The organism is Paenibacillus xylanivorans (genome assembly GCF_001280595.1).
GTDB classification, from domain to species: Bacteria; Bacillota; Bacilli; order Paenibacillales; family Paenibacillaceae; genus Paenibacillus; species Paenibacillus xylanivorans.
The window spans coordinates 57,672-99,876 of the sequence record NZ_LITU01000050.1 but is presented as its reverse complement, the minus strand read 5'-3'; the positions used below and the strand labels follow the sequence as shown (position 1 = coordinate 99,876).

The 42,205-nt window shown below is 42.8% G+C and carries 51 protein-coding genes; 10 read left to right on the top strand and 41 right to left on the bottom strand.

Going from position 1 to position 42,205, the window contains the following annotated elements:
- The 10 genes from AMS66_RS08110 to AMS66_RS08065 form a co-directional block, all read right to left on the bottom strand.
- Positions 1-372 (bottom strand): VOC family protein (locus tag AMS66_RS08110; protein WP_053780311.1); only part of this gene is annotated, 372 nt, incomplete at its 3' end.
- Between the two features lie 170 nt (positions 373-542).
- Positions 543-1,556 (bottom strand): bifunctional glycosyltransferase family 2/GtrA family protein, encoded by a 1,014-nt coding sequence (locus AMS66_RS08105; protein WP_053780310.1) that lies wholly within the window; start codon positions 1,554-1,556, stop codon positions 543-545.
- A 2-nt stretch (positions 1,557-1,558) separates the two neighbouring features.
- A complete protein-coding gene (locus tag AMS66_RS08100; protein WP_053780309.1) occupies positions 1,559-2,545 on the bottom strand; it encodes a phosphodiester glycosidase family protein in 987 nt (328 codons plus the stop codon).
- A 220-nt stretch (positions 2,546-2,765) separates the two neighbouring features.
- Entirely contained in the window at positions 2,766-3,722 is a 957-nt protein-coding gene (locus AMS66_RS08095) for a radical SAM protein (RefSeq protein WP_053780308.1), read from the bottom strand.
- A 105-nt stretch (positions 3,723-3,827) separates the two neighbouring features.
- Positions 3,828-4,397 (bottom strand): GNAT family N-acetyltransferase, encoded by a 570-nt coding sequence (locus AMS66_RS08090; protein WP_053780307.1) that lies wholly within the window; start codon positions 4,395-4,397, stop codon positions 3,828-3,830.
- Positions 4,398-4,466: 69 nt separating this feature from the next.
- Positions 4,467-4,775: a hypothetical protein gene (locus AMS66_RS08085; RefSeq protein ID WP_181014100.1), complete on the bottom strand. Its 309-nt coding sequence runs from the start codon at positions 4,773-4,775 to the stop codon at positions 4,467-4,469.
- Positions 4,776-4,796: 21 nt separating this feature from the next.
- Positions 4,797-5,453 (bottom strand): pyridoxine/pyridoxamine 5'-phosphate oxidase, encoded by a 657-nt coding sequence (locus tag AMS66_RS08080; protein ID WP_053780306.1) that lies wholly within the window; start codon positions 5,451-5,453, stop codon positions 4,797-4,799.
- A 51-nt stretch (positions 5,454-5,504) separates the two neighbouring features.
- Positions 5,505-5,831: a hypothetical protein gene (locus tag AMS66_RS08075; RefSeq protein WP_053780305.1), complete on the bottom strand. Its 327-nt coding sequence runs from the start codon at positions 5,829-5,831 to the stop codon at positions 5,505-5,507.
- A 17-nt stretch (positions 5,832-5,848) separates the two neighbouring features.
- Positions 5,849-6,463, bottom strand: coding sequence for a histidine phosphatase family protein (locus AMS66_RS08070; RefSeq protein ID WP_053780304.1), 615 nt, complete (start codon positions 6,461-6,463; stop codon positions 5,849-5,851).
- Between the two features lie 80 nt (positions 6,464-6,543).
- Positions 6,544-7,050: a DUF2569 domain-containing protein gene (locus AMS66_RS08065; protein ID WP_053780303.1), complete on the bottom strand. Its 507-nt coding sequence runs from the start codon at positions 7,048-7,050 to the stop codon at positions 6,544-6,546.
- Between the two features lie 353 nt (positions 7,051-7,403).
- Between AMS66_RS08065 and AMS66_RS08060 the strand changes: the two genes are divergently transcribed.
- Complete coding sequence (locus AMS66_RS08060) at positions 7,404-8,345, top strand: hypothetical protein (RefSeq protein ID WP_053780302.1); 942 nt, start codon at positions 7,404-7,406, stop codon at positions 8,343-8,345.
- A 23-nt stretch (positions 8,346-8,368) separates the two neighbouring features.
- On the opposite strand, the gene AMS66_RS08055 is transcribed toward AMS66_RS08060, so the two are convergent.
- The 11 genes from AMS66_RS08055 to AMS66_RS08005 all read right to left on the bottom strand — a co-directional run bounded on the left by AMS66_RS08055 (position 8,369) and on the right by AMS66_RS08005 (position 17,616).
- Positions 8,369-8,662: an RNA polymerase alpha subunit C-terminal domain-containing protein gene (locus tag AMS66_RS08055; protein ID WP_053780301.1), complete on the bottom strand. Its 294-nt coding sequence runs from the start codon at positions 8,660-8,662 to the stop codon at positions 8,369-8,371.
- A 44-nt stretch (positions 8,663-8,706) separates the two neighbouring features.
- Positions 8,707-9,714 carry an aminoglycoside phosphotransferase family protein gene (locus AMS66_RS08050; RefSeq protein WP_053780300.1) on the bottom strand — a complete coding sequence of 336 codons (1,008 nt, stop codon included), beginning with the start codon at positions 9,712-9,714 and terminating at the stop codon, positions 8,707-8,709.
- Between the two features lie 3 nt (positions 9,715-9,717).
- A complete protein-coding gene (locus tag AMS66_RS31670) occupies positions 9,718-10,695 on the bottom strand; it encodes a GNAT family N-acetyltransferase (protein ID WP_082350612.1) in 978 nt (325 codons plus the stop codon).
- Between the two features lie 54 nt (positions 10,696-10,749).
- Complete coding sequence (locus AMS66_RS08040; protein ID WP_236703274.1) at positions 10,750-11,193, bottom strand: GNAT family N-acetyltransferase; 444 nt, start codon at positions 11,191-11,193, stop codon at positions 10,750-10,752.
- A 112-nt stretch (positions 11,194-11,305) separates the two neighbouring features.
- Positions 11,306-12,346: an alpha/beta fold hydrolase gene (locus tag AMS66_RS08035; protein ID WP_053780298.1), complete on the bottom strand. Its 1,041-nt coding sequence runs from the start codon at positions 12,344-12,346 to the stop codon at positions 11,306-11,308.
- A gap of 81 nt (positions 12,347-12,427) precedes the next feature.
- Positions 12,428-12,934, bottom strand: coding sequence for a DUF4275 family protein (locus AMS66_RS08030; RefSeq protein ID WP_236703273.1), 507 nt, complete (start codon positions 12,932-12,934; stop codon positions 12,428-12,430).
- Between the two features lie 58 nt (positions 12,935-12,992).
- Positions 12,993-13,535 carry an NUDIX hydrolase gene (locus tag AMS66_RS08025; protein WP_053780296.1) on the bottom strand — a complete coding sequence of 181 codons (543 nt, stop codon included), beginning with the start codon at positions 13,533-13,535 and terminating at the stop codon, positions 12,993-12,995.
- A 165-nt stretch (positions 13,536-13,700) separates the two neighbouring features.
- Positions 13,701-14,378 (bottom strand): ABC transporter ATP-binding protein, encoded by a 678-nt coding sequence (locus AMS66_RS08020; protein WP_053780295.1) that lies wholly within the window; start codon positions 14,376-14,378, stop codon positions 13,701-13,703.
- Positions 14,375-15,499, bottom strand: coding sequence for an ABC transporter permease (locus AMS66_RS08015; RefSeq protein ID WP_053780294.1), 1,125 nt, complete (start codon positions 15,497-15,499; stop codon positions 14,375-14,377). Before AMS66_RS08015 ends, AMS66_RS08020 begins: the two co-directional genes overlap by 4 nt.
- A 66-nt stretch (positions 15,500-15,565) precedes the next feature.
- A complete protein-coding gene (locus tag AMS66_RS08010; RefSeq protein ID WP_053780293.1) occupies positions 15,566-16,942 on the bottom strand; it encodes a sensor histidine kinase in 1,377 nt (458 codons plus the stop codon).
- Positions 16,939-17,616, bottom strand: a complete 678-nt coding sequence (locus tag AMS66_RS08005) for a response regulator transcription factor (RefSeq protein WP_053780292.1) — start codon at positions 17,614-17,616, stop codon at positions 16,939-16,941. Before AMS66_RS08005 ends, AMS66_RS08010 begins: the two co-directional genes overlap by 4 nt.
- Positions 17,617-18,046: 430 nt before the next feature.
- On the opposite strand from AMS66_RS08005, the gene AMS66_RS08000 reads away from it, so the two are divergent.
- A complete protein-coding gene (locus AMS66_RS08000) occupies positions 18,047-19,018 on the top strand; it encodes a cation diffusion facilitator family transporter (RefSeq protein WP_053780291.1) in 972 nt (323 codons plus the stop codon).
- A gap of 106 nt (positions 19,019-19,124) precedes the next feature.
- Here AMS66_RS08000 and AMS66_RS07995 read toward each other — a convergent pair whose 3' ends face one another.
- Together AMS66_RS07995 and AMS66_RS07990 are read right to left on the bottom strand one after the other, a co-directional pair.
- Positions 19,125-19,541, bottom strand: a complete 417-nt coding sequence (locus AMS66_RS07995) for a hypothetical protein (protein ID WP_053780290.1) — start codon at positions 19,539-19,541, stop codon at positions 19,125-19,127.
- 62 nt (positions 19,542-19,603) lie between these two features.
- Entirely contained in the window at positions 19,604-19,816 is a 213-nt protein-coding gene (locus AMS66_RS07990) for a hypothetical protein (RefSeq protein ID WP_053780289.1), read from the bottom strand.
- Positions 19,817-19,868: 52 nt separating this feature from the next.
- On the opposite strand from AMS66_RS07990, the gene AMS66_RS07985 reads away from it, so the two are divergent.
- The gene (locus AMS66_RS07985; protein WP_053780288.1) at positions 19,869-20,162 is read left to right on the top strand and encodes a hypothetical protein; all 294 of its coding nucleotides are present in this window, start codon (positions 19,869-19,871) and stop codon (positions 20,160-20,162) included.
- 234 nt (positions 20,163-20,396) lie between these two features.
- On the opposite strand, the gene AMS66_RS07980 is transcribed toward AMS66_RS07985, so the two are convergent.
- The 6 genes from AMS66_RS07980 to AMS66_RS07955 form a co-directional block, all read right to left on the bottom strand.
- A complete protein-coding gene (locus AMS66_RS07980; protein WP_024628155.1) occupies positions 20,397-20,684 on the bottom strand; it encodes an SHOCT domain-containing protein in 288 nt (95 codons plus the stop codon).
- 12 nt (positions 20,685-20,696) lie between these two features.
- Positions 20,697-21,074, bottom strand: coding sequence for a hypothetical protein (locus tag AMS66_RS07975; RefSeq protein WP_053780287.1), 378 nt, complete (start codon positions 21,072-21,074; stop codon positions 20,697-20,699).
- A gap of 41 nt (positions 21,075-21,115) precedes the next feature.
- Positions 21,116-21,979: an imm11 family protein gene (locus tag AMS66_RS07970; protein ID WP_053780286.1), complete on the bottom strand. Its 864-nt coding sequence runs from the start codon at positions 21,977-21,979 to the stop codon at positions 21,116-21,118.
- Between the two features lie 35 nt (positions 21,980-22,014).
- Positions 22,015-22,326, bottom strand: a complete 312-nt coding sequence (locus AMS66_RS33150) for a hypothetical protein (RefSeq protein ID WP_053780285.1) — start codon at positions 22,324-22,326, stop codon at positions 22,015-22,017.
- Between the two features lie 3 nt (positions 22,327-22,329).
- Positions 22,330-22,797 (bottom strand): NUDIX domain-containing protein, encoded by a 468-nt coding sequence (locus AMS66_RS07960; protein ID WP_330219307.1) that lies wholly within the window; start codon positions 22,795-22,797, stop codon positions 22,330-22,332.
- A 106-nt stretch (positions 22,798-22,903) separates the two neighbouring features.
- The gene (locus AMS66_RS07955; RefSeq protein WP_053780283.1) at positions 22,904-23,443 is read right to left on the bottom strand and encodes an HAD-IIIA family hydrolase; all 540 of its coding nucleotides are present in this window, start codon (positions 23,441-23,443) and stop codon (positions 22,904-22,906) included.
- 467 nt (positions 23,444-23,910) lie between these two features.
- Between AMS66_RS07955 and AMS66_RS07950 the strand changes: the two genes are divergently transcribed.
- Both AMS66_RS07950 and AMS66_RS07945 read left to right on the top strand, forming a co-directional pair.
- Positions 23,911-24,420, top strand: a complete 510-nt coding sequence (locus tag AMS66_RS07950) for an RNA polymerase sigma factor (protein WP_053780282.1) — start codon at positions 23,911-23,913, stop codon at positions 24,418-24,420.
- Positions 24,420-25,475, top strand: coding sequence for an anti sigma factor C-terminal domain-containing protein (locus AMS66_RS07945; protein WP_053780281.1), 1,056 nt, complete (start codon positions 24,420-24,422; stop codon positions 25,473-25,475). Before AMS66_RS07950 ends, AMS66_RS07945 begins: the two co-directional genes overlap by 1 nt.
- A 127-nt stretch (positions 25,476-25,602) precedes the next feature.
- Here the strand turns inward: AMS66_RS07945 and AMS66_RS07940 are convergent, their stop codons facing one another.
- The 3 genes from AMS66_RS07940 to AMS66_RS07925 form a co-directional block, all read right to left on the bottom strand.
- Complete coding sequence (locus tag AMS66_RS07940) at positions 25,603-26,133, bottom strand: hypothetical protein (protein WP_053780280.1); 531 nt, start codon at positions 26,131-26,133, stop codon at positions 25,603-25,605.
- Between the two features lie 59 nt (positions 26,134-26,192).
- Positions 26,193-27,038 (bottom strand): DUF4085 family protein, encoded by an 846-nt coding sequence (locus AMS66_RS07935; protein WP_053780279.1) that lies wholly within the window; start codon positions 27,036-27,038, stop codon positions 26,193-26,195.
- Between the two features lie 796 nt (positions 27,039-27,834).
- On the bottom strand, positions 27,835-28,152 hold the full coding sequence (locus AMS66_RS07925; protein WP_144424453.1) for a winged helix-turn-helix transcriptional regulator: 318 nt from the start codon (positions 28,150-28,152) through the stop codon (positions 27,835-27,837).
- A 283-nt stretch (positions 28,153-28,435) separates the two neighbouring features.
- Here AMS66_RS07925 and AMS66_RS07920 point away from each other — a divergent pair, with 283 nt between their 5' ends.
- Together AMS66_RS07920 and AMS66_RS07915 are read left to right on the top strand one after the other, a co-directional pair.
- Positions 28,436-29,023: an NAD(P)H oxidoreductase gene (locus AMS66_RS07920; RefSeq protein WP_053780276.1), complete on the top strand. Its 588-nt coding sequence runs from the start codon at positions 28,436-28,438 to the stop codon at positions 29,021-29,023.
- Between the two features lie 522 nt (positions 29,024-29,545).
- The gene (locus AMS66_RS07915; protein WP_053780275.1) at positions 29,546-29,950 is read left to right on the top strand and encodes a VOC family protein; all 405 of its coding nucleotides are present in this window, start codon (positions 29,546-29,548) and stop codon (positions 29,948-29,950) included.
- A gap of 109 nt (positions 29,951-30,059) precedes the next feature.
- Here AMS66_RS07915 and AMS66_RS32275 read toward each other — a convergent pair whose 3' ends face one another.
- From AMS66_RS32275 to AMS66_RS07905, 3 genes are read right to left on the bottom strand one after another with little or no spacing between them, the layout of a single operon-like run.
- A complete protein-coding gene (locus tag AMS66_RS32275) occupies positions 30,060-30,254 on the bottom strand; it encodes a hypothetical protein (protein ID WP_144424444.1) in 195 nt (64 codons plus the stop codon).
- Between the two features lie 25 nt (positions 30,255-30,279).
- Complete coding sequence (locus AMS66_RS07910) at positions 30,280-31,152, bottom strand: carbohydrate ABC transporter permease (RefSeq protein WP_053780274.1); 873 nt, start codon at positions 31,150-31,152, stop codon at positions 30,280-30,282.
- Between the two features lie 16 nt (positions 31,153-31,168).
- Positions 31,169-32,026, bottom strand: a complete 858-nt coding sequence (locus tag AMS66_RS07905) for an ABC transporter permease (RefSeq protein WP_371129260.1) — start codon at positions 32,024-32,026, stop codon at positions 31,169-31,171.
- Between the two features lie 276 nt (positions 32,027-32,302).
- On the opposite strand from AMS66_RS07905, the gene AMS66_RS07900 reads away from it, so the two are divergent.
- From AMS66_RS07900 to AMS66_RS07890, 3 genes are all read left to right on the top strand, one after another.
- On the top strand, positions 32,303-34,108 hold the full coding sequence (locus tag AMS66_RS07900) for a sensor histidine kinase (RefSeq protein WP_053780272.1): 1,806 nt from the start codon (positions 32,303-32,305) through the stop codon (positions 34,106-34,108).
- 269 nt (positions 34,109-34,377) lie between these two features.
- A complete protein-coding gene (locus tag AMS66_RS07895; RefSeq protein ID WP_053780271.1) occupies positions 34,378-35,988 on the top strand; it encodes a response regulator transcription factor in 1,611 nt (536 codons plus the stop codon).
- 103 nt (positions 35,989-36,091) lie between these two features.
- Positions 36,092-37,774, top strand: coding sequence for a type 2 periplasmic-binding domain-containing protein (locus AMS66_RS07890; RefSeq protein WP_053780270.1), 1,683 nt, complete (start codon positions 36,092-36,094; stop codon positions 37,772-37,774).
- Between the two features lie 123 nt (positions 37,775-37,897).
- On the opposite strand, the gene AMS66_RS07885 is transcribed toward AMS66_RS07890, so the two are convergent.
- The 6 genes from AMS66_RS07885 to AMS66_RS07860 form a co-directional block, all read right to left on the bottom strand.
- Positions 37,898-38,200, bottom strand: coding sequence for a hypothetical protein (locus AMS66_RS07885; RefSeq protein ID WP_053780269.1), 303 nt, complete (start codon positions 38,198-38,200; stop codon positions 37,898-37,900).
- A 36-nt stretch (positions 38,201-38,236) separates the two neighbouring features.
- A complete protein-coding gene (locus AMS66_RS07880) occupies positions 38,237-38,422 on the bottom strand; it encodes a hypothetical protein (protein WP_053780268.1) in 186 nt (61 codons plus the stop codon).
- 475 nt (positions 38,423-38,897) lie between these two features.
- A complete protein-coding gene (locus AMS66_RS07875) occupies positions 38,898-39,407 on the bottom strand; it encodes a GIY-YIG nuclease family protein (protein WP_053780267.1) in 510 nt (169 codons plus the stop codon).
- Positions 39,408-39,571: 164 nt separating this feature from the next.
- Positions 39,572-39,928 (bottom strand): hypothetical protein, encoded by a 357-nt coding sequence (locus AMS66_RS07870; protein WP_053780266.1) that lies wholly within the window; start codon positions 39,926-39,928, stop codon positions 39,572-39,574.
- Positions 39,929-40,230: 302 nt separating this feature from the next.
- Entirely contained in the window at positions 40,231-41,445 is a 1,215-nt protein-coding gene (locus tag AMS66_RS07865; RefSeq protein WP_053780265.1) for a hypothetical protein, read from the bottom strand.
- A 162-nt stretch (positions 41,446-41,607) separates the two neighbouring features.
- Positions 41,608-42,111: a hypothetical protein gene (locus AMS66_RS07860; protein ID WP_053780264.1), complete on the bottom strand. Its 504-nt coding sequence runs from the start codon at positions 42,109-42,111 to the stop codon at positions 41,608-41,610.
- Between the last annotated feature and the right edge of the window lie 94 nt (positions 42,112-42,205).

The following is a 42,205-nucleotide window of genomic DNA, read 5'->3' as shown; positions in this document are numbered from 1 at the left end:
TTCCCAGCAGTTATTCTCCGGGTCCAGGAAATAGGCGATTCTTCCGCCCCAGGCAGCGTCATATGGTTCTCTGATTACATTCCCTCCGGCTGCACGAATTTCCCCAATGGTATCATCCACGTCTTCCGCTTTATCCACATTGATTGCGAGCAACGTTCCCTTCAACCCACCAGATGCACTGGATGTCATACCCGTATCTTTCTCAAGTTCCTGAATGGGATATAAAGATAACAGTACACCTGTCGTTTCAAAGACACTGTACTGATCTGAACTGATTGCTGTCTCACTCCAGCCAAGCTTCTGATAGAACAAACGCAGCTCAGGCAAATGTATTGCACCAATAGTAACCAGACTCACTCGCTGTGGAACCATACTTTATTCCTCCCATGTACTAATAATGGTATGAATTCATCCATATATGCTTCCAGTTAATTACACAAAATGGCTACCTCCATCGTACCCCATAACGCGGTAAACATGAAACGGTTTTGAATGAAAAAAAAGAGAGCAAGCGATATGCTTACTCTCTCTGTGTTTGAGTTTTAATACACAAATCTGCGCTGCGCCCAATAGCTGAATACAAAGATCGACACCTCGGTTAACAGCTTGGCTGCAATCAGCGGGATAATCAGTTTTTCATTGTAGAAGTACAACAATCCGTAATTTAATAGCAGCACTAGGATGACCAGCGAGAAGTATTTCGGTAAAGACTGGCGAACCCTTGACGTTTTCCCGGTTGAAAATACATACTTTCGATTGACCGTATAGTTGAAGATGGAGCTGCAAAGTCTCGCTGCAACCACCGATAGGAACAGATTATGCGTGAAGTACTGGATCACGAACAGTAAGCCAAAATCGATCAAGGCCGATAACACCGAAGACGTACTGAACATCAGAATCGGCATATAAATTCGGAATGAATCTACCAATGGGCGAAAATGAGAGGATTTGTTATGATCCAGATAGACCGTATCGATAAACTCCTCCGTGATCTTATATCCTTCTTTATGCGCTGTTAGCAGCATGTTCATTTCGTATTCAAACCGTTCCCCCGGTATCTGGCACAGCCAGTCCAACATCGAGTATGGAAAACCTCGCAGGCCTGTCTGCGTATCATAGACTTTCGTACCTGTCGTGAGAGAAAAGACACCTCGTGTGACCGTGTTGCCGAAACGGCTTCGCGCTGGAATGGTTCCACTAAAACGACGGCTTCCCAGAACCATGCCTGGGGTGGTCTGCTCCAATAGTACATCAAAGATGCGTTTGATATCATGCGGCAGATGCTGTCCGTCACTGTCCGCGCACACAATTCCGCCCTGTGGCCCATGTTTCTTGATATATTGAAATCCCGTCTTGAGCGCCCGTCCTTTTCCCAGATTAGCCGTATGTTTCAGGACCGTGCATCCATAGGCTTCAGCCGTCTCGAAAATCCCCCGGTAACCTGGGCCGCTGCCATCATCTACAATAACAATGGGTCCTAACTTAAACGTCTGCAACTGTAAAACGAGATTTAATAACCGCACATCCGGTTCGTATGATGGAATTAATATCGTCATGATCATTGTCCCTCCTTCAGATAAAGGATGTCACTTACGCCACGTTCCTGGTTTCTCCCCAGTGGATTATTGACAACCCGCCCCATGAAATACATTGTGGATGAACCGCCGCCGTCCAGATTATAGGCTTCTGTTGCTCCAAGACCTTTCATCACATCAGCAAGCTCTGCCAAAGTCATGCCACGGCTATCACCCTGCCGTCCGTCCACCACAACGAACACATAATGATTCGGGGCAATCATACCGATCGCGGTTCTGGGGTTCGCATCCTGGATCGATCGGTTACCGAAGTTACTATCAATTTTCACACTGCTGAAGTCACTTACAATCTCGCCGTCCTGAACCAGAATTGGTCCAAAAGATAACGTATTGGTCGCGCCTTCTGCCAGCAGTTCCGATGAGGAAACTTCTGTTTCGTTGTACGTCTTCATCGTACCGTCACTGAATAGCGCCATCGCATCACGTACCGGATCATCCCGGTATACTGTGCCATTACGGATAATCACGCCGTCATCACGGAAACCGTAGTAGTCACCGTTAATCGCAAAGATAGCATTGTTGGCCGAAGCAATCTCTGAAGTGTTTTCGGTAATATTCGTGCCAAAGCTGTTATCTGCCAGAGCCGAGCGCAGGCTGCTCGCATTCGTCAGCTGTACATCTGCGACGTAATACGTGATCTGATCTGAGCCAGAGCCCGTCTGTACCTTATCGATCTTAACCTTCATATCATCGCTGGAATAATTCCAGTCATCTGACGTCGCATTCAATTCAGTCGCCGTAGTCGAAGTTTCGCTGGAGTTACTGGTTGCTGATGTATTGTCATCTGCTACAACCACTTCCACATGTTGGATCAAATAACGGTCTGCCAGGCTGTATATCACGGCACCAAGGCCCAGAACAATAACAAGGGTGATCATCAGCCATTTGCGCCTTGGTTTTGCATTTTTATATGGGTCGTTCTCGTTGGTTTTTGGATAGATCTTCATCATGTGAAGTTCACCTCTTCATCTAAGTTCTTAAGGCTCATCATAGGCGGGCTAGCTTAAATGAATCTGAATGACTGGGAACGCAAAAAAAGAAGATTACCTTGTCTCTGTCGAGGAGATCAGGCAACCTTCTAATTGAATGATAAATGAAATAGATTTTATCCTAAATATGTATAAACCTAATAGCCACAGTTCAGAGTTGAATTGCCTTTTATAAACGTGACTATTCACCAGCAAAAAGAGCATCGTATGCAGGGCAGGGCTGCTTTTCCAGATAATCCGTTAACGCTTGCGGCTGTTTGGTATAGATATCCTTTAAGGACGTTCCCTGATAGATGTTCCCAACAACGACCGGAAGACATAACTCACAAATGAGAATATCCCCATTGCCGTGCAAATGAAGCTGTTTGGTCCCATCCACACAATTGGAGAAGTAGACACCAGGCTGTTCACGCAAACCCAGTTGTTCAGCAAAACGATCCATACAGGTAAAATATAACGTCGTATCTTCCTTCTTGTGCTTGATAAGCTCGTTTACGGAGTGGATGAGTGACTCCTTGGAGACGATCTTGCTCCAGTGACTGTGTGGCATCACGATACTATTCTGAATCTCATGGATGCGCACACCCAGTTCATATACTTTATCGCTAATAGCCTGCATGTTCGCTTGGGTGCCTTCAAATAGCAACGTCTCCAATACGGTCTCCAGCCCCGCCTCGGTACATAGACGAATGTTGTGTTCCAATCGCTCATACATGCGGGGATGTACACGATAATAGGCAGCATATGCATCCGGGTCCGTATAGTTGAACGAAATATGAATATTGGATAAGCCCGCATCACGCAAGGCATGAATTCGTTCTTCGGTCAGCAGGCTCGCATTGGTATTTAACTGCGTGTCGATGCCATGTAGCCCACAATACTTCACAATCTCCAGGCAATCCTGATATTTCAGAGTAACTTCTCCCCCGGACAAACGCACTCGCTTGAGCCGCGGAAGCTCACGAATAATTCGAATAACCTCTTGACCGCTTATGCACTGCCCATCGTCCCGATTGTAGGCACAGCAATAGTCGCATTTATAATTGCAATTGGAGGTCACGCCAACCTCCAGTCCTTCCAGTTCATATACGCCGGGTGTTTCAAGTTCCAGTGATTTATATCTGTTTTTTGCTGTCAATTCGATGTACCTCCCGATTCCTTATCCATGTGTTATTAACTTGGAGATTATAGCGGATCACGGTCGATGCACGATATGACATTATGTACGTTGGGAATCATATCATCATTTGAAATCATAATCGGATCGAATAATGGCATACATTTTCAAATCCTGCAATTCGTTTTTAATTTTCATATACTTCCGTAAAACCCCTTCAAATTTCATGCCTGTCTTTTCCATGACCTTTGCGGAACCGATGTTACCCACCAGACATTTAGCCTGAATTCGTTCCAACCCGATGTCTTCAAATCCAAATTGAATGATTCGGCTAACCGCTTCCGTCATGATTCCTCGACCCCAATGCTCGTTGGATAACACATAACCCAATTCCACCTTCATACTGTTGCTGTCGCATCCTAAATAATTGCAGCTGCCAATCAACTTCTTCGTGTGTTTATCCTCTATTCCCCATGGCCCCAGCTTATCCACCTCATATCGACTCATGACAAAATCAATAAAGGCTTTCGTACCCTCCCGGCTCTGATGCGCATCCCAAGTTGTGTACTCCGATACCACAGGAACCGCGCAATAACAGTGCATATCCTCCAGATCAGCATAGGTAATCGGCCTAAGGAGAGTTCGTTCTGTTTCCAATACCGGAAATGGGTCAAAATAACTTTCAATAGACTTCATATGTATGTCTCCTCCGGGTTATTCAAATTAGTTTTGCGACCGTTGCTGACAAGGAATCACACTATCCGGTTATTCTGTGTTGTTCCGGCTTTCCGCTTCTTGATCTACAGTTTCATAACTCACAAAACGCTTGAGACTTTCTTTTGTTTTGGAGCTGATTGTTTCATATTCCGCCCATATTAAATAGAACAAACCCAGTATTAAAGCAACTATACTCCAATTTCGCGGAGCAGTCCCAACATAATTCAGCATCTCCTGGAACAAGTCCCAATTCCATGAAGTTATACCAGAACCAAAAATAGCAGCACTCAAATATCGAACACCATATAGAAATGCCGCTATGACCAGCAACAGCGTACCTGTAGTTCTACGACTCACACTTATTCCCCCTTTATAAAATTACGGCCATAACCTCTCGTGCTTCCATTGCCCATGTTGCAAAACATATTGGATTCTCAGATGCTTCCGCTCCGGGTCTCCCTGCCAGAATTCAACTTCCTGTGCGTTCACGGTATACAGTCTCCAATTCGGTGTAACAGCATCGGGATCACGGCTGATCCGTTCCTTCTGAACGGTAATGGCCTGTTCCAATTCTTCCTCGCTCTCCAGCTCCTGACTCTGTCGTTCCGTCATCGCAACTGCGCGTGCCCCTGCCGATCTTTTCCGAAAATCTGCCGCCCCCGCTTCCGAACCCATATCCTCGGCGGTCCCCCTTATGCGGATCTGTCTGCCTAGCGCAGGCCAGTAAAAGGTCAGTGCCACCTGCGGATTGTTCTCCAGCTGCTGACCTTTTCGACTCTCCGAGCCAGATGCAAAATAAAAAGCTTCGTCAACTACGCCTTTCAAAATTAATACTCGTGCATCTGGAAAACCATTCGAATCCACCGTCGAGATCGTCATCGCATGGGGTTCTTTCACCTCATAATCGATGGCCAGCCTCAGCCATTCCAGAAAAAGCTCTCCCGGTCGATCCGGTAACTGCTCGATATCCCAAGGCGGGAAAGGATCAGACAAAGACTTCAACCCACGCAACAAATCACTCGGTTTATCACTCATATCGGCAACCTCCTTAGACTTCCATTTCATTCCATTGTAGCGCAATTGAACTTAATTTATTTTTATTAGATTTAAACTCGTTACGTTTCCTTCATCCAACGGCTTTAACTCCCCAAAAAAATCTTCCTGATATAGTCTAGTTACGGTGGATATAATCTCGTCTTTGGTGACTTCTTTTAATAGAATTAGATTGGCATCCATTCTATAAAATCCATTATGAATTACCTCATCATTAAAGTCCTGCGTAATTCTAGCAAGATCATATGCCGCAACTCGAAACAGTTCTTTATCGATTTTCACATAAATGTCGTATCTGTATCCCTTACTCTCCGCTTCCCAGCTAAAAAGTTCGTTATCTTCTTCAAAATAAATCTCCAATGTATTTACTCCCTTTTCTAACCTAGATGACTTATCATATTCATACCGCTAAACTTCCAACCATCTACTCCTTTTTCAACTGTATGAATACTGGTATTCCCAATAGAATGAAACTCCGATTTATTAGTCCAATTTTGGTGTCCTAAGAGATAATAAAGTATGTTGATTACTCCACCGTGCGTGACTAACAGAACATTGGATTCGACCTGTTGCTCTTCTATACTCTGGCCTAAATCCCGAAAGGATGTACATATTCTGTTATAGAAATTTCGAGGACTTTCTCCTCCCGGAAACGGGATATCCATTCCAAGAGTATTAAAATAAACTCCTGCATATTTGACTTCAGCTTCCTTGTTTGGCATGCCAGCCAAATCTCCGTTGTTCATTTCTCTCCAGTCTTTCAGGTAATGCGCTTTTATATCCAGCCTTTTTTCAAGTTCTTTTGTAGTCTGTACTGCGCGTGGAAGGTCACTGCTAATCACCGTATTGATTTTATATTGCTCTGAATGATGATACAGATAATCTCCGAGTCTCTCCGATTGAATAATACCTTGCTCAATGAGTCCTCGCTGACTCCAGCCACCTCTGTAGCCTTCCTCATCCATTCCATGCCTTACTAAGAAAATCCTCAAGATTTCTCCTCCTCTATTTGAATTCTTCTTATAACAAACCCCGGCCTTAGATCTTGCATCTTAGGTCAGGGCTTATGTTTTTATCTGACAAACGTATTATGAACTCGTTCTGATTTAATAAAGTAAGGAATCCATATGGCACAGGTAAGTACCGACTTTACAATATCTCTTACCGAACTTCCATCTTCAAGCTCTCTTGCCATCGGAATCTGAAGTAGCAATACATAGTCAATAATACCCACAACTAGACTGACACTATAAAACATAATCATAAGACGAGGGAATATCGATTTTTTTCTATAAAAAGCAATGACAGTGTATATGCTAAACATTAAAAATAGCGCATTATATACTGTTTCAAAAATGATGACCGGGCCCCATAACGGGTGATAATAGTCCGATTGATCTGAAGTTAACAACTCCCATGACTCTGTTGTCACTGCTGGCAGACTATATTGAAATAGTTGTATTGCGAGCAGAATGATTGTAAGAAAAAGTCCGATTTGAATGAGGATCAACCATCCCCCAAGTCCCGATACACCTAATGGTCGATAGTCTACCTTCGACTCCTCAACATGTGGTTCCACTAATAACACTTCCTTATTCTGTTTTGTCATTCTGAGATGATTACTCTACTATAATTCTCAACCTGCTACGTGTTTCTTTCGACCTCTTTTGATACTCTGTATGTATATGTCTAGTACTCCTCCGAAAGCCCCCTGCTGCTATCTTTCATTATTATCAGGTTTGACACAACTTCCTTATTGTACAACACAGAGAAGTGAAACGATACAAAATTCACCAATTCAGGTCATGATTCGGAAATTAAAAACCTTCGCTATACTTCCGCCATGTTCGGCAACGTATTCTTCCACCATACTGTACTTAACTCATGCAGATGGCACATCTGCGTATAATGTTCGAGGAGGAATGATCAACGATGTGTAATCCAAAAGTAAAGCTTCTGCCCTTTGCAGATATTTCGGTATATACGGAAGGCTTTGAGGTTGTTTCCACTCAGTGGGGTGGAGATGGTCAGGTCTATATACTGCTCATGAACCAAATTCCCGAGAAGGATCATGGCGGCATGTTCGTACAAGTCAAATTAAAACAAACCCATAACTACAAAGTTCTGATTGTGACGGACCAACATATAAAGGAAGTTGTTATCTTGGGGCAAACATTTAATTATCATTACGTACAGCCACTTCATCATCAACTGCTGCTTGTCGGAGCACGCTGTGCCCATTATGGGAATGACCAGTATGATCTGAATGCCAAAGTGTGTGATGTAAATGGAAATACGATTCGGGAGTTTTTGCTGGGGGATGGCATTCAGAGCGTTCAGGTGACGGAAAAAGGAACGATCTGGACCAGTTACTTTGATGAGGGTGTATTTGGTAATTACGGATGGAGCGAACCAATTGGCTCGCAAGGACTGTTAGCCTGGGATGAACACGGCAACAAACGATATGAAGATCAGGATGCCGATATTGCCGATTGTTACGCACTCAATGTGGTGAATGAAAACCAAGTTTGGTTTTACTTTTATACCGATTTCGAGCTTGGCTGTGTCTCCGGCGGTACCAGGCAGCCCAAAGTTACATTTATGAATCCCAACATATCCGGCTCCTCCGGATTGTGTACAGACGGGTACCATTTTCTATTCGATGCCGGGTATGGTAAACATGGGACATTTGTTCTCAAGAAAATGGAGCAACCCGGAAAATTGACCAAAGGACAGAAGGTTACATTGCTAAATGAACAGAATAAGCCATTCAAGCAAGCAAGACAGGATCTTCGCCAAAATCGTTTACTCCTCTGCGAGGGGAATCTGTTGTACCAGGTGACGGTTGAGGAGTTAGCTTCCAGTTTGGATTAGTGGATATTAGAAGTTGAAGAGGGTTACTTATTAAAAGATAATCCCTCTTCTTCGAGCGCTTGTCGAAGTTTGGGCATCGCTGAAGGCCCAATTCCATGCAACTTCGAAATCTCTTTTTCGGTATATTTCGAGAGTAGTCGCAACGTCGTAATTCCCTGATTCTCTAGCGCACGTCTGGCGGGTGCAGAAAGCAATGCAAGAAATCCCTCTTTCGGTTTTCGTTCCTTCTCGCAGACCGGACAGGTTGGACAATCGCTGCTTTTGTAATAGGAATGCCCTTGTTCGCATGTTCTTAATGTTCCTTTAGTATTTGCCATGTTAGTCACCCCTTTCTGTTTACCGGATAACAATTATCTCGGATTTAGCTCCCCAACCAGTTCTCAACATCTGAGATCATATCCTCGTATTGTTTTAAAGCCTCTATAGTCCATGTAACTTGTGATGTTCCCATTTGTTGTTCTTCATCGTCTGTGCATTCAATCCACAAAGAGCGTTTCAGACTGTATTCGAGCCAGTCCAACTTTCCGGCAAAACCATTTTCGAGAACCATTCTCCAATTGGCGTTTAAATTCCCCACTCGAGACCGATATCCATCTATAAAAGCCAAGAACCTTCCTTTGTCCACGTTTCCAGTATGATCTACAGACCAATACATCGCTGTTTCCACCAGATCATGCATCGGATTAATATAACCCGCTGATTCCCAATCAATAATGATAGGGTTGTCCTGCTGCCACATCACGTTCTTAGGTTCAAGATCTCTATGGCTAATAACTGTATTTGAAGCCAGTATTACTGATGCATTTTTTGCCTGAGCACTCCACTCATAGAGCTTTTGAATGTTATCAGCTAATAAGATTGTCCAATCCGAATTTTCTTTCTGCCCTTTAACTAAATAATAATTCCAATCGGTTTCTTTGGAAAAATCCAACTGAAATTTAGGAATATGAAGCTGTGAAAAATCGGTCTTATGAATATCCGCAAGAATCATACCCATATGCTCACAATGGGTTTCGGTTACTTCATGAAGCTCCAGACTTTTACCATCGATCCAGTCAAATATAAGATAACATTGATTATCTAAGATCTGCATTGAAGAACCGTTTATCACTTTGGCAGGTTGAGCATGGATAAAATTTGCTGCCAAGTTTGCTATTTTCTCTGATTGGATATAATTCTGCATAGCTGTAGGTCTACTCATAATTTGAGGATTCAGTGCTTTCACAGCATATTTGGCATGTGTAGTTTCAATGGCATACATGCGATGTAAAAGCCCACCCGAGATTGCCTTGGGCTTACTGATCAACTCACCAAGTTCTAATTCAGCGACGAGTTTTTCGAATTTTAGATTATATTGAACATTATTCATACGTTACAACACCTTTTGGAAACTACCAATATCCAATCTGCGATCAAACTTATATCCCACGCCTTTAAACATCGCACATTGCTCATACCCATGCTTTTCGAACAGGGACTTGCTGCGTGTGTTTTCCATGCATACCGTAGCAATCAAGGTGTAAAACCCTTGCTCGCGCGCAACATTCTCTATAAATTGCAGTGCCGTTCCACCAATACCTTTCCCTACAATATCCGGTTTCAAATAAATGGTTACTTCTCCCGAGAAGTCATAGGCTTGTTTGCTCTTGTATTGGGTAATTAGCACATACCCTTTAATTTCGTTCTCTTCTTTAATGACAAATGATTTAAAACGCGGATTTTTGTTTATGACAGATGCCTTGATTTCTTCCAGAGTCAATTCTTCAGTATGAAATGAGATGGTCGTGTTGGAGACATAGTAGTTATATATTTCTCTGACTTCAGTCAAATCCTGCTCCGTTATTTCTTCAAAAGAGTAGCAGGGCATTTCCATTTTCATACTGATAAATAACATGTCTTCGTCATTCACTTTGCTATAAAACTCCTTATTTCTTTTAAAGTCTGCCCGCTCATATACTTTAATTGCTCGCTCGTTGAATCTGGCAACTACCAGCCGAAACTGAGAACTTTTAAATTGGTTTTGCAAGAATACTAAAGTTTGTTTAAGGAATACCGATCCTATCTTTTGCCCTGTTAGATCTGGATCTAATCCAAGGCCTATATCCAGATATCCTTCTTCTTGATACAGTCCGATTGAGGTTCCTCCCGGTACACGTGCTGATTCCCCACAACAGATAAATCCCACTACCCTCTCCAGTTCATCCAGGACTGAAAAGTACTCCCCATTCATCAATTCTTGAACATCTTCATTGGATTCAGAGAAACTGTACATCGCGTATTCATTTTCATACTTCCAGGTAACAATTTTTTCCGCATCAGTTAATTTCATTGGATGGTAGGATAAAAGCATGAATAATCCCCCTTTTATACACTTACGAGCTTAACGAAGTCGATAGAGTCACCATCATTGTTTTTCATACAGACTGGCACTCCAGTTCCCCTGTTTCATTCTGCGGATGTATTGGAATCCATAATCCTTATAATATTGATTAAGTCTCAGGTTATCTGCCATGCAATCCAGCCTGATCAAGGTCTTACCTTTTTGCCTAATGTTCTCTTCTGCTGATTTTAGAAGGAGCAGGCCTATATTTTGCCCTTTAAAATCTCTATTCACTGCAAATCGGTGTATGTATCCGGAAATAGTGTTGTCGAGTTCTTCCCAAATCAGGGGATCTGACCACGTTAAGGTATACGTCCCTACGATTTCATGATTCATTTCAGCAAGATATACGTCAGATCCCTCAGTCATGAATTCGATGACTTGTTCCAAATTGAAATACTCAGGACGCCATTGATATATCTCTTTGGAGTTCAGCCACCGGGCAGACTCTTGCCATAGGTTCAACACAATTGAAGCTTCCTCCGGTAATGCAAGTCTAGTTATGAGTTTAGTATTAAGTTGCTCCATCAAGATCCCTCGCTTATTCTAAAGTTAAAATCTTTCCCCTGGATTAATTACTTTATTGCAAACGGTCTACTACCCCCATCAACCACGCTGCAAATCGTTCTTTCTCCTCGAACTGTGGGTAATGAGCCGATTCTTCAAATACAACAAAATCTTTTTCGGGTGCTCCAAGCTCATCGAAATAATCCCTTGCCGCATCCACAGACGTCATATAATCATATTTCCCCATAACAAAATAAGTCGGTATGTCCAGCTGATCTACAATGTCTGGCAAATGGTTGGTGGACCCCTCCTTCAGGAGATTTTCTTGTGTAGCCTGCACTCCCATGGAATACCGAATCACATCAAGCGCATTATATTCAGTTCCCAGAAGGAAGCCGAGCGTATAATCTCTGTTGTCATCAATAAGTCTGGCTGCACCGCCGTATTTGCGAACCATATTTCTTGGTGTGTACTGCTCGCCTCGCTCAATCGGACCTCGAAGACGTTCCAGACTTTCCACATCCGCTGTGCTGTCGGCTTGTTTCGCTTGTGCGATCGTATATTCCAAACTATCCAACTCACTCCGCACAGTATCAGCCATTTGCCCAATACCTATATAAGCAATGAATTTTCCAGGTGCTTTGGCGGCTGCTTTTGTCCCTATGTATGTACCGAATGAATGACCGACCAGCGTAACCTTTCTTTGCCCAAGTTCGGCAGTGACGTAATCCGTTAATGCCAGCAAATCATCTACAAGCACATCTGAAGTCACATCCGAATAATCCTCCAACAAATGATATGACTTTCCACTTCCACGTTGATCATAATGCACAATGGTAAAATGTTGTTCAAGCTCCTGCTGATACTTCCTTACATAAGGAATCTCGGAGCAACCAGGGCCACCATGTACAAAAAGAAGGATAGGATTGTTCCTATCTACCCCGCGAATCATAACCTCATGACCTGCACCATTGATCTCGACCTGTCCTAACGTGCTGATACTATTCTCTCCCTTGATCCCCGGGGTCCAAGTGGGAAAGATCAAAGCGAGTATTACGATTAAAAGAATACTAAGCATGGCGCGTCTGAATATTTTAATCGACCTCTTACGCATCAGATGGCTCCCCCGGCAGATATTCGTTTGTTTAAAAAGCTGACTCCAAACTCCTCACTTATTACTCCTTACCACTCCTTGTTACTTCACTTTATAAAAATACGGTCCGCACATGGATTCATGGGTATGTACATACGTCCACGTGAACTCTTGGTCAAAAATATAAATGTCCTGTTCCGAATCAAAATCTTCTGCAATGACGTTATTCGCATTCTGAAATACCTGTATGAATGGTGTATGTTGATACATGACATACAATTCGTTTTTATTTTCGGCATTAAAAGCATCTCGTGCTGCATTGTCTGTTAGGCAATCCTGTTTCTCATAACTGAACATATGCCACTTGTACTGGCTATAATAGATGACCTCTTTTATCTCTTCACTGATGTTCTTGGCAAATGTGTTATCCCATTTCTGTATAATTTCTTCGGATTCTTCGCACAATTCAGTCACAAGGACCCCCTTGTCCTCCAAATTTTTGTTATACATATATTTGCGGTGCACAAGCTCGATTCGCGAGTACACCACATTCAGTTCATGGTCCGGTAGAGCATCCAGCAACTCATTAATTTCATCTCTAATCATCATAGCCTCCGAAGTTTATAGGATTTAAGATTTAAGAATTTAGAATAAACTAGCATTCCAGTTACTCACCGTTTGCTTCTTCTCGCAGCAAATAGGCCAATCGGTACATTTCCGCGATGTCATATCTATTCTGTTCTTCAAATCTCTTAATCGCTTCACCAATCTCCACAACCTCTACAGCAATCACCTGTTCCCCATCCATCGGATTCAGCGGTTGGCCCACGAGTTCAACTTCTCCATAGCCAATAAGTCTTACAAAATGAGGATGAGGAATATGCGGTCTATACGGCTCAGGTGCACTCGACATGCAATGAAATTTTCCAAACACCCGATACGTGATCAACTTGGCTCCGAGCTCCTCCATCACTTCACGTTGCAGTCCATCCATATACTTCTCTCCTACCTCCAACGTTCCTCCGGGAAGTTCCCATTTTCCGTTATCGATCTGAAAAATAACCACTTTCTCCCCAACAAACGGGATGATACTCACATTGCTTACCAGCGTTTCATCCACGATGTCATTCAGTTTAAACTCCGCTTTAACAATTCCCCAATGAATCGACGTGCTGAGCGCCGGGAATTGTTCCCGATCCAAAATCTTCATTTTTCTATCCGATCCTCTCTATGTAAAATAAAACTTCCATTATAAGTTCTATCTCTCATTATAGATCAAAAAAGAAAAAAGAAGGCCACTTTTCCCATCGGGAATCCATGACCTTCATGTTATATCAGTTGAACTAAAACATGTTTACACATGCCACTCCAAGTGCTAATGGTGTACGAGTTTCCCATTTTCCAAAAAGAGAACCCGATCACATAGCGGCAAAATCCGCTCATCATGCGTAACCATGACTGCGCTCTTGCCCTGCTCCTTCACGAGCCGTGCAATCATGCTCACAATATCCAGTCCGCGTTCCGCATCCAGACTGGCTGTTGGTTCATCCGCAAGCAAGACGGCTGGATCATTCATCAATGCTCTGGCAATGGCAACCCGCTGGCGTTCTCCGCCAGACAACTTCTCGGCATACGCCTTACGCCGATGTGATAAGCCTACCGTGTCCAGCAGCTCATCAATTCGCTTCTCCGCCTTGTTTTTGTCCGTTCCGGCAAGCTTGGCGACCACCATTAGTTGTTCCTCCACTTTCAGATACGGAATGAGGTTGGCACTTTGAAAAATAAATCCGAGCTGTTGAAGCCGCACATCGGAAATGTCCTGTTTGTTTTTGCCCATAATCGATGCGCCATCCAGCAGAACCTCTCCCTCTGTTGGTTCAAGCAGTGCACCTGCGATGGACAGAAATGTACTTTTGCCTGAGCCGGAAGGCCCCATGACCGCGACGAGTTCTCCTTCGGCCACCTTAAGATCCAGCTTATCCAATATCGTCCGTTTGACCCCACCATCTTCGAAGGTCTGTGTAATTCCCTGTAATACCAGTCGGTTTCTCATGCTGCAGTCCTCCCAATCGCATCAAGCGCATCAATTTTGGTAACCTTCCACACCGAGAATAACGAACCCGCCATAGACATAATGAGGAATAACACGCAGGTTAGTGCCAGTGTGGACAAGCTTAATTGAAACGGCATTGAAGCTGGCAAGATTGACTCAAACAGCTGAACCAACAGAACACTGATCACCAGACTGCCGACGGACAGAAGCAATACTTGCAATGAAACACTGCCAGCCAGATACGAATTTCGCGTCCCGATGGCTTTCAAAATGCCAAATTGACTCGTTTTCTGAATCGTGATGACGTAGAAGAATACCGCAAGTACAAACGCCGAGATGACAAATAAAAAGGCAATCATCATGAGCAGTGAGCCCTGCTCTTCCTTGTACCCAGGAATGGCCGATACAGCATCGGACTTCGTAATCACTTCCGTATTCGGTAAAGCGCTACTTAGGCTGTCTACTTTCTCGCCTGCATCCTTAACGGCAATTGCGTTGTATACAGGAGCATTGGAGTCTGCTGTTCCTTGCGAAGTACGGGAACCTTCCTGAATAGCCAGCCATTCCTGCTCGTTCAGGAACACAACCGGTGAGTGACTGAAGGACTCATTTTCAACAAATCCACCCACGGTCCACTCCGTTCCCGAGGCTTGATCAACCAGTACCGTTCCAATCGTCACGCCGGATTCAGACAGCTTTTGATCCACCACAACCTGCCCGTCTTTCTGATCCGTAATTGGAGATCCTTCGGTTACGGTTGGAGCGAGCCAGCCCTCAGGGTTCACCATGAAAAGCGTTACATCAATCTTCTTCGTCTCACCAGCTGGACTGACCGTTGTCATTTTCACACCCAGCGGCTCAGCATTCTCTTGCCCCACAACGGAGCGAGTCTGTTCAAGCTGTTCCTCATTCACCTGAGAGCGGGTAAAACGATGATTCGAATCCTGCTCCAGAACAAAATGGGTTGCTGCCATATTTTTGATCGAAGCCGCGTTGTCATACGCCAGCCCCTGTGCTAGACCTGTTACAAATAAAACCAGAAATGAAACAAGCACCATAATTGTAGCAATTAACGCATACCGCCCTTTGGCAAACCTCATCTCTCTAATAGCCAAGTACATGTTCTCTGACCTCCTCTTGATAACCCAAGTATAGGAGACGAAAATGAACGGCAAATGAATAACAGATTACATCTGGGGAAGCGTCACGGTAAAGACCGTTCCTTCTGACGAACTGGACACCTCAATCGTGCCGTCATGGATGCGGATAATTTTCTGCACAATGGCAAGTCCAAGCCCGGTTCGGCCGGAAGAACGCTCTCTTGCACGGTCTACCCGGTAGAAACGATCAAACAGAAAAGGCAAATGCTCCGCCGCAATCCCATCCCCTGTATCCCGAATATGGATTATGCATTGTCCATTGATCTCCTCGGCACGGATCTCGATGCTTCTCCCCTGTGGAAGATGATTCACGGCATTACCCAACAGATTCATCCAGACTTGCATGAGCAGCACTTCATTGCCATACAACCGGATGGATTCGGGTACCGAAATCCGGAGCAGCAGCTCCTTTTCTTCCAGCTGCCATTGCAGCACCTGAACCGCTTGGCGGAACTGATCCCGCAGAGAGAATTTCACTTTGGTCAAATCCTCATGGCCTTGTTCCAGGGAAGACAGAAGCAGCAATTGTTTACTAAGCAACGAGAGATGGCGACTCTCCTCCTCAATAATGGAGGCATAGTGCTCCCGTTCTTGTTCAGGCAGTTCCCGATCCCCCACCAATTGGGCAAACCCCTGAATGGAGGTCAGCGGTGATTGAATTTCATGTGATACGTTGGATACAAACTGCTGACGTGCCTGATCTACCCGCTCCAACTCACGACTCATGGTCATGAAATGCTGGGCCAGCTGTCCAATCTCGTCGCGCCGCGTGGTACGTAATTTCAGATTATAGTTCCCTTGGGCAATGCGCTTAGTCGCCTCCGACAGACGTTCAATCGGATTCACCAGATAGCGGGTACTGATCAAGAAGAGCAGGATGCTAATGCCCACCGTAAACGCTCCAATCAGAGCGAAAAAGATACGCAGTTCACCGAATTGCAAAATGACATCCGGGCGTATAAACAAGGCATAGGTTTCATTGCCCATCTGTAGATGTACCCCGACGGTGTTGCTTAATTGATTATCAAAGAATCCGGTAATGAAGGGTTTGCTGGGAAAGTCGGCCACGCCGTGGTAAACCTCACCACTTAGTACCCGGTCTACAGCCTGCTTGTCCAGATCCTTCTGGCGGAATTCACGACCATAGAATTGGTCATTCCCTTTTCCATCCGTAACATAGATTTCGTAACCGAGCGCTGCGGCATTGTTCAGGTAATGCTCGACCGTAGCGGGTTCCTGCTCTACGAATTGCTTCATTTGCGCCGCGATACCCACCAGCTTCTCGTCATTGAAAGACTTCAGCTTCGCATGATAATAAATATTCGATAAAAGAAAACCCAGCATGGCGCTGACCAGAATCACCGCAATCGTAATCAGAAATACCCGAAAGTACAGTGATCTCAATGCGCTTTCACCTCAATCTTATAACCAATCCCCCGGACCGTCTGAATGACAAAATCGTCCGCATAATCGGCAAAACGGTCACGTAGCCGCTTGATATGTACATCCACGGTGCGATCATCTCCTTCGTAATCCGTTCCCCAGACCAACCGAATCAGTTCAACACGTGAGAACAATCGACCTGGAAACTGAGCCAGCTGGGAGAGCAGCTCGAACTCCTTCATTGGCAAAAAGAGAATCGATTGCCCATCGGAGACCTCCACGTTGTTCCGGTCAATCACGATGCGATTCATGCGAATGATATCACTGGACGTGCGATGGTATCGGCGAAATAATGCCTTGACCCGGTAGATCAGTTCCTCAGGTTCAAACGGCTTCGTCACATATTCATCTGTACCTCTCAAGTACCCATCCCGCTTGTCGGATAGCTGATCCCGTGCTGTCAGCAGCATGATAGGAATGTCATAATGCTGCCGAATGAAATCACATAACTCCAGTCCATCCATGCCTGGCATCATCACATCCAGGATCGCCAGATCGATCGGCGTTGCTTGCATAACCTTGACCGCTTCCACTCCATCCTGCGCTTCATGCACCCGGTATCCTTCCTTGGTCATGACATGCCGGAGAAGTGCTCTAATATTGGCATCATCGTCCGCCAGAAGCAGATTCTTCATATTGTTGTCCGCCCCTTTTCTGTAAGTTGAATGAATAATTTCACACTAGCCACTACAAGGTCAGAACAATCTTCTGATCGCTGTTTTCCCCAGATTTTTCTAACCTCTTCGTTATCGTGTAAATATTAGTTTTAACTTATATATTCTTTATTTTATTATTGTAGCGGAACTTCCGCGACTTTGATCCTGCACAGATGGTAGCACAAAAGCAACGTAAATCGCCAGCGCACATGCGATAAGCGCACCGGGCATGTTTATATTTTCTCAAATCTGGTTGACACTATTATTAGGCGCACCTATAATAAAATCATAACATATGAACAACTGATCATATATTCATTTATTGATGATTAATCGTTTCCGAGGATCACTTTAGTCACAAAAGCAATCATTACATAACGGAGCACGGCTCCAAAGGAGAGGATCTCGTTTGTCCGGACATCATCACAGCCACGACCATGGACACAATCATGGTAGTACCAATAACAAGAAAGTACTGTTGTTTTCCTTCATTATTATTACCGTTTATATGATCGTTGAAGCCGTTGGCGGATTCATGACGAACAGCTTGGCCCTCATCTCTGATGCAGGTCATATGTTGTCTGATTCCATAGCCTTGGGGATTGCCTTGCTGGCGTTCACCTTTGGTGAAAAAGCGGTGAACACAGGCAAAACGTACGGGTACAGACGCTTTGAGATTTTGGCAGCCACGTTAAATGGGGTCACCTTAATCGCCATCTCTCTTTACATCTTTTACGAGGCAATTGGTCGCTTCATCAACCCACCAGAAGTCGCAACAGTAGGCATGCTGATCATCAGTACCATTGGACTACTCATCAATATTTTGGTGGCCTGGATCATGATGCGCGGTAGCGATACAGAGAAAAACTTGAATATGCGCGGAGCTTATCTCCATGTCATCAGTGATATGCTGGGATCGGTTGGCGCCATTGCTGCCGCTTTGCTCATGATGTTCTTCGGTTGGGGATGGGCCGATCCACTCGCCAGTGTCATTGTTGCTGTACTGGTCCTGCGCAGTGGATTCTTCGTCACCAAATCATCCTTGCATATCTTGATGGAGGGAACGCCAGCAAATGTCGATGTGAGTGACCTTGTGCAAACGATTCAGAAGGTAGATGGTGTCAAAGGCGTTCACGACGTGCATGTCTGGTCCATCACCAGCAACCTGAACGCACTGACTGCTCATATTGTGGTGGACGGAACGATGGATGTGTATGCATCCGAGTTGCTTGTTCAAAAGATTGAACATCTGTTGGAGCATAAAGAAATCAAGCATGTGACCTTGCAGGTCGAGTCTGAAAAACATCTGCACGACACCTCGGTATTATGTACCGTCAAAGGTGACGCACCGGATGCTCATGCGCATCATCATCATCATTGAGACTGCGAGATCGTTAGCTATAAATGAAAACAGGACTGATTCCCGGTAGCGGAATAGTCCTATTTCCATTTTGCACGTAACTTTAATTCCTTTCGGGTGTTATGTCTTATCCATTTAAGTGGATAGCCTGAATATGTTCTCGATCAAAATCAATAACCATAATGTGACCTTGTAATACATTGTCTCCACAGGCTATCGTTGCTCCGTAGTCCTCTTTGCTATTAAATGTGATGTCCACGCGATATACTTCAATTTCATTAAACCAATCCTTATGTACTTGTTCACGAAGTTCGTTCTCATAGTATTTTCGAAATACGGCTTCACACTCCGTAAACCAATGCAGATATGACTCTACTATATCAGTAATTGCATCTAACTGAATAGTCGACGATATATAGATTCGGACATCATTCAAATCCCCATCCTTAATGGATTGCTTAAATATTTGGACAGTATTTTTCAAAACATAACATTTGTACCTCTCATCACTCTCTTCCACGAGCTCAATGAAATCACTTCGCATCTTAACCCTCCTTCTATAAAACGACTTGCATGATGCAAGGTATGGTTTCTTGAAAAAGCATTCTATACTTTCTCGTCAATAATATATTTTTTCTCATCTTGTTTATTTTTGTTTTGTTTTTTGATTTCAATTTTCAACTCATGCACTTCTTTGATCAGATACTCAAGTCTTTTTGATGTTTTTGACGAATCTATGGCATAACGTACAACGGCAACAACAATTAGAAATACAAAAAAACATATAAATAAAACTATTAATGCTCCAAAGAGATCCATTTAGATTAACAACTCCTTACTTATATTAAACAATCGAAAAGAGGCGACCGTTATGACAAGTAAAGCGTTTATTTCGATTCTTCTCCTCTTCCTTCTTCTCACGGCCTGCGTTTCAGAAGATCCTGCTAAAAATCATGATACTGACGCTATCCCCAAAAATGAGGCTACGCCCATAATTACAAGTGTTGAGACTAACTATCCCGAAAAAGAAGGTTGGATTGTAATTCCTACAGATAGCACAGAGTTAAATGTCACAGTAGAGGCGACCAACTCGGAAAACACTTCTTTTCTGGGCTGTTCCAACAGGGACAGCGACTTGGGAAGAACGAGAACTAATTGGTTATGATACTAATGGGAACGATGGTTGGAAGATCACGTGGAATATTGCGGGTAAGTCTTTGCATCACCACATGGTTGTGCAGGCATTAGGGTGTGATGGTAAAACCATTACCGATGAAACAATAAATATTACGAACGAGTAAGGTTGTTTTAGATCATTCAATTATCGAAAATATAATAAATAATGGAGGCACACCTCGATAACTATTATCTTAGGTAGGCCTCCATTTCGGTCTCTGAACTACTTAATTTTAGAGAACAACTTCTCTTTCTTTTGCTCAAATTCAAACTCAGTAATGATATTTTTTTCTCTCAACTCACCTAATTGCAGAAGCTGTTCGTGAACATTTACACGTGGTTTTTTTAATTTATTTGCTCTAACCAAAACTACAATTGAGAAAGGTATGGCGTACAGCATACTGAAAAGTCCAAAGATTGCTGCGCCATCAGGATCTTCTGGCCCTAGTCCAAATATCATAAAAAACGTTAATGTAAATAACACAATACCAATGATCGACAATGCTTTCAATTATAATTCCTCCTAAACATTAACCTCGTCCCAATTCATAATGACATATGCAAGTTGAATTAAAAGCATAACTAGATAACTTATATTTACAACGAAACTGAATTTATGATTTTTGGCTAATTTCATAAACTCTTCTTTACTGATCCTCCCATTATGCAATCGGGATTTAAGTTTCTTATTCGATTTCAATAATAAATACAACTCAATAATCCCAAACAATCCCCATACTAAAGTGAAAAACAATGACACTGCATTGGCAACTGACAAAAGCATAAGGGAACCTTCATCCAATCCCCTTCCATATTTAAAAATAAGATTTATGGCCAGTGTCATGATAATTAATCCAAAACCAATAAAACTTAAATATGGTGTAAACCTGGAGCTTCTCATGCCCACTCCTCCTTCCAGGTAATTCCCAGTTGAATATTTAGTTATTTAAAGCCAATACTCTCTTTCAGTCGGCTAAACATCGTTTTACTTCTTTCTGGAAGCCCCCACTGAAGTTCCAACAATATGGGAGGATAATAGATAGGGTTGATCCATGAGTAGCTCCCATCCAATTGAAGGTTTCCTAGCCAAATTCGCTTATCCATATCTGCCTTAATCGCCCACTTACCGGAGTACACCACATGGCCTTTATTTTTGCGAGCGAACTTTTTGGCTTTATCAAAATCAAACACTTCTAGCAGGGAGCGATCAATTTCTTGGCTCATCCGTTCATGCTCTTCTTCTTTGGCTTTCCAGGAAAATTCAGAATCCCAGATCTCAACTAATTGATAACCCACGATGGATTGACTTAATATTTCTCTCAAAAAATCTGAAACATATATGTACGATAACTCTCTGTCCTCACTTGGAAGTTTTATTCTGAATATGTGTTGTCCTTGCAATGCTTTTTGATCTAAAACGAGTGAATACTCATCAAACTGAGGAATGTCGTCATAATAAGTTCTTACTTTCGAGTTTTCCGGATCTATACAATCGATAACACTCAGCACATGTAAAATATAGTATTCCTCTTCAGTAGCCGTTGAGAGTGGCAAAAACTCGATATGTTCGATCTGGTTCTTTTCCAATAGTTCTTTCACTTTCCTACTGATGACAAGCGCTCCCGTGTATCTGTTTAAAATATCGGCTGGCTTGCCCATATCATTAAATTCTACGTTAGGTGCAGACCATTCCTGAATAATCGGCTTATCACTGCCTAAAGCCTCGTAAACTTGATCCAATTCCTCCGAATCGCTAAACTCAATCGTATTATTCGGTGGATAGTAATCTAACAACCATGCTTTCATTCATTTCACTCCTGCTTGTAAGATAAGTACTCTTGCTAAACAAACCAAAAACGATAAAACTCTTCCGAAAACCAAAACCATATGATTCCTAATATCATCATGATGCTTCCTAGTACTTTTAAGATAACTTCTATAGACTTAGAGATCTGACCGTTTGGCAGGATATCCTCAAATCCCTCATTTGGTTTTATTCCCCTATATCTCATCAGAACAAAACATTTATATAAAATATCGGGAAAGAAGTACAACACAATACCCACGATAAACACCGGCATGGATAAATAACCAAATGTGCTGGTAGTCCATTCAATATCAATACCTTCTGATTTCCTCCCATATAGATTCATTGATTATTTAATAAAATGCGCTCTTTCCTCTTGGTTGGAACTAAAAATATAATCTGGATACTTGTTTGCAATAGGTGGAAGCCCCTGCTCGGGGAAAAATTGCAGATCCTTCATCTCTTCATTATCGGGTGTTAGTTGTCCAGACTTGATGCTGCATTCAAATACAATGGTTAAATATTCGACTTGGTGACCGTTACTATATGTAAACCGTTGCTCCTCGCCGCCGTAAACTCCAATAATTCTTTCCGGTTCAATTACCAGCCCAGTTTCTTCCCATGCTTCTCTGACCATCGCTTGAGCAGGTGTCTCACCGAGTTCGATTGCCCCAGCGATTAAGCCCCAGTTGGTTTCAATGTGCTTACGACCGAACAAGATTTCTCCTTGTTCATTTCGGATAACCCCAGCCACACCCGGCATAAAAATAAGCTCATTTCCGATCTTTTCCCTAAGATTTTTATAATAATCAGACATACTCAAGATTGAATACCCTCCTATCGCCTTTTTATTAAAGTTCGATGCCATTCGGCTTACATCACTCGGGAGGAAATCATAAGTTGTCGAGTAAGGTCTCCATTCTCTAAACATTTCCTCTAATGATCCAATGCACTGCATCTAAAATATGTTCTGCGATATAATCAGGTTCTGTCTCTGACCATCTGTCTCTAAATTTTGTTAATGAGGATTCTCCCCAACCTGTTTTCACCATGATCTTTGTCGCTCCTACTGCATGGGCAGCAAGCATGTCGGTATCCCCCACGTCACCAATAACTACGCATTTTGATAAATCCAGATCGTGTTGCTCTGAAGCATGTAACAACATACCAGGTTTCGGCTTTCTGCAGCTGCATTCTTGTTCATGTGGACATATATAGGACTGATCAAATCCATATTCACAAAATTGTTCTTCAAAATCTTGAACACTTGCTTCTCCACGTGAAATTCTGTATTGATTTGTAAAAGCAAAGACCTTAATTCCGCTTGTTTTTAAAAGCATGATTGCTTCCTTCGCATTCGGATATAATTCAAAATCCTTGGGGTGGATAAAGTGACCTGTACCACCGATTGTTCCATCTCTATCCATAAAAACAGCTTGTACATCCAAATTTGGTTTGATCATGGTCTGTTCCTTTCCAAGAGAGTTTTACGTTATTAAGCTACACTATGTCTTTCGGGCCCCGATTTAAAAGGTTTTTTTCTAAACTTTCTCATTAATGATATGTTTTTTGTTCTCTTGCTTATGGTTACTCTTTTTTCTTATTTCAGTTCCTTATGGGGGTACAACTCCTTGCTGACTAATGATTTATGTGCCTGACTTCCATGTATATTATAAACCTTTCATTTTCGTAAATGAATTGCATAAAATAAGTTTCTTTTACCTAAACTCCGGCTGTTCCACAAATATTTTCTATGACGATTTCATCGCCCTCGGCAGTTCCGCCACATTATAATCACCACCTACAGGAATATCCGCAATCTGCTTCTTTCGGTAAGCGATTTCTAAATAAACCTCCTAAAAATTTCAATTTTACTGTAACATTATTTGACTTGACCCGTTGTCTAAAGAGAAGGAGGATGAAACTTGAAATGAGGAGAGATATATATGCAGAACTATTCAAGCAGTACCAATCCTCCCTGCATCTCTATCTATACCGTATGTGTGGATCTCAGGAGACAGCTGAGGAGTTAGTTCAAGAAACCTTTTACAGAGCCATGGTATCCATGAAAGCTGAGCATGCAAATTACGCCAGAGCCTGGCTATACAAAGTAGCTCGGCATTTATTTATTGATTGGTATCGTAAATATCGTGGAGAAATTCAAATGAGTCGAGAGATGGAACAGCAAGGGGCAGAAAATACATATCGTTCTCCTGAGGAAGTGCTCACAGCTCGTGAACGTACCCTTCGTATTCAACAAGTGATGAAGAAACTTCCCGAACAGTATAGAACCATTTTGTTGCTACGAGAAATGAACGAGTTATCTTATAACGAACTTTGCGAGATTCTGGATATGAACATGAATCAGGTCAAGGTCACCCTTTTTCGTGCCAGAGAACGATTCAAAGTAGAAATGCTTCAAATGAAAGGAGATAATTGATGATGCCCAACAAATCAGAGCATGATCAGCAACGTGTACTTCAGGAAGATTATTTTGAGAATCAGCGCCCTGAATGGGGACAAAAACAGTTTAAACGAATGGTATGGAAAACGAGATGGAAATTTTTCCTCAATGCAGGAGGAGCTCTTTTTCTATTATTTATGGTCTATCATATCTACGTATCGTCACTCCATATCTATTTCGATCAGTCAAAGGTACGTAATAATTTCATGCGTTCCATTGTATCTGTTGTTGAAATGCATGGTGACGGACTTCGCGTAGAAAAAACTTTTCATCAACCCTTTGAAGTAACCCCGTTTCTAACCCAAAAAGCTAATCTTAAAATATATCGACATGTAGGCTCATGGGAGGTTATCACAGGAGAAATTCAAGCTGAACTCAGTATATCTGGTAAGTTCAACTACACGATTACAAATACAGGAGCCTATATGAATGGTAGCACCCCGGGCCCCTTCTATCTCCCTTACTCCCTAGTAGATGGTAAACCTGTTCATGATAATTCTGAGGATAGTAGCAGCCAAAACAAACTTCGTAAAATTGATGACGGACATGTCGCAGAGATGTCATTATCCTTGAAAAATCTAGCGTCTCCCGATCAACTGATGCAGCTTCTCTCAGATTACGATGTTGGGGTGAGCGCCATGCCGATCTATTCAGGGGAATTAACAGAGCCTGATGTTTCCTATTCACGCGCAGGTATGTTCGACTATAATATTCCTCATCTGAGTCTTAAACCTCTTTCGGAATTCAAAGAAAATGGTACAAGATGGTTTAATTATTTTGTCCCAGACGATACAGGACAGATGCAGGAACAAGTTCAAGCGATGATGTCTGATCTAGAATGGATGTCAAACCATCTTGAATACAGTGGTGCTGAACTGGATAAACAACGTCTTGCCTATTTAAAAAAGAATGGCGTTCAAGTATATGGCGCGGTGGTTACTGGTCCAGTACGAGAGTTAGAGAAACTTACAAAGGTCCCGGAATTCCAACATTTCCATTTGAATCGAGTAGAGATATGGAATTGGGATTAAAATTTATATTAAAAAGAGATGATACCTGTTTACTTAATAGTGTCATCTCTTCTTTCGTATTTTCTTTGTAGTGTTACACCATCTCGTGTAACTTGTAGAATGCGCCCCGACCCGTGTTGTCTTCCACTCAATCTAAGGAATTGCAAATAACACAACCCAAATATGAAAGATAGGCTCCATGTTTTTGGCATTTCGGGTAGCCTACAGGAATTGTCGGTTCGTATTCATCCTCTTCGTCAAGTGTGGTCCATTCCATGTAATGTTGTTCATTAACATGATTCTGGTTGAATGCCTGAATCATCGTGAGAAAATGAAGAAGTGTCGTGCGACTCCACTCCTCACCAGGATCATAATCTAAGATGTGCCACTGAGTTTTGTTTATCGCCGTATCAATCATACTCAACATAAACTGCTTCATTAATTCAACATCATTTTCCAACCATGGCATCTCATCAAGGTCGAATCCTACTGTCCCACGTCCAACCACATTCTGATCTCTCTGCGCCAGCCAAATCACAAACTCCTTTTCTCGGTCTGTTTCAGCGATCTGTGAACCACTAAGAACCAATATTTCTATAAAAACGGAAGTAGCCATATTCGCCATTCGCAAAGGTTCTACGATATGTTCTGCAGACTGAGGCATCGATATTTCATTCATTGTATCCTGTCCCCCTTAGGCGTTGAAGGCAACATTTCACCTAATCTCTTGCCCCTCCCTCACTCTACCTCCACAAGAATGTCAGCACAGCGAACAATCAGTTCAGGCATATGTTCCCCTCCAAAAAGAACGTGCAACTCATACCCCTGATCAATTCGATACAGCTCTTGATACAGCCAATAACTGCCGACAATCTCTCCCTCTTGCTTGATAATTTCGGGTGCAACCAGCGTGACTTTATTTATATTGGTGAAGCCTCCATGGGTGTCAAAACGAATGACAACTTCGTCTCCCGTCAGTAGTTCCGTCACTGTACAATCATGAAATTGAACCCGGCTATGTATTTCACCTGGAATATCCTGTGCTAAAATTGCCTCCATGTATTCTTTCGATACGCGGTCCATCTCTTTCGTATTTTCTGCACTCTGTTTCTTCAGCTGCTGCAATATTTCTCTCGTGCAATACCCCAGCGTAAATACACGGATATCCGCAATTTGCTCCACGAGTTCCTTTGGCAAATGCTCCGCCTTGTATTGGAAATTCCACTCCATCGCTTCTTTGTACTCTTCTTTGCATTTTTTCTCGTCAAAAGGAGGACAGGCATCATACTCGGCAATGAGATTCTCGATATGCGTTCGTTCTTCCGGCGGCATGTGGTAAACCATCTGATCCTCTTCCGCCACCTCTTCCCCACTAAAAGCTTTGTCTACACGAGTGAGCACCTGACCATCATGCTCTAACATGTAACGGGGATCAATGTCATATATTTCGCGTTCCTGCTTTATATGTTCTTTTTCCTTTCTTTTATACAGCCGTTGAAAAAGAGCTCCGTTATGTACTCTTAAGCCAAAATGAAGACCCGTCTGCTGACACGTTTCGTACCAATCTTTCGTTAAATATTTCATGGGCATCTCTCCTGTTGATATTCTGAATTAGACCTTTAAATTCACCGCTCGCTGATGTAAGGGAACTGGCAAAAGTGAACAGCATTATGCCCTCATGACAAGACGGTCTCAATGCAATAAACGTACAATTCTAAGCTAAAGTTTGAAAGAACTTGTGTTTCATATCTTTATGATTCCGTGCTGCCCATGCATGCAACTCCTCTAATCCTTCGTTCTCCTGATTTCTTTGGAAATAAAAGCATAAATCCATTGGCACTAACCGTTTTCCATAGAGTTTAAAACCTATCCGTTTGTAATTTACATAAATACACTCAATCTGGGATGCATCATATTTCCGATGTTTTGTAGAAATTACATGATCGCTTTCCAGCGTAATGCTGGTTTTGGTAAAAAACAAACGCCGAATCAGAAAAATGATATAACCCAGAATAAATGTCAATATAACGATCAGGAAATACTTCAGAATACCATTTTCGTCGAATATAACATTTCTGAAAAAAATAACTTCAATGGCCAGCATGCATATTAAATTCAGTACAGCTCTTGGGTAAGTCGTCGAATATGTGATAAGCTATCCCTCCTATTCAAAATATCCATCAATCCTCAGCCATTTGGAAGGAGTCTTCTTGGCAAAATGCTTTTCAACAAAATGCAAAATATCATCGATTCCTGCAATTTCGCTTCGTCAAACGTCATCCACTGGCACTCGCTATGTTCATCATTTAATCGGACAGGCTGGCTTCATCCACATATCCTACAAATACGGGAGCGGCATAGATATAATCCATTCACCTCTTCAACGCTCTGGAGAGTCAAACTCCTCCAAAACTTTAGATTTATCCCCGTGAACCTTCTCCAGATGCTCCTCTCCCCAATAACATAAATGATCCAGGGCGGGTTTTAACCCCCAGCCGTAAGCCGTTAACTCATACTCCACTTTAGGGGGAACCTCCGAATACACCTTTCGCTGCACAATCTCGTCCTTTTCCAAACCTCTGAGCTGCGTTGTCAGCACTTTCTGCGTGATGTCCGGTATCAACCGACGCAGCTCTGATGTACGTTTCTGCCCTGTCATCAAATGATAAATAATCAAAGGCTTCCACTTCCCGCCCATTACTTCCAAAGCCACCTCCACGCCTACTTTATATTTCTTTGGAGCACTCGTTTTTCCATGTTCCGTCAACGTTCATCCCTCCTTATCCGCTTCTCTTCGTTCCACTATTTAAACCCTATTTCGGTGCATTAATTCAGGGTACATTCATGTTCCTATGGCACTTCATTCTTCCTATAGAACATCAAAGTGCGTACTTCCAGATGTTTTCATACCTGTTTATAATAGCATCAGGCATGAAGCCATGCTACAAGACTGCTATTGAGAAAGGTAGTGAAATGCAATTATGAACGTATTAGTCGTTGTATCGCATTCGAGAAAAGATTCCCTGACCTTTCAGGTTACCGATCGTTTCGTTCAGGGTCTGGCCGAGGCTGGTCACGGTTATGAGATATTGGATTTGCATGAGATTGGCTTCGACCCGATTCTCCGAGGCATGGATGAACCTGACTTTACCGAAGAACATCAGGTGTTCTCCCCTGAGATTGATACGGAGATGGAGCGATTGAAGAAGCACGATGCTGTCGCTTTTGTGTTTCCTCTCTGGTGGTGGCATCTGCCAGCCATGCTGAAAGGCTATGTGGATCGTGTCCTGAACAACGGGTTTGCCTACGGCTCGAACAAACTTCATCATCAGCAGATATTGTGGATCGCTCTTGCGGGCGTGACGGAGGAACAGATGCAAAAGCGCAACTATGATGAGTCGATCACTAATTTGCTCAATGTGGGTATTGCCAATTACTGTGGCGTGCCCCAGTCGAGCGTTGAATTTTTATATGAAACGCTGGATGCGAAGCCTGAGCATTACGAGACATTGTTGAAGCAGGCGTATCAGTTGGGACTGAATTATGGCAAAGATACTTCGACATTATAACGGTATTATGGCGCTCAATGATATTCCTGATATAAAGTCTGATGATCCGTTTCAAATTCTATATCTTCATGCCTCTTTGCGAAAATAAATCACGTTTACCAGCACGTTAACCTCTGGCGATGACAGAACATGCTATACCCTTTCTTCTTCGTAGCCGCAGACCGTACCGAAATTGGATTCGTGAGGAAGCCAAAAAGATATTAAAACGCTACTGACATACCGTTGTCAGTAGCGTTTTTTTATAATCGGAGTAAGTAAACGTAAAGGAGCGAGAGATAAATGCGAAGTATGAATTGCATCGGCTGGGGACACTCTATGCATCAATTGAGCCGCAACTAGGCGTGGAAGGATGGTCATTAGACCAACAACTAGCGAACATCGGTCAACCCGCAAATTAGGCCTTCTAATGGGCTGTTTGATGCTTGGCTATTTACTACAGCTACTTTGCCCCTTACGGAAGCTTCACTGGTTCTGGTCCAAAATGATGTATTGTATTATTTATTATAGGAAGGATGATATTTTGTGAATTTCGCTTCTGTACGCATCATTACCGACGACGTGGATCGTCTCGTCGAGTTCTATGAGAAAGTCATGGGTGTTACTGCTGAGCGCCCCGCACCCGTTTTTGCCGAACTCGTTGTGCCATCATGCACCCTGGCAATCGGCCACTCTCAGACAGCGCAACTATTCGGCGCTGGTTCCGTAGTGGCAGCCAACAATCATACTGTCATCATCGAGTTCCGCGTCGACGATGTCGAAGCCGAATACGCGCGCTTGAAGCCGTTTGTCGCTGATTGGGTACAGGAACCAACCACGATGCCGTGGGGGAATCGTTCTGTGCTGTTCCGTGATCCCGACGGCAACCTCGTTAACCTCTTCGAGCCGGTGACCGAGGAAGCGATCAAACGGTTCAGTGGTAGGCGTTGACAGACATTTAAAGTGAGTGAGGCCTCAATTCAGGGAGTGGCAACGATTCGTAAAATATATTCATTGCCGTATTCCTCTAATATAATAAAGTTATCTTTAAATCAAGTCTTCAATCAACGAGCGCCTTTCTTGAATAAGAGAAAAGCGCTCGTTTTGCATTGTAGGATATGAGCATGGAGTTTTGAAGGTTTCTTATTCCACCATTTTGAGGGGATGGGTAAAGACACCCATTTATTGTTCTTTTTTCATCAAAAAAAGAAGCCACCTCCCTGGCCTTCCACCAGTTCAGCAACTCCTTTTTCAAACCCTATTCTAACCCCTACATTCAACTACTCCTTCACAGCCCCAACCACAATCCCGGTTACAAAATAACGTTGCAGGAACGGATACACGAGCAGGATCGGCAGCGCACTGATAAAGATCTGCGAAGCCCGAATGGTCCGCTGGGACAGATTCGCAACAGCTTCCGGATCGAGCTTCGACATATCCGCCTGCACGATGATCGTCTGCATGAATGTCGCCAGTGGCAGCTTTTCCGCATCACGGATGTAGATGATTCCATCAAAGTACGCGTTCCAATGCCCGACCATCATGAAGAGCGAAACCGTGGCAATAACGGGTACGGAGACAGGCAGATAGATTTTGATAAACGTCTGAAAATGTCCTGCTCCATCAATAAATGCAGCTTCCTCCAGATCCTTCGGTACAGTCCGGAAGAAATTCAGCAGCAGAATAATGTTGAACACCGCAACCAATCCCGGCAGAATCAAGGCCAGCAACGTGTTCATCAGTCCCAGCTTCAGAATCAGGATATACCCCGGAATGAGGCCACCGCTGAACAGCATCGTAATGACAAAATACCACAGATAGATGTTACGTGCGCGGAATACCCGCGTCTCCTTGGAGAGCGCATAGGCTGCAATCGTATTGACGATTAATGCAAGCCCCGTTCCCAGCACCGTCCGCTCCACGGATACCCACAAGGAGGAGAGGAAATTGGTATTGGCAAACGTCTTGGCATACGCCTCCAGTGTAAATCCAATCGGCCAGAACGTCACCAGTCCAGCATTGGCAGGTGCAGTTGAGCTAAGCGATACCATGAGCAAGTGATATAAAGGCAGCAAGCAGAGCAGTGAAAGGATGGTCAGTAACACATTGTTGATTATGCTGAATATGCGGTAAGGCATCGTTTTATGATACATGAGTTCGTCATCCTTTCTAGAAAATTCGGTATCCAGCGAATCGGTAAGCCAGTCGGTAGGAGATCACAATCAGGATCAAACTAATGACCGATTTGAACAGATTCACGGCGGTAGCGAAACTGAACTGTCCACTTAGCAGACCTTCTCTATACACAAACGTATCGATAATATCTCCTTGCTGATAAATCAATGGACTATATAAGTTAAAGATCTGGTCAAAGTTGGCGTTGAGCACATTACCTAGTGCCAGGGTTGCAATGACGATCCCAATCGGAATAAGTGCCGGGATGGTAATATACATCGTTTGCTTCCAGCGCCCCGCCCCATCCACTTCAGCTGCTTCATAGAGTGCCGGGTTAATGCCGGACAGTGCCGCGAGGAAAATGATCGTGTTGAATCCAAACTCTTTCCAGACATCACTCGCAATAATCGTAAACCGGAACCAGCTGCCATCCCCAAGGAAGAAGATTGGCTTGATGCCGAATACCGAAACCAGGAACTGATTGACAATACCCGTTTGGGCAAGAATGTCGATCAGAATGCCCGACAGTGTAACCCAAGACAAAAAGTGCGGAAGATATACGAGTGTTTGAATCGTTCTTTTCAGCGCCATCTTCCGTACCTCATTAAGCAACAAGGCGAAGACAAACGGAATAATTAGGTTCATAATGATCTTGGAACAGGCAAAAAACAGCGTATTCCACGTAATTTGCAGGAAATAATCATTTTCCCACATGTATCTGAAATGCTTCAGTCCGACCCATTCAGAATCGAAAAAACCCAGTGCAGGTTTATAGTCTTGAAATGCCATCAAAATCCCGGACATCGGAATGTATGAAAAAATAAAGACCATAATGGCCGCCGGCAACACCATCAAGTGCAGAATCCATGGTTGTTTGTAGCGTTTTTTTGTTTTTCTGTTCGGCTTGCTCCCAATGTCCGCCTGAGGTACCCGGTTAGCTTCCATATTAGCCTCCATAGCGCGCTCCTGTTCCCAAAAAAAAGTTTTTGTGTGTAATGGGGATCTCTGCTATAAATAGTATCAGGCATTTCTCAGGTCTGACTATATAACATTGTTAGGCTTGATAGTGTTTTGTTAGGAATATCATCTGAAGAGGTTGTTTACACACGAATTTGAAGGAGACACTTTATGAATATATGGAAGCGCTTTATATCATTTGGAAGAACGTCCAGATCCCGGTTTAGTCTGTTTGCCAAAATAAACTGTTTAATTGTGGTCCTGTTCATCCCCATTATTATCATGTATACCTACTCGAACAACGTCACTTATGATGTTGTAAGCAAAGAGCTACAGGTTTCCAATACGAAGCAGCTCACGTTTTTATCCAGTCAGATCGACTCCCGAATCAATCAAATGATGGATTTCAGTCTTATTCTCTCCAGAGATCCCAATGTCAGAGCATTCAATGGCTTGAACATTTGGAATGATCGGTATGACAAGATGCAGACCCGATATGTCATTCAGGAAAAGCTGATGCTTCAATCGGGGGTTACTGATATATGGCCTACCCGATACGCTGTGCATTCACAGCAGAATGAAGATGTCATTGCCAACTATAATAGAACATCCGGGTATGATGAGGATTATCTGAAAAGAAATATGAGCGGACAATGGACATACGGTGATCAAAGTGCTGAATCAAAAGAGGATATGAAATCCTTCTACTGGTTCTTTACCGATTCCTTGGCCCAGCCGGGCATGTTGACGGGAAGCAATCTGGTCATTGAAGCCAGCTTCAGTTATGAGAACATTCAGAACATGCTGGATACGTATAAGGAAGGTGGACAAGGTGATCCCTTCTTTTATCACAAAGGAAATTCGCCCATTCTGAACCGCAGTGCAGACAAGCAGCTATCCGAGGAACTCATTCGTTATCTGGATGAACACTCGTCCGAGGACACCACACAGGATGTCGTCAAGCTGAACGGGAAAAAGTATCTGGTTAGCTCGGTGAAATCCTCCTATCTGGATTGGCATTTGGTCGATGTGGTACCACTCTATCAGATTCTACAGCCGATCTCGCTCAGTCGGAACTTGTTCTATCTCTTTATGATTCTGCTGTTTGTGGTGGGCATTTCCGCTTCGATCCTGTTATATAGAAACATTCAATATCCGATCAAAAAGCTGATCCAAGGCTTACGCCGCGTGCAGCGCGGAGATTATTCCGTACGTTTGCATAGCAAGGATCAGAATGAGTTCTCGTTTTTGTTCCACCGATTTAATGATATGTCACATCAGATTCAAGACCTGATCGAGAACGTGTTCCAGGAAAAGATCAGAGCCAAGGAAGCTACGCTGAAACAGCTACAGGCGCAGATCAATCCTCATTTTCTATATAATTGTCTTGGCTATATCATCAACATGGCCCAGATGAAGGACGAGCAAGCCGTTGTCTCCATGGCACATAACCTCAGTGCCTATTATCGCTATACGACACGAGTGGAGCGCGAGACATCTTCTTTGAAGGAAGAGATCAATCTGCTCGTCAACTATTTGGATATCCAGAAGCTGCGTAATGGCAGAATTGAATATCACATCGACATCCCTGAGGATATGCTTGCGCAGTCTGTACCACGATTAATGCTTCAACCCATTGTGGAGAACTCGGTCATTCATGGCGTGGCGAAGTCGTATTCATCCGGTGAAATTCGAATTACGGGCGAGATCTCAAACGGATTCTGTAAAATTTATATTGATGACGACGGACCTGGCTTGAGCCCGGAGCAGTTGGAGGCGTTGAATCTGAAAATGCAGCAGCCGCTGCAGGAGGAAATGGGCTGTGGCCTCTGGAACACAAATCAGCGAATCATGCACCTATTCGGCAATCAATCCTACCTTCTATTCGGTCCCTCCCCTCTCGGCGGATTCAGAACCGAAATGATCTGGGAGATCCCCAAAGAGGATACGGAGCGAGGAGATACTTGTAAGAGTTAAAGTTAATACAAACAATAAATTGACGATTTAATTTTGAACAAGATCACGTACACGATAACGCAGAGGACAGAAAAAACCTGAAGAAACGGAGTGCTCGCCTGAAAGCTTTCTGAAAGAAAGCTACATCGGAAGCATAAGCTATCACCAGATTTACACATTATAAAATTCATTCAATAAATCTGGGGATAACAGCGATCGGAAGGTTATTCTGTCATCGGAGTGGCAAGTGTACAGATGTCTGCGTTCAACCACTAAGGAGACAATACAACATGCAAATGATCATCGTAGACGATGAAGCACATTGGGTAGATAACCTGTCCATGACCAAGCCCTGGCATACGCTGGGGATCGAACAGGTGCACAAAGCATACTCGGCACACGAAGCACTTCAACTGATCGATACCCACCCTATAGATATTGTGATCTCGGACATTCAGATGCCTGAAATGACAGGAATTGAACTGATCGAACGAATCAGAGTCCGTGACAAAAAAATAAAGTGTATTCTTTTATCCGGACATTCCGAATTTGATTATGCCAAAAAAGCCATCCAGTTCGAGGCCGTCGATTACTTGCTGAAGCCACCGACTGACGATGAATTGATGGGTGCCGTTCAAAAGGCCATCGATCAATTAAATACCGAATGGGAACTCGTAAGCTCACTAAAACGAACCCAGTTTACCCTTCGAGAGAACCTACCGCATTTGCGGGGGCGACTGCTCCTTGAGGCTTTGCAGGGACATCGAATTGCCTCCAACGAATGGGCACGGAAACTTGCGAATTACGATCTACCCTTCTACGCCGGGGATTGCGCGTTAATGCTTGTACGTATGGAAGAAGAATTCGGGCAATATGACAACAACGACCAAACCTTGCTTGAATATGCGGTCATCAATATGGCGGAAGAGATTATGGGTGAGTTTATGGAAGTGTGGGGCGTCAAGGAGGAGCATGGATATCTGGTGTTTCTGCTTCAACTGAAAGTGAACAACACCGACATTGGCAAAGAAACCATACTGGAGAAGCTTTCCGTACAGCTTCAGTCCAAAGTTAAGCAGTTTCTGAAGGGTTCCCTCTCCATCGTCATCACCGAATGGTTTGCATTTCCCGATCAGCTATATGATCGTTTTCGGCATGCCTCCGCTTATTTCCGACAAATTGTCGGCGACGAGCGTGAATTCGTCATGCGGGTCAGCGACGTGGAGACTCCGTCGGCACAAGGTCCGCTGGATGTCCTGTATACCCCACCCACTTTCATTCATCTGTTAGAGAGTGGTCAATGGGATGCGGCAGAAGAAAAAATACTAGCCGTCTGTGCCGAGCTGGATGAGAAATGGTCGGAATCATGGGAGCATTGTATGGAGGCTGGTTTTTTAATTACGGCTTCGTTCACCAATCTCGCACACCGAAACAGGCTGACTTTGGCCAACTTAATGGGTGACGATATCGAGTGGTTGCAGAGTGGAGAAGCTTTTACCACCATCAGTAAACTCCGCAAATGGTCGCTCAGTGTGCTTGGCAAACTCAAGGAGGGCACGTCCAACGAGATCAAGGATATCCGTTCCGAGTATGTGAAAAAGATTCAGGATTTTACGGATAAAAACCTGCATCTGGATGTCTCCTTGCGTGTACTGGCCGACCATGTTAATCTGCATCCGACCCATTTGTCCAAGATTTATAAGATCGAAACCGGCGAAGGCATCAGTGATTATATCTCTCGCCTGCGCATGGATCGGGCCTGTCACAAGCTGGTAACGACCACCAAAAAGGTATATGAAATCAGCATGGAAATTGGATATATGGACCCGGCTTATTTTATTAAAGTGTTCAAGCGCCAATTCGGCGTCACGCCGCAGGAGTACCGAGACCAGCATAAATAACATAATAGAGTCCTATCGAAACTAACAAACTCATATAGATGCCCTCCCGCCCAAATTGGTACAGTTACACTGTAAAGATCATACATCGTAGGGGGATTGAACAATGATCAAATTCAAAACATGGTGGTCACTGCTCATGGTTATCGCGCTCATCACGATCACTGCGTGCGGCAGTGGCGATACAGCCAGTGACAATGGTACCAAAGATGATACACCGGCGACCGTCGGTTCAGCTGAAGCAGAAGCTGCTTTTGCCAAAGGAAAATACGACCCACCCATCGAATTCAGTTCGGTATTGATGCCGAAGAAATACGTTCAAGGGGACACCAAAGAAAATAACGTTCACGATCGCTGGATGCTGGAGACGCTGGGTATGAAGCATAAAGATACCTGGTATCCGGCCAATGACGATCAATACAGACAAAAGCTGCAACTAGCAATCGCCTCTGGCGAGAAGCTGCCTGATTTCGTATCCGTTCCAACCAATGCGGTATTGACCAATCAGTTGATCGACTCCGGTCAATTCATCGCCATCGATGAGTTGTTCGACAAGTACGCGAGTCAGACCCTGAAAGATCACGCAGCAGCACATCCTGAACTGTGGTATCCGTTCACCAAGGACGGCAAGAAATACAACATGCCGATCATGGAGTACACCGATAACGACGATACGCTGCTCTGGCTTAGAGAAGACTGGATGGAGAAGCTGAACCTGGAAGCTCCGAAAACCATTGCAGACCTTGAGAACATCATGGACAAATTCAAGAACGAAAACCCGGACGGTCTGTCTCCAGACAAAGTATTCCCGCTGGCGATCTCGCTGAAAAATAACACCAACACCTGGATGGGGCAGCTCGACTGGTTGTTCGGTGCATATGGCACAATCGAGGAGCAATGGAACAAAGACGCAAACGGCAATCTGGAGTACGGCTCCGTTAACCCGGGTGCAAAACAAGCACTTGCCAAGCTGGCTGAATGGATGGAAAAAGGATATATCCATACCGACTCCGCCCTGTGGGATGAAGGTAAATCCGCTGAAAGCTGGACGGCTGGCAAAGCGGGCATTCTGCCTGGCGCAAACTGGGTACCCGACTGGCCTGCACCTGACCTGCTGAAGAACGTACCTGGCTCAAAATATAAAGCTTACCCTGTTCCGGCTGGCCCAGATGGCAAGATCGGTACGAAGTGGCAGAACTCTGGTGTCAACGCAAGTATCATGATTAACAAGGATGCGAAGCATCCAGAAGCCATCTTCCTGTACTACAACTACCTGCTCGATAACCTGGCTAACCCGGCTGCGGGCAGTGAGTATGAATACGGCTTCGCCAAAGGTTACGACTGGGATATCATTGACGGACAACCGACCAGTGACAAAGAGAAGATCAAAGACTTCTCCAACGAATTCCCGTTCCTGACCGGCCCAGCACGTATCCCGGATCTGTACATGAAAACACTCGTGAAGCTGGCCAACGGCGAGAAGCCTGAAACACCGTACGAGAAACAAATGGCCGAATTCCGTAAACCGGAAAACTGGTATGCAGGTAAAGTCGTTATGTCCCAGATCGACATCCGTAAACAAAACTATTTCACTGGCGCAGCCACACCAACCATGGTATCCAAATGGAACCTGCTCCGCCAGTCCGAGATGGAAACCTTCAACAAAATCATCTACGGCCAACTGCCGGTGGATGCCTTTGACCAATTTGTCGCCAACTGGAAATCTAATGGCGGAGATCAGATCACGCAAGAAGTGAATGAATGGTTCAAGTCGGTAAGTGCGAAGTAAGATTGGGATTTTGGAAAATAAAGATTAAAAAACCAGCCGAAGCGATAGTTACACGCTTCGGCTGTTTTTATTTAGATAGAGATGAAGGTCGCTTCCCCTGACTTATGGGTTCGCTTTAGTGGATCAAGCCTTCGTATCAATCTCCTCCGGCGTCAACACACCAAGCAAGGATACTGTGAGTTGAATTCCATCCCTCAGCCCTTGAATGTACAACCGCTCATACTCTATTCCTTTGCTGACAATGTAACGATTCTCCCACTCAGCATATTCAGGTGTCAGTTCGACACCCTTCCCTTCGAACAAAGATTCAAACGCTTCATCTGCTTTCCCACGTACACGACTAAGTTCAGGATCATGTTCGATTCGAGCAGATACCTCATCCAGCCTTGCTTGAATCGCTCGTTGCATCCACCGTGGAAAATCCATTGCTTCTCCTCCCCTACGCGTTATGTACCTCGCTCATCATCGTACAAATCGGTTATGTCTCGCCTTCATCTCACTCACTTGGGCCACCAGTTCATCCACCCTCCGGCTCTGTTCCTGAACCTCAGGGTTCTCCCACAACGGAATCGCTTGCTTCAAGGATACCTCACCAAGCTGATTAAGCTTGAGCCGTTCCTCTTCCAATAAGTCAAGCAACCGGCTCATACATCCACCTCTCTGATGGGTCTAAACTGCACCATGTCTTGTTAATGCTAGACATGAGCAGTCATTTTTAATGCGATTCCTATGCCCGAAAGTTGTATTCTAGTACTTTCGTCTAATCCAAATTGTAAGATAAACCTTGATCGCTTTAATGCGGGAATCGAATTAAAATAAAAAAACACCGATATAAACCTTCGGTGTCAAAAAATATCATTGGTTCCCAGATTGTAACTATCAGCAAAAGTAAGAGATCAAACAAAGAGAATTCCTAGCGAAATTGCAAAAATTGGGCTTAGATATCAGTCAAACTAGTCTCTCACGTTTGGAAGGTCAATATCGTCTTGTTCAAAATTATGAAGTCGTGATGATTGCTAAGGCTTTGGAGATATCAGTAGGGTATTTGCTTGGGGAAGAAAGTGAGTAACACTCCCCTACAAACATCAGAAGAATTAATTAAGCTGAGTGCGTACAGTATAACTTACACATTTAATTCCAGATTCTTGATGCTTGTATATATCTCTATTGAATCTAGTATTTTTCTGCCTTTTACTATTTGATTGGGTTTTATAGGCATAATCAATTCATAAATAATGTAGTTATGGCTATGAAATAATATCTCTACTTCATCAAGTGAAAATAATTCTTCATCCTCAAAAACGTAATCACTAAGATCACTATTGTTTATTCGTTCCAGTAACTTACTGAAAATCTGAAAGAATTCCTCTGTTGCTAGATACCATTCCCCTTTCATTTGATATTTATCAATCAGTTTATGTATAACTCCTTCAAGTCCTATAATTTCTTCTTCATATTCAAATTCTGATGTTATAACAAATATATTACTTATTTCATGTGGACATCCCGTTTGAATATTTTTTATTCTATTGTATATATTTCTTGTTCGACCAATCTTCACAAATGAATCTTCATTATATGAACAAATGATTATATAAAGGATAAAAGCATTAGGCTCAAGTAATTCTTTCATTGTAATCCTCCTAGCATTTCGCTTAACTTTCCTGTATTCAGGAACCCGAAGGGGTGTCTGCTGAAACTCGTCCTCGAAATACACCTTGCAGACCAAGACTCCAGAGCCGAAACATGAATATTATGTTAAATAATGTCAATAGCTTCTTAACAAGTGCTTAATACTTAAGATCTCATCTCATTTATTATACTTTGAAGACCTACAAGATTTCCTTTGTCTAGTGTTGAATAATAATAAACATGCTGTTGAGCTGCATCTAAAGCTTTTATATAATACTCGTTTCCAAAGTCTCTTTTTATACGTTCAAACAGTAACCTATTGGTTTCATTGTTAAATGCCCTTTTATACACTTCTCCGTTCATCATTGCCAGAAATATGGTGATGAACGCTTGTGCTGATCCTTCATTCATTCCTGTAATCTTATTAATTTCTATCTTCCCTTCAGTTCTTGTGTGTTTCCCTGAGTATACCTTCTTTGCTATTTCATAAGCCACTTCACTCATCTCAATAGTGATTTTCATATACTCTCCTCATAATTAGGATATGCTTCCATAATCCTTGTATCTCTGTTGATTTCCTATAACGTTTCTGTATTCAACTTTAAGGGGTGTCTGCTGAAATCCCTCTTTAATATCCATCTTGCAGACCGAGATTCCAAAGGAACCGTAGCTTGAATATTATGTTAGCCGGAGTCATCTACTTCATCGAGATCGATTTCTATATAGTCATCTCCTATGATTATACATCGGGACGGCCAAGGGGCTTAAGCATCGAAGCGTGAATATTATGTTAGGTGAAGTAACTTATCATCGTGAACTCCCTTCTAATATGTCTTAATGTTAGCCAAGACGCTATTTACAAATAACTCAAAAGACTCTTTAGTAAGATCATTTTCTAGTTCTCTTACTACACATAATTCGATTGTCAGTGTTACGAACTCATTTACGATAAGGTTTATAGTGTTTACTTCTTCTTCGTAATCATCTCCTAGTGATAGAAAGTTAATGCTTTGCCTCAAAAGAGGGATAAGTTCACTAGTAGTTTCAAGTTCTTCATCATAATTAAAATATAAGTTTAAGGAGCCTTCTGAGTATTTAAATCCACGTAATACAAATCGATTTCTTAATAGGGCCTGTCTTAGCGCAATATATTTTTCATCAAAATTAGTCTCAGGGAATATATTATTAAATTCGTTAGCATGCTCATACCAAAATATCTCATAAGCAATCCCAATTTGTCTGGCAACTTCAGAAAGCACATTGATTTCACGTTTTAGATCATCAAAAGAAGATTGACTTACCATAGGCGAATTCCTATTTCCAGTTTTATACGTGATCATCTCATTCTTTTCATCTATAGAAAAATCAAAGTGGGCTTCAGCATTCCTTAGGGACGTATTGGTATCTTCAAAAAGGATATTAAAATCACGCTCTATGTTTTTGAAGTTTCTATTTCTATTTCTTCTGTCAAAATATTTTTCAGAGAAATATCTACTTTCAATTATCTCAATTGGAGTATTATTAGACTCACATTCTAGAATAAATATTATTGGACTTAATAGTTTATTCAAAACTCCTTCAATCGTATCTTTATAAATAGTTAGATGAAACATAATAATATCTTGCTTTCTTAATTGTTCGCGATCAAGCTTATTAATAGATTGTGCCTTTGAAGACATATAGAGCATATTTCTGAAAGCTTTAGCTTTAATATTTAAGATGGACTCATAACTATCAATATATAAGTCATGTTTATTTTCATAAAATTCGTTCAGTAACCTTAATATAGTGAGTATTCTAATTTTAATTAATTCATGCTTCTCTTCTTCAACAACATTAAATTCTCTTAAATATTTATAATATTCATCAATAATGCTTGGATATTTAGTAAAGCCATTGACATTCAATTCTTTTAGAATCTTTTCAGTGTAAGGCAAGTAATTTTTAAGCCAATTTAAAATTTGCTTTTTAGTCTCATTAAGATCTTCATCTATTTTCAATAGTTCAGAAAAATCGACTATTGTTTTTACATCTCTCAAATTATCTACTCCTCTTTCATGTTCAAGTTATTTCACCTAACGTTCCCGTATTCACGACTCAGGTATGCTGGGTGTCCGGCGAATGCCGGACCAAGGGCGTATGCCCGCAGCGTGAATATTTTGTTATCTGCTGTTACTATTTCTTATGAATTTAACTCTAGATTATTTCTTTTCTATTTTATTTGTTTGTGATAATTCTTCAATGTGTTTTTTAACGATTTCGCCCCCTTCATTTGAACTTAAAAATTCTCTAATTTCGTTCTCCTTTGTCTCTTGTCTCATTATTGAAATAGGTTCTTTTCTCTCGGTTTTAAAACCAATTAACGTTATTGCTATGCCTAAACTAATTAATGTAATTGCATCACCAAAAGCATTAACTTGCTTAACAGATAGATCTATTTTTATATTTGGTAAAACAATAATAGCCAGTACAGCACAACTAAGAAACAAAGAACGTAGACTCGCAAGAAATTTATTTGATTTTAATTTTTTATTTGCCATTATTCTTTCAATCATAAATTCAATGAGATCGCATAGGATAAGAAAAAATGCCGCTATAGAGATATATAGCAACCACTTCCCTGTAATATCAATAAGAGGCGTAAGTCTCAATATAGCTAAAAGAACAAATCCAATTCCGGCAACTTTAGTGAAGGTTGCGGTCAAAGCTTCTCACTCCCCAGTATATTTTAATTTATTGTAATTGCAGATAACGTTCCTGTATTCACGACTCGCGACCCAGCGTATGCTGGGTGTCCGG

What these genes read in the sequence shown, in the direction of transcription:
- AMS66_RS07960 (WP_330219307.1), bottom strand. Translation starts at nt 22,797, where the DNA reads ATGTCTGATTATTATAAAAATCTTAGGGAAAAGATCGGAAATGAGCTT.
- AMS66_RS07895 (WP_053780271.1), top strand. Translation starts at nt 34,378, where the DNA reads ATGCAAATGATCATCGTAGACGATGAAGCACATTGGGTAGATAACCTG.
- AMS66_RS08025 (WP_053780296.1), bottom strand. Translation starts at nt 13,535, where the DNA reads ATGAAGATTTTGGATCGGGAACAATTCCCGGCGCTCAGCACGTCGATT.
- AMS66_RS08015 (WP_053780294.1), bottom strand. Translation starts at nt 15,499, where the DNA reads ATGTACTTGGCTATTAGAGAGATGAGGTTTGCCAAAGGGCGGTATGCG.
- AMS66_RS07870 (WP_053780266.1), bottom strand. Translation starts at nt 39,928, where the DNA reads ATGAAAATCACTATTGAGATGAGTGAAGTGGCTTATGAAATAGCAAAG.
- AMS66_RS07890 (WP_053780270.1), top strand. Translation starts at nt 36,092, where the DNA reads ATGATCAAATTCAAAACATGGTGGTCACTGCTCATGGTTATCGCGCTC.
- AMS66_RS07935 (WP_053780279.1), bottom strand. Translation starts at nt 27,038, where the DNA reads ATGAAATATTTAACGAAAGATTGGTACGAAACGTGTCAGCAGACGGGT.
- AMS66_RS07975 (WP_053780287.1), bottom strand. Translation starts at nt 21,074, where the DNA reads ATGAGAAGCTCCAGGTTTACACCATATTTAAGTTTTATTGGTTTTGGA.
- AMS66_RS07885 (WP_053780269.1), bottom strand. Translation starts at nt 38,200, where the DNA reads ATGGATTTTCCACGGTGGATGCAACGAGCGATTCAAGCAAGGCTGGAT.
- AMS66_RS07875 (WP_053780267.1), bottom strand. Translation starts at nt 39,407, where the DNA reads ATGAAAGAATTACTTGAGCCTAATGCTTTTATCCTTTATATAATCATT.
- AMS66_RS07990 (WP_053780289.1), bottom strand. Translation starts at nt 19,816, where the DNA reads ATGGATCTCTTTGGAGCATTAATAGTTTTATTTATATGTTTTTTTGTA.
- AMS66_RS31670 (WP_082350612.1), bottom strand. Translation starts at nt 10,695, where the DNA reads ATGCTTTTATCCTACCATCCAATGAAATTAACTGATGCGGAAAAAATT.
- AMS66_RS08100 (WP_053780309.1), bottom strand. Translation starts at nt 2,545, where the DNA reads ATGATGAAGATCTATCCAAAAACCAACGAGAACGACCCATATAAAAAT.
- AMS66_RS08035 (WP_053780298.1), bottom strand. Translation starts at nt 12,346, where the DNA reads ATGCGTAAGAGGTCGATTAAAATATTCAGACGCGCCATGCTTAGTATT.
- AMS66_RS08005 (WP_053780292.1), bottom strand. Translation starts at nt 17,616, where the DNA reads ATGAAGAATCTGCTTCTGGCGGACGATGATGCCAATATTAGAGCACTT.
- AMS66_RS08030 (WP_236703273.1), bottom strand. Translation starts at nt 12,934, where the DNA reads ATGATGATTAGAGATGAAATTAATGAGTTGCTGGATGCTCTACCGGAC.
- AMS66_RS07900 (WP_053780272.1), top strand. Translation starts at nt 32,303, where the DNA reads ATGAATATATGGAAGCGCTTTATATCATTTGGAAGAACGTCCAGATCC.
- AMS66_RS07985 (WP_053780288.1), top strand. Translation starts at nt 19,869, where the DNA reads ATGACAAGTAAAGCGTTTATTTCGATTCTTCTCCTCTTCCTTCTTCTC.
- AMS66_RS08060 (WP_053780302.1), top strand. Translation starts at nt 7,404, where the DNA reads ATGTGTAATCCAAAAGTAAAGCTTCTGCCCTTTGCAGATATTTCGGTA.
- AMS66_RS07950 (WP_053780282.1), top strand. Translation starts at nt 23,911, where the DNA reads ATGAGGAGAGATATATATGCAGAACTATTCAAGCAGTACCAATCCTCC.
- AMS66_RS07905 (WP_371129260.1), bottom strand. Translation starts at nt 32,026, where the DNA reads ATGGTGTTGCCGGCGGCCATTATGGTCTTTATTTTTTCATACATTCCG.
- AMS66_RS07880 (WP_053780268.1), bottom strand. Translation starts at nt 38,422, where the DNA reads ATGAGCCGGTTGCTTGACTTATTGGAAGAGGAACGGCTCAAGCTTAAT.
- AMS66_RS07995 (WP_053780290.1), bottom strand. Translation starts at nt 19,541, where the DNA reads ATGCGAAGTGATTTCATTGAGCTCGTGGAAGAGAGTGATGAGAGGTAC.
- AMS66_RS08020 (WP_053780295.1), bottom strand. Translation starts at nt 14,378, where the DNA reads ATGAGAAACCGACTGGTATTACAGGGAATTACACAGACCTTCGAAGAT.
- AMS66_RS08105 (WP_053780310.1), bottom strand. Translation starts at nt 1,556, where the DNA reads ATGACGATATTAATTCCATCATACGAACCGGATGTGCGGTTATTAAAT.
- AMS66_RS08055 (WP_053780301.1), bottom strand. Translation starts at nt 8,662, where the DNA reads ATGGCAAATACTAAAGGAACATTAAGAACATGCGAACAAGGGCATTCC.
- AMS66_RS07945 (WP_053780281.1), top strand. Translation starts at nt 24,420, where the DNA reads ATGATGCCCAACAAATCAGAGCATGATCAGCAACGTGTACTTCAGGAA.
- AMS66_RS07970 (WP_053780286.1), bottom strand. Translation starts at nt 21,979, where the DNA reads ATGAAAGCATGGTTGTTAGATTACTATCCACCGAATAATACGATTGAG.
- AMS66_RS07920 (WP_053780276.1), top strand. Translation starts at nt 28,436, where the DNA reads ATGAACGTATTAGTCGTTGTATCGCATTCGAGAAAAGATTCCCTGACC.
- AMS66_RS33150 (WP_053780285.1), bottom strand. Translation starts at nt 22,326, where the DNA reads ATGAATCTATATGGGAGGAAATCAGAAGGTATTGATATTGAATGGACT.
- AMS66_RS08090 (WP_053780307.1), bottom strand. Translation starts at nt 4,397, where the DNA reads ATGAAGTCTATTGAAAGTTATTTTGACCCATTTCCGGTATTGGAAACA.
- AMS66_RS08080 (WP_053780306.1), bottom strand. Translation starts at nt 5,453, where the DNA reads ATGAGTGATAAACCGAGTGATTTGTTGCGTGGGTTGAAGTCTTTGTCT.
- AMS66_RS07940 (WP_053780280.1), bottom strand. Translation starts at nt 26,133, where the DNA reads ATGAATGAAATATCGATGCCTCAGTCTGCAGAACATATCGTAGAACCT.
- AMS66_RS07955 (WP_053780283.1), bottom strand. Translation starts at nt 23,443, where the DNA reads ATGATCAAACCAAATTTGGATGTACAAGCTGTTTTTATGGATAGAGAT.
- AMS66_RS08050 (WP_053780300.1), bottom strand. Translation starts at nt 9,714, where the DNA reads ATGAATAATGTTCAATATAATCTAAAATTCGAAAAACTCGTCGCTGAA.
- AMS66_RS07910 (WP_053780274.1), bottom strand. Translation starts at nt 31,152, where the DNA reads ATGTATCATAAAACGATGCCTTACCGCATATTCAGCATAATCAACAAT.
- AMS66_RS07925 (WP_144424453.1), bottom strand. Translation starts at nt 28,152, where the DNA reads ATGGGCGGGAAGTGGAAGCCTTTGATTATTTATCATTTGATGACAGGG.